At 50.7% G+C, this 53,716-nt stretch carries 46 protein-coding genes (2 of these 46 cut by a window edge); 14 read left to right on the top strand and 32 right to left on the bottom strand.

Annotated features, from left to right (window positions below; genetic code table 11):
* The 3 genes in view from ilvC to ACJJIY_RS08180 are tightly spaced (at most 22 nt apart) and all read right to left on the bottom strand, a layout consistent with a single transcriptional unit that may run on beyond the window.
* Positions 1-526 carry the 5' portion of a ketol-acid reductoisomerase gene (gene ilvC / locus ACJJIY_RS08190; protein ID WP_282934339.1) on the bottom strand. Its footprint begins 500 nt before the window's first position, so only the first 526 of its 1,026 coding nucleotides appear in the window; it begins with the start codon at positions 524-526; its stop codon lies off the left edge, out of view.
* Positions 527-548: 22 nt separating this feature from the next.
* Complete coding sequence (gene ilvN / locus ACJJIY_RS08185; protein ID WP_282934340.1) at positions 549-1,040, bottom strand: acetolactate synthase small subunit; 492 nt, start codon at positions 1,038-1,040, stop codon at positions 549-551.
* An 11-nt stretch (positions 1,041-1,051) separates the two neighbouring features.
* Entirely contained in the window at positions 1,052-2,788 is a 1,737-nt protein-coding gene (locus ACJJIY_RS08180) for an acetolactate synthase 3 large subunit (RefSeq protein ID WP_444895241.1), read from the bottom strand.
* Positions 2,789-3,239: 451 nt separating this feature from the next.
* Between ACJJIY_RS08180 and ACJJIY_RS08175 the strand changes: the two genes are divergently transcribed.
* Positions 3,240-3,713 (top strand): DUF4124 domain-containing protein, encoded by a 474-nt coding sequence (locus tag ACJJIY_RS08175; RefSeq protein WP_445359399.1) that lies wholly within the window; start codon positions 3,240-3,242, stop codon positions 3,711-3,713.
* Between the two features lie 24 nt (positions 3,714-3,737).
* Here ACJJIY_RS08175 and ACJJIY_RS08170 read toward each other — a convergent pair whose 3' ends face one another.
* Both ACJJIY_RS08170 and ACJJIY_RS08165 read right to left on the bottom strand, forming a co-directional pair.
* Positions 3,738-4,817 (bottom strand): DUF4785 family immunoglobulin-like domain-containing protein, encoded by a 1,080-nt coding sequence (locus ACJJIY_RS08170; RefSeq protein WP_445359398.1) that lies wholly within the window; start codon positions 4,815-4,817, stop codon positions 3,738-3,740.
* 30 nt (positions 4,818-4,847) lie between these two features.
* Positions 4,848-6,065, bottom strand: a complete 1,218-nt coding sequence (locus ACJJIY_RS08165; protein WP_444926624.1) for a hypothetical protein — start codon at positions 6,063-6,065, stop codon at positions 4,848-4,850.
* A gap of 255 nt (positions 6,066-6,320) precedes the next feature.
* On the opposite strand from ACJJIY_RS08165, the gene ACJJIY_RS08160 reads away from it, so the two are divergent.
* Positions 6,321-7,385, top strand: coding sequence for a helix-turn-helix domain-containing protein (locus ACJJIY_RS08160; RefSeq protein WP_444895245.1), 1,065 nt, complete (start codon positions 6,321-6,323; stop codon positions 7,383-7,385).
* 16 nt (positions 7,386-7,401) lie between these two features.
* Here the strand turns inward: ACJJIY_RS08160 and ACJJIY_RS08155 are convergent, their stop codons facing one another.
* The 5 genes from ACJJIY_RS08155 to rluD all read right to left on the bottom strand — a co-directional run bounded on the left by ACJJIY_RS08155 (position 7,402) and on the right by rluD (position 16,483).
* A complete protein-coding gene (locus ACJJIY_RS08155) occupies positions 7,402-10,467 on the bottom strand; it encodes an efflux RND transporter permease subunit (protein WP_444895246.1) in 3,066 nt (1,021 codons plus the stop codon).
* A gap of 18 nt (positions 10,468-10,485) precedes the next feature.
* Positions 10,486-11,592 (bottom strand): efflux RND transporter periplasmic adaptor subunit, encoded by a 1,107-nt coding sequence (locus tag ACJJIY_RS08150; RefSeq protein WP_444895247.1) that lies wholly within the window; start codon positions 11,590-11,592, stop codon positions 10,486-10,488.
* Positions 11,593-11,799: 207 nt separating this feature from the next.
* Positions 11,800-14,403, bottom strand: coding sequence for an ATP-dependent chaperone ClpB (gene clpB / locus ACJJIY_RS08145; protein ID WP_413664319.1), 2,604 nt, complete (start codon positions 14,401-14,403; stop codon positions 11,800-11,802).
* Between the two features lie 283 nt (positions 14,404-14,686).
* The gene (gene pgeF, locus ACJJIY_RS08140) at positions 14,687-15,454 is read right to left on the bottom strand and encodes a peptidoglycan editing factor PgeF (protein ID WP_444895248.1); all 768 of its coding nucleotides are present in this window, start codon (positions 15,452-15,454) and stop codon (positions 14,687-14,689) included.
* Positions 15,455-15,529: 75 nt separating this feature from the next.
* A complete protein-coding gene (rluD, locus tag ACJJIY_RS08135) occupies positions 15,530-16,483 on the bottom strand; it encodes a 23S rRNA pseudouridine(1911/1915/1917) synthase RluD (protein WP_413664317.1) in 954 nt (317 codons plus the stop codon).
* A gap of 100 nt (positions 16,484-16,583) precedes the next feature.
* Here rluD and ACJJIY_RS08130 point away from each other — a divergent pair, with 100 nt between their 5' ends.
* Positions 16,584-17,534, top strand: coding sequence for an outer membrane protein assembly factor BamD (locus tag ACJJIY_RS08130; RefSeq protein WP_444906458.1), 951 nt, complete (start codon positions 16,584-16,586; stop codon positions 17,532-17,534).
* A gap of 57 nt (positions 17,535-17,591) precedes the next feature.
* Here ACJJIY_RS08130 and ACJJIY_RS08125 read toward each other — a convergent pair whose 3' ends face one another.
* Positions 17,592-19,220, bottom strand: a complete 1,629-nt coding sequence (locus ACJJIY_RS08125) for an NAD+ synthase (protein WP_444895251.1) — start codon at positions 19,218-19,220, stop codon at positions 17,592-17,594.
* 92 nt (positions 19,221-19,312) lie between these two features.
* Between ACJJIY_RS08125 and ACJJIY_RS08120 the strand changes: the two genes are divergently transcribed.
* Both ACJJIY_RS08120 and ACJJIY_RS08115 read left to right on the top strand, forming a co-directional pair.
* A complete protein-coding gene (locus ACJJIY_RS08120; protein WP_444895252.1) occupies positions 19,313-20,893 on the top strand; it encodes a sensor histidine kinase in 1,581 nt (526 codons plus the stop codon).
* A gap of 116 nt (positions 20,894-21,009) precedes the next feature.
* Positions 21,010-22,401, top strand: coding sequence for a sigma-54-dependent transcriptional regulator (locus tag ACJJIY_RS08115; protein WP_444898262.1), 1,392 nt, complete (start codon positions 21,010-21,012; stop codon positions 22,399-22,401).
* Between the two features lie 66 nt (positions 22,402-22,467).
* Here ACJJIY_RS08115 and ACJJIY_RS08110 read toward each other — a convergent pair whose 3' ends face one another.
* From ACJJIY_RS08110 to ACJJIY_RS08085, 6 genes are read right to left on the bottom strand one after another with little or no spacing between them, the layout of a single operon-like run.
* A complete protein-coding gene (locus ACJJIY_RS08110; RefSeq protein WP_444895253.1) occupies positions 22,468-22,890 on the bottom strand; it encodes a type IV pilin protein in 423 nt (140 codons plus the stop codon).
* Between the two features lie 13 nt (positions 22,891-22,903).
* The gene (locus ACJJIY_RS08105; protein WP_445359397.1) at positions 22,904-26,428 is read right to left on the bottom strand and encodes a pilus assembly protein; all 3,525 of its coding nucleotides are present in this window, start codon (positions 26,426-26,428) and stop codon (positions 22,904-22,906) included.
* Between the two features lie 24 nt (positions 26,429-26,452).
* Complete coding sequence (locus tag ACJJIY_RS08100; RefSeq protein WP_444895255.1) at positions 26,453-27,001, bottom strand: pilus assembly PilX family protein; 549 nt, start codon at positions 26,999-27,001, stop codon at positions 26,453-26,455.
* A 14-nt stretch (positions 27,002-27,015) separates the two neighbouring features.
* Positions 27,016-28,065: a PilW family protein gene (locus ACJJIY_RS08095; protein WP_444895256.1), complete on the bottom strand. Its 1,050-nt coding sequence runs from the start codon at positions 28,063-28,065 to the stop codon at positions 27,016-27,018.
* Between the two features lie 11 nt (positions 28,066-28,076).
* On the bottom strand, positions 28,077-28,514 hold the full coding sequence (gene pilV, locus ACJJIY_RS08090; RefSeq protein WP_444895257.1) for a type IV pilus modification protein PilV: 438 nt from the start codon (positions 28,512-28,514) through the stop codon (positions 28,077-28,079).
* A gap of 10 nt (positions 28,515-28,524) precedes the next feature.
* The gene (locus ACJJIY_RS08085) at positions 28,525-29,085 is read right to left on the bottom strand and encodes a GspH/FimT family pseudopilin (protein ID WP_444895258.1); all 561 of its coding nucleotides are present in this window, start codon (positions 29,083-29,085) and stop codon (positions 28,525-28,527) included.
* Between the two features lie 198 nt (positions 29,086-29,283).
* On the opposite strand from ACJJIY_RS08085, the gene ACJJIY_RS08080 reads away from it, so the two are divergent.
* The gene (locus tag ACJJIY_RS08080; RefSeq protein WP_444895259.1) at positions 29,284-29,796 is read left to right on the top strand and encodes a GspH/FimT family pseudopilin; all 513 of its coding nucleotides are present in this window, start codon (positions 29,284-29,286) and stop codon (positions 29,794-29,796) included.
* Positions 29,797-29,837: 41 nt separating this feature from the next.
* Here ACJJIY_RS08080 and ispH read toward each other — a convergent pair whose 3' ends face one another.
* From ispH to murJ, 6 genes are all read right to left on the bottom strand, one after another.
* Positions 29,838-30,770: a 4-hydroxy-3-methylbut-2-enyl diphosphate reductase gene (gene ispH, locus ACJJIY_RS08075; RefSeq protein ID WP_445355107.1), complete on the bottom strand. Its 933-nt coding sequence runs from the start codon at positions 30,768-30,770 to the stop codon at positions 29,838-29,840.
* A 43-nt stretch (positions 30,771-30,813) separates the two neighbouring features.
* A complete protein-coding gene (locus ACJJIY_RS08070) occupies positions 30,814-31,254 on the bottom strand; it encodes an FKBP-type peptidyl-prolyl cis-trans isomerase (protein WP_282934364.1) in 441 nt (146 codons plus the stop codon).
* Between the two features lie 6 nt (positions 31,255-31,260).
* Positions 31,261-31,788 carry a signal peptidase II gene (gene lspA / locus ACJJIY_RS08065; RefSeq protein ID WP_444895261.1) on the bottom strand — a complete coding sequence of 176 codons (528 nt, stop codon included), beginning with the start codon at positions 31,786-31,788 and terminating at the stop codon, positions 31,261-31,263.
* The gene (ileS, locus tag ACJJIY_RS08060; RefSeq protein WP_445359396.1) at positions 31,781-34,585 is read right to left on the bottom strand and encodes an isoleucine--tRNA ligase; all 2,805 of its coding nucleotides are present in this window, start codon (positions 34,583-34,585) and stop codon (positions 31,781-31,783) included. Before ileS ends, lspA begins: the two co-directional genes overlap by 8 nt.
* Positions 34,586-34,636: 51 nt before the next feature.
* Positions 34,637-35,617, bottom strand: coding sequence for a bifunctional riboflavin kinase/FAD synthetase (gene ribF, locus ACJJIY_RS08055; protein ID WP_444895263.1), 981 nt, complete (start codon positions 35,615-35,617; stop codon positions 34,637-34,639).
* Between the two features lie 99 nt (positions 35,618-35,716).
* Positions 35,717-37,327, bottom strand: coding sequence for a murein biosynthesis integral membrane protein MurJ (gene murJ, locus ACJJIY_RS08050; RefSeq protein WP_108731696.1), 1,611 nt, complete (start codon positions 37,325-37,327; stop codon positions 35,717-35,719).
* A 468-nt stretch (positions 37,328-37,795) separates the two neighbouring features.
* Between murJ and ACJJIY_RS08045 the strand changes: the two genes are divergently transcribed.
* The 4 genes from ACJJIY_RS08045 (at position 37,796) to rpsT (ending at position 41,853) form a co-directional block, all read left to right on the top strand.
* Positions 37,796-38,482, top strand: a complete 687-nt coding sequence (locus ACJJIY_RS08045; protein ID WP_108731695.1) for an OmpA family protein — start codon at positions 37,796-37,798, stop codon at positions 38,480-38,482.
* Positions 38,483-38,693: 211 nt separating this feature from the next.
* Positions 38,694-39,383 carry a proteobacterial dedicated sortase system response regulator gene (gene pdsR, locus ACJJIY_RS08040; protein WP_108735148.1) on the top strand — a complete coding sequence of 230 codons (690 nt, stop codon included), beginning with the start codon at positions 38,694-38,696 and terminating at the stop codon, positions 39,381-39,383.
* Positions 39,384-39,418: 35 nt separating this feature from the next.
* Complete coding sequence (locus ACJJIY_RS08035; RefSeq protein ID WP_445359395.1) at positions 39,419-41,443, top strand: ATP-binding protein; 2,025 nt, start codon at positions 39,419-39,421, stop codon at positions 41,441-41,443.
* 143 nt (positions 41,444-41,586) lie between these two features.
* The gene (rpsT, locus tag ACJJIY_RS08030) at positions 41,587-41,853 is read left to right on the top strand and encodes a 30S ribosomal protein S20 (RefSeq protein ID WP_108731693.1); all 267 of its coding nucleotides are present in this window, start codon (positions 41,587-41,589) and stop codon (positions 41,851-41,853) included.
* A gap of 67 nt (positions 41,854-41,920) precedes the next feature.
* On the opposite strand, the gene proB is transcribed toward rpsT, so the two are convergent.
* The 4 genes from proB to rplU form a co-directional block, all read right to left on the bottom strand.
* Positions 41,921-43,057 carry a glutamate 5-kinase gene (proB, locus tag ACJJIY_RS08025; RefSeq protein WP_444895267.1) on the bottom strand — a complete coding sequence of 379 codons (1,137 nt, stop codon included), beginning with the start codon at positions 43,055-43,057 and terminating at the stop codon, positions 41,921-41,923.
* A gap of 70 nt (positions 43,058-43,127) precedes the next feature.
* Positions 43,128-44,336 (bottom strand): Obg family GTPase CgtA, encoded by a 1,209-nt coding sequence (gene cgtA / locus ACJJIY_RS08020; protein ID WP_108731691.1) that lies wholly within the window; start codon positions 44,334-44,336, stop codon positions 43,128-43,130.
* A gap of 189 nt (positions 44,337-44,525) precedes the next feature.
* The gene (rpmA, locus tag ACJJIY_RS08015) at positions 44,526-44,783 is read right to left on the bottom strand and encodes a 50S ribosomal protein L27 (RefSeq protein ID WP_073277572.1); all 258 of its coding nucleotides are present in this window, start codon (positions 44,781-44,783) and stop codon (positions 44,526-44,528) included.
* Positions 44,784-44,800: 17 nt separating this feature from the next.
* Positions 44,801-45,112, bottom strand: coding sequence for a 50S ribosomal protein L21 (rplU, locus tag ACJJIY_RS08010; RefSeq protein WP_413664299.1), 312 nt, complete (start codon positions 45,110-45,112; stop codon positions 44,801-44,803).
* A gap of 249 nt (positions 45,113-45,361) precedes the next feature.
* On the opposite strand from rplU, the gene ispB reads away from it, so the two are divergent.
* The gene (gene ispB / locus ACJJIY_RS08005) at positions 45,362-46,324 is read left to right on the top strand and encodes an octaprenyl diphosphate synthase (RefSeq protein WP_444895268.1); all 963 of its coding nucleotides are present in this window, start codon (positions 45,362-45,364) and stop codon (positions 46,322-46,324) included.
* Between the two features lie 250 nt (positions 46,325-46,574).
* Positions 46,575-47,204, top strand: a complete 630-nt coding sequence (locus ACJJIY_RS08000) for a hypothetical protein (RefSeq protein WP_444895269.1) — start codon at positions 46,575-46,577, stop codon at positions 47,202-47,204.
* 91 nt (positions 47,205-47,295) lie between these two features.
* On the opposite strand, the gene ACJJIY_RS07995 is transcribed toward ACJJIY_RS08000, so the two are convergent.
* Both ACJJIY_RS07995 and galU read right to left on the bottom strand, forming a co-directional pair.
* A complete protein-coding gene (locus ACJJIY_RS07995) occupies positions 47,296-48,642 on the bottom strand; it encodes a phosphohexomutase domain-containing protein (RefSeq protein WP_444895270.1) in 1,347 nt (448 codons plus the stop codon).
* Positions 48,639-49,490, bottom strand: a complete 852-nt coding sequence (gene galU, locus ACJJIY_RS07990) for a UTP--glucose-1-phosphate uridylyltransferase GalU (protein ID WP_444895271.1) — start codon at positions 49,488-49,490, stop codon at positions 48,639-48,641. The genes ACJJIY_RS07995 and galU overlap by 4 nt, the downstream gene beginning before the upstream one ends.
* Before the next feature lie 317 nt (positions 49,491-49,807).
* On the opposite strand from galU, the gene fabA reads away from it, so the two are divergent.
* Both fabA and fabB read left to right on the top strand, forming a co-directional pair.
* A complete protein-coding gene (gene fabA / locus ACJJIY_RS07985; RefSeq protein WP_108731685.1) occupies positions 49,808-50,332 on the top strand; it encodes a 3-hydroxyacyl-[acyl-carrier-protein] dehydratase FabA in 525 nt (174 codons plus the stop codon).
* Between the two features lie 67 nt (positions 50,333-50,399).
* Positions 50,400-51,623 carry a beta-ketoacyl-ACP synthase I gene (gene fabB, locus ACJJIY_RS07980; protein ID WP_444895272.1) on the top strand — a complete coding sequence of 408 codons (1,224 nt, stop codon included), beginning with the start codon at positions 50,400-50,402 and terminating at the stop codon, positions 51,621-51,623.
* 59 nt (positions 51,624-51,682) lie between these two features.
* Here the strand turns inward: fabB and ACJJIY_RS07975 are convergent, their stop codons facing one another.
* The 3 genes from ACJJIY_RS07975 to ACJJIY_RS07965 all read right to left on the bottom strand — a co-directional run.
* Positions 51,683-52,531: a sugar nucleotide-binding protein gene (locus tag ACJJIY_RS07975; protein ID WP_445355113.1), complete on the bottom strand. Its 849-nt coding sequence runs from the start codon at positions 52,529-52,531 to the stop codon at positions 51,683-51,685.
* Between the two features lie 15 nt (positions 52,532-52,546).
* On the bottom strand, positions 52,547-53,170 hold the full coding sequence (gene ssb / locus ACJJIY_RS07970) for a single-stranded DNA-binding protein (protein WP_282934376.1): 624 nt from the start codon (positions 53,168-53,170) through the stop codon (positions 52,547-52,549).
* A 172-nt stretch (positions 53,171-53,342) separates the two neighbouring features.
* Positions 53,343-53,716 carry the end of an MFS transporter gene (locus tag ACJJIY_RS07965; RefSeq protein ID WP_444895274.1) on the bottom strand. Its footprint extends 778 nt past the window's final position, so 374 of the gene's 1,152 nt are visible here — the last part of the coding sequence; the start codon falls outside the window, past its right edge; it ends in the stop codon at positions 53,343-53,345.

Genomic DNA, 53,716 nt, shown 5'->3' with positions numbered 1-53,716 from the left:
GGCCTCCGCCATTAGCTGAGGCATAAGACAGCGCCAAGTCTTTTGCTTTACCTGTCGCATCCTGATAAACCGCAATCAAGGTAGGGACACCGCCTCCCTCAAGGTAAGTCGATCGAACGGTATGGCCGGGGCCCTTGGGAGCAACCATAATGACATCGACATCCGCTGGTGGCTCAATCAATTCAAAATGCACATTAAAACCATGCGCGAAAGCCAGTGCTGCACCAGACTTTAAATTTGGAGCAACTTGCTCTTTGTAAATATTCGCCTGGTATTCATCCGGAGCGAGAATCATAACCACGTCGGCATCTTTCACCGCATCGACAACTTCAGCTACCTTCAAGCCCGCGCCTTCAGCCTTTTTCCAGGAAGCAGACCCCTCGCGCAACCCAACAACAACATTCGCTACACCAGAGTCTTTCAGGTTATTGGCATGGGCATGACCTTGAGATCCATAACCAATAATGGCTACTGTTTTTCCCTGAATTAAAGAAAGGTCACAATCTTTGTCGTAATAAACTTGCATCGCTCAATTCCTGCTTTTTGCTCTATACACTTAATACTTTTTCACCGCGGGCAATCCCAGAAACTCCGGATCGCACCACTTCCATAATTGTGTGCTCCCCCAGCGCCTGGAGGAACGCATCGAGTTTTTCGCCAGTACCTGCCACCTGTACCGTGTACATACTGCTGGTGACATCGACGATCTGCCCGCGAAAAATATCGACACTGCGCTTCACCTCGTCGCGCTGGGCACCATTGGCTCGCACTTTCACCAATAGCAACTCCCGCTCGATATGAGAGCCTTCAGTGAGGTCCACCAATTTCACAACGTCAATAAGCTTGTTTAGGTTCTTGGTAATTTGCTCAATCTTGTGATCGTCACCAATCGTCACCAAAGTGAGACGCGATAAAGTCGCATCCTCAGTAGGCGCCACGGTGAGGCTTTCAATGTTGTAGCCACGCTGGGAAAACAAGCCAACAACACGGGACAATGCCCCAGGTTCATTCTCCATCAGAACCGAAATTATTCTACGCATCGCCCTACCCTTTAAGTTCTCTCAGTTTTGCTCAGCCACATGTCACGCATGGAGCCATTTGGTAGCACTTGCATGGGATAGACATGCTCAGATGGGTCGACGTACACGTCGATAAATACAGTGCGATCCTTAACTGCAAAAGCTTCTTGCAACTTGTTGTGTAGGTCTTCACGACGCTCCACTTTCACCCCGACGTGACCGTATGCCTCGGCGAGTTTCACAAAGTCAGGCAGCGATTCCTCGTAAACACTATTGGAAAGCCTTCCTTCATATTGCATCTCCTGCCACTGCTTCACCATCCCGAGAGCCTGGTTGTTAAGGCAGAGGATTTTTACTGGCAGATGATATTGGGTAGCCGTAGAAAGCTCCTGAATACACATCTGGATACTTCCCTCGCCAGTTACGCACACAACTTCTTTATCCGGGTGGGCTATTTTCACCCCCAAGGCTGCCGGTAAGCCGAAACCCATAGTCCCCAGCCCACCGGAGTTAATCCAGCGGCGCGGCTTATCAAACAGGTAATATTGCGCAGCAAACATCTGGTGTTGCCCTACATCGGATGTCACAAAAGCATCACCCTCAGTAATGTCATACACCGCCTTGATCACATCCTGCGGCATTATCAGAGCACCATTAGTCTGATAACGAGGAGCCGTGTAGAGCCCGTGACGCTCACGCCAATCATCTATTTGGCGCCACCAGTCAACTATCGCGGAGTGATCCGGCTGCTCATCGTTGGCTTTCAACGCTTCGAGCATCTCCCGAAGGACAGCCTGGACCGTGCCGACAATCGGGATATCGGCAACAATCGTTTTAGAGATCGAAGCCGGATCGACGTCGATATGAATAATTTTGGCACCCGGACAGAATTTGCCTGGAGTATTAGTCACCCGGTCATCAAAGCGTGCACCTACAGCCAGAATAACGTCGGCGTGATGCATGGCTGTATTTGCCTCGAAAGTGCCGTGCATACCGAGCATTCCCAAGAAACGCCTGTCACTTCCGGGAAATGCTCCGAGCCCCATCAAGGTATTAGTCACCGGGTAGTTCAACTTTCTAGCCAGCTCGGTGAGAAGCTCGGCGCCGCCACCTTGCACCACTCCCCCGCCGGCATAAATCACCGGGCGGCGAGCTGATAGCAACATAGCAATCGCTTTGCGAATCTGGCCGCTATGCCCCTTACCTGCTGGGGTATAGGAGCGCATCCGCAATTTTTCAGGGTAGTGGTAGGGGAATCTCTCCGCCGGGTTGGTTACATCTTTTGGAACATCGATCACTACGGGACCGGGACGGCCAGTATTGGCGATAAAAAATGCCTTTTTGACGATCGTAGGAATATCTTCAGCATTTTTTACCAAAAAGCTGTGCTTCACGATCGGTCGCGAGCAACCGACCATATCTGTTTCCTGAAACGCATCCTCACCGATCTTATCCCTGGGTACCTGGCCGGATATCACCACCATAGGGATAGAATCCATATAGGCCGTTGCGATGCCGGTAATCGCGTTCGTAGCACCGGGACCAGACGTCACCAGTACCACACCCGCCTTACCAGTAGACCGTGCATAGCCATCGGCAGCATGGGTTGCACCCTGCTCGTGACGCACGAGAATATGCTTTATCGACTTCTGCCGAAAAATAGCATCATAGATATGTAACGCTGAGCCGCCCGGGTATCCAAAAATCAGATCCACCCCTTCATCCTGCAGCGCGCGAACCAACATATCGCCGCCGGAAAGTAATTCCACTTGAGTCTCCTCAATTTTCCTGTTTTATAGGATAGCCATCACCGAAAACGTATAAAACGCCTACTAGCAAGAATGCCAGGCAGCAATTATAGGGGAAAATGGTGACAAATATCAGCCTGTTGCGTGTTTAGCTGCCGATTTTTAGGATGAACTGATCGCGCATAAACACCCAACCCCAAGTAAATCTACAAAGGTTCACTACGGGGTTAGCAGGCCTCCAGGGGTGGGGAGGGCCACTCAGTAGAATTTCGATGGAGGATGTTCCACCAGGGTTAGACTCAAAACCACGGGTTTGCGGTGAAATCTAGTCACTGAGTAAACCCCCGATTTTGCCAATTGAGTCCTAGCTGTCAATAGGTGTATGCGAAAGTGTTAAGACAGTTACAGGAAAACCCGCCAGTACCGGTACAATAAGGGGACGGAAGGAACATCAACACAAGGGGTAAGCACCATGCGCATCTTACTGGCGCTATTGATTGCAGTAACAGCTACGACCACTCAAGCCGACGGCATCTATAAATGGGTAGATGAGAATGGTGTTGTCCACTTCGGTGAGCAACCTCCAGGGGACGCTCAAGTGGACGTGATCAAAAAGCCCAAGTCAGAGCGCTATAAGAAATGGGAAGCTGAACAACATGCGATAGCCGCACGTGAAGCACAGAAAAATGCACCTCAGGTGCCTCAACAGTCAAAGGAAGAACAGCTGCCCGACGCTGAGCACCAGAGACAACAAGAGGCCAGAGCTAAAGAAGAGGCAGCAAAACGAGCAGAGCTCTGTGTCGCGTACCAAAAGAACCTTAAGAGCCTGACCACACACGCGAGAGTGCGCGAAAAAGATAAAGATGGAAACTATCGCAGGCTCGGAGAAGATGAGCGGCAAGAACGCATTACCAAAGCCCGAGAGCAAATCAAGAAAAACTGCTAGTCGCCCTTCTAACGATGCCGATTCCTAAGGCTCACGGTAGGGGCTATCAGTAAATTGATCCAGGCTATAGCGTTCAGTGTAATAGCCTGGTTCAAAAGCACTATCCCTGGCCATAGGTACCGTCACCCTGGCAATACTCAATTGTTTCACCAAGTAGGGGCCGTCCTGCCCGGCATCGCGAATTAAGAGCCCATAAAACTCTAGGGGAATCCAGTGCCGCCCCGCCGTTAACTCAAGAGCATTTTGCGTTGTGCCTATCGGGGATTGCTCATCGTTATACAGGGAGCCCTGAAAATAGTAGCGCCCCTCTCTGCTGATATCGACTTCCGCCTCAATTAATAAATTGCCATCGGCGGTAACGGAATCCCGCAACGAGCCCGTATAGCTTCCCGTATCCTCAGATAGGGTGAATGCTGCCGCATCTCGGAGACCATCAATATCCGTATCCACAATGACCTTAAAAATGCCCGCTTCCAGCACCTGGCTATTAAAGGAGCCCGCCTCCATCAATACTTCGTAGACTAAGTCTCCATCCGAATCACTAAAAGCCAAGGTACCCACGACTTGTTGGTCTTCGTAAACCAACAGCGCAGTCAGGTCAGCACTGACCCGATCTCCATCACTATCGGCCTGATAGGCAAAAACCCGAATAGTATCCCCACGCAAATAAAACTTTTCATCTGTCCATATAGTCAGAGAATCCCCTTCCTCACTGTGAGTGGTTCTTTCATCCACCGCAAATGTCTGAGTAATCGGGTCCTGTTCAGGAGTTTTAATTGCTCGGTTTTCTGGCGGATAGCGATGAAAGCGGGCCAGATCCGAGAGAAGGGATTCGTGTAACTCAGTCTTGTTGGGCAGGGACTGAATTCCCTTCCATAGTTTTACAGACTGACCCCCTTCCTCTTGCTCCAGTTCCGCCGGCTTAACGTTATCAGGCTTGCGGCTTCGGATAGATTGCTCTTCAGCTTTTGCTTTGGCTACAACAACGGGCGTCGCCTCTTCACCACCAACCAGGGCCCAGTAACCCACCAATCCAGCAACTACGGCCAGTACACCCCAGCCTGCCAGCCGGGCCTTTGAGCGATCTTTGCTTGATGTGGACATCAATACCTCCGAAGCCTTTTATTTTTTTAGTTAATTTGTGCAGGCTGAGATTCTACCCGCGCTGTTCTTTCCTGAGCCACAGTCCAGTCCATCGGGAATAGAATCATAATCGGGGGATAGAATACCACCGTTACGCTGCGCATCATGATCTGTATAGATACTGGCCAAATTGTAAGATCGAGCAGTGCCTTTACTGTCGTTATCACAAGAGAAAATCGCGCTGCCGTAAGCTACGCCAAACAGGGTTTCATATTCTTTGAGATTCGACCACAGGTTGCGCTTGGCAGATCCGGAACAGTTCATTTGCGAAGCCAAATTAATGTAACCGTCATCCTCACCATTCAGCAGCATGGAGGTAGCACTTTCCACACCTGGGAAGCCCGCATAACCCCCAATGGTGTACACCGGCGCACCGAGATTAGTCCCTACATAATTTCTCACAGTGTAAACATCATTAGTCTGCATATAGCGAACCGCCGAACACTCACGCCCAAGAAATAGTGCATTGACCAAATCGTCATACCAGCTTCCATTACATATCCGATCAACGCCTTCAGTACCGGTAATTGCACCTCCTGTGGTGAATATTGCAGCAACACCGCTGATAGCCGCATCAAAATCAACGCTCACTGCGTAGCTCTCGTTAAGCCCGGCAACTCGAACTTCTTCTTCAACCGTTTTACAGGATTTACTGCCATACCAAGTCGTGGAACATTTTTTTACTTCTTGAATTTCTGTATTGCTATCGAACTGGTTGTAGGCGCGATTGTAGTATGGAGATCCTTCAACAGCGTTACCCGCGATATACACCATTTGAGCGGCACCCTGGCTGTGGGAAATAATCCAGAAAGTGTCCTCTGCTGAGCACTGGTTTTCGTGTTCAAACCGATCTCCCTGGCCAGAGCGGATCTCTATAATTTGACGAGCAATTTCACCCGCAGTCTCATCATGCCAGTAGGGAAATTCACCTTCATCAGTTGAGTTATAACCGACAACGCCGTAATTGCCGCCATCAACTAACAATTGCTCAATAAAATCACTGCTAGAATATTCGTCGAAAACCGCCTCACTCCAATAGTCCAGTGCTGGCTGCACTAAACTCCCATCATTACTTTCACTTGTAGTGTGTCCTTCGACTCCGTGTCCATGAACCAGGATATAGCAGTTTTCCGCTACCGCTGATGAAGCTCCAATTATCGCCGAGAAAAAAATAGACAGGCTTGTACCCAGCCTTTTAGACAGTGCCATTGTTATTTTCCTTTATTGTTTTAGTAAGTGGTAACTCTCGTGACTGAAGAGTTTTAAAAAATCTGAATAACGCAATGTACAGCAGACGACTAAAACTTATCCTTAACGCTCTATTTCGGAATAGGATTAAAGGCGCCAGAGGGGGGTCGAATCCGCCACGCGAAGCGACCAATTCGTCATATTCCTCAATTTATACTCGTGCTTTGAGGCGCCTTTGCTATGATGCCGGCAACGCCACCCGGACGGCAGTAAGTCATGAGAGACCAAAATAAAAATATGTCCGGCCATGCCGGCGTGCCCAAGATATTTGCGCCTTACTTTGTGGTTGCAGCCGCCAGGCTCGGCATCCCCACCGAGACGCTAATTGAACGATTGCCATTCTCATTTAGCTGGAATCCAGGAGAGAGTGAATGGCTCAATTACAGTGAATTCAATGCTCTAATTGAAAGCATACTTGCGCTATCCCCTGTTACCTCACCAGGTCTCAGCTTTAGTCGCTTCCCAATTATGCTTTGGCTTGAAGAAACTATTATCGAAGCTCAGCCCTCCTTGAGACGGCCGAGGGAGATCTTTCGCCCTGCAGAAATTGTACTCTCACAAACTCTGGCCCCCCTCCTGCGGTTCCAGACTTACCAGGAAGCCGATGCGGAAGTACTCACACTCAACTGGCAGCAGGAACTCTTTAGCGCTCCGGTCAATCATTTTATTGCTGAAATGCTGATGAGTCGTGGAGTAGACCTATTGCGCACTCTTAACCCCAGGTTTCCCGAGGTCCGGGGATTAAAGTTACGCAGTGAAAAGCCAGAAGATGACTCTATCCACAAGAGGATTTTCCAGTGCCCGATTGAATTTTCCGCTGATGAAAATGCGATTATCCTGGGATCCCAGATACTGGACTTCCCTATACCCAGTTACCATAAAATCATTCGCAGCCAGAGCAGAAATATTTTAAAGGCAGTTTTGCACAATACTTTGACCAGCTATAACCTGGCAGCCAGTTTGCGAGCTTGGCTCGAAAAGCACTTGCTCAGTGAAGAAATTACTATCAAACAAGCCGCAGCCCACTTCCGCACCAGCGGCCGTACTTTACAGCGCAGACTGAGAGAACAGGGAGTAACATTCCAGCAGCTTAAAGACAGTGTTACGCTATCTCTGACCAAGAAACTCCTTCTCTCAACCAATGATTCCGTAGAAAGTATTGCGGTACAACTTCATTTTGCCGAACGAGCAGTATTTACTCGCTTCTTTAAAAAACATGAGGGAGTCACCCCTTCTGAGTTCCGTCGCAGCAATGTCGACAGAGATATTTTCGAAGCGTAAATAAGTGTAAAGAAACTCAGGAGGCCGCTACAGCCTCCGCCTCAAAATTCCGCCCAAGATACATATACATCGCCGGCACGACAAATAAAGTAAATAACGTTCCAATTGTCATACCGGTCGCCACTACCAAGCCCATTGCAAACCTTGCTCCTCCTCCTGGCCCCGACGCTATTAACAATGGAACCATCGCCAAAACCAGAGATGCGGTAGTCATTAAAATCGGTCGCAAACGGATTGAAGTGGCCTGCTCAATCGCTGATCGCTTATCAAGCCCTGAGAGCTGTAACTTATTGGCAAACTCCACTATCAGAATGCCGTGTTTGGAAATAACCCCAATCAGGGTAACCAGGCCCACTTGTGTGTAAATATTGAGAGTCGTCAATCCTAGACTGACAAAAATCATCGCTCCGCAAACACTCATCGGTACGGTGACCAACATAATCAAGGGATCACGCCATGATTCAAATTGAGCAGCCAGCACCAAATAAATTACTATCAAGGCAAAGAAAAAGGTAACCACCAAATCTGATCCTTCAGTTTTGAACTGTCTGGACTGCCCCGAGTAGTCCACAGAATACTCGACCGGTAAGATTTCTTTTGCCGCATTATCCAACACCATCAGTGCTTCACCCAACGTAATTCCAGGGCGTGGCACACCCGAAATAGTGACGGCATTTAACTGTTGAAATCGCTTTAGTTGCTGTGGTTCAACGGTTTCCGTGAGCCTTATCAAAGTACTCACAGGAACCAACTTGTCGTTTACCGCCCGAATATAATATTGCTCCAACTGATCAGGGGTTAGGCGGTCAACTCTCTCGACTTGAGGGATAACTTTATAACTGCGATTATCCAGGGAAAAACGGTTAACATAAGCTCCGGATAACATCGTACCTAAGTCACGACTCAAGTCCACCATTTCCACACCCATACTGGCCGCTTTATCACGATCAATTTCTATTACAATTTTTGGTTTATCAATTTTCAGATCAGAATCGAGAAAAATAAATTTTCGACTCTCAAGAGCTCGGGTCATAATATCGCTTGCCACCGATGCCAGATTCTCCATGGGCTCTGTAGAACCGATAACAAATTCAACCGGAAGCTGCCCTCCCGCAGTTGGCAGACTTGGTGGCACCACTACAGCTATTTTTAGCCCGGCTATTTGCTGAACATCACTGCTGATCAACTCCTGCATCTTTTCCGTATCACGGTCTCTCCCTTCCCAGGGAGCCAAAACAAACCCGGCCACCGCATTATTAACACCACTACTGAAGGTGCCCGCCCCATTAAGCAGAAAAAGATTTTCTACCTCAGTAAATCTCTCAGCAATGACATTAAGTTCACCACTGTACTGTTCAACATAATCTAAAGTTGCGTAAGCATCGGCAGTAGAAATTGTAAGAACAAGCCCCCTATCCTCTGTAGGTTCAAGCTCTTGAGGGGACGTCACAAATAAGAAGTAACAACTTATCAATACAATTAAGCCGAAAACCAAAATAACTCGGCGCTCATCAAGAGAAGAATGGAGCGATTTTTCAAATCTCGTCTGAAGTCGATTAAATTGGCGTTCCAGCCAAATTTCAAACCGGGTACCTCCACTATCGCGAGGCTTTAATATTTTCGAGGCCATCATGGGGGATAAAGTAAGAGCGACCACTCCAGACAGTAATACGGCGCCAGCTAGGGAGAATGCAAACTCTATGAATAGGGTCCCGGTTAAACCACCGAGAAAACCAATAGGAATATACACTGCAATTAGCGTCGTAGTCATAGCCACTACAGGCCATGCCAACTCTCGAGCCCCTACGATCGCAGCCTCTTTTGGAGGCAAGCCCTCTTCTATATGTCGATGGACATTTTCCAAAACAATGATGGCATCATCAACAACAATTCCGATAGCCAGAACCATGCTTAGCAATGTGAGTAAATTGATGGAAAATCCCATTAAAAACATTAAAAAGAATGCACCGACGAGAGAAAGAGGCAGTGCAATTGCTGGAATCAATACGCTGCGAACTGACCCCAGAAACAAATAAATCACCAAAATTACTATAAATACTGCTTCAACAATTGTTTTGACGACTTCTTCAATGGAGTCCTGAATATATTCAGTACTGTCGTAAGGAATCTCGCCTAGCATACCCTCTGGCAACTGTGGAAAAATTTTCTGCTCCAACTCCTCGCGTACTTTTTTAATAACATCAAGGGAGTTCGCATCGGGTGCCACCTCAATAGCAATAAAAGTGGCCGATTGTCCGTTAAAAGTCACAGAGCTGTCATAGGATTCAGCTCCTAACTCTATCTCCGCCACTTCACCTAGACGAACCAACTTATCCCCATCGGCTCTAACCACTAGCTTGCGGAAATCCAATTGACGTGCAATATCTGTATCCGCACGTATTTCCAGTGCCACACGGGTTCCCTTTGTCGAACCAACTGCCGACAGAATATTATTATCCCTAAGCGCATCAGAAATATCTGCAGGTGTGACTTCCAATGCCGCCATCTCTGTCGGCTTTAACCAGACTCTCATTGCAAAAGTACTGTCACCCAAAAGGCGAGCTCGCTGCACACCAGCTATAGTCGCCAATTTAGGTTGAACAACGCGTGTCAGATAATCCGTAATTTGATTATTAGCGAGAATATTTGAGGAAAAAGAAAGGTACATTGCAGCAGTGGTTTCTCCCTGCTGCATTTCCACGCTGGAATTCTCTGATTCATCAGGCAATTCACTGCGCAGCTTATTTACCTTGGCAACGACCTGAGTTAACACTTCATTTGGATCGTAATCAAAACGTACATAAACGTTTATCGTCGAGAGACCTTGCACGCTGGTGGAGACCATGTAATCGATACCATCTGCAGTAGCAATCTCTTGCTCAAGCGGCGTAGTAATAAACCCCTGTACTAGATCTGAGTCGGCACCAACATAAACGGTGGTTACTGTAATAACTGCATTTTCAAGTTCCGGGTACTGCCTGACATTTAATTCCGTTAGCGACCTTAAACCCAATAGAAAAATAAATAGGCTGACTACGCAGGCCAACACTGGCTTTCGAATGAAAATCTCTGTGAAATTCACAACCTATAAATTCCAGGTTTAACTATTTTCCGGTGTGGGGTCTGCGCTTTCTGGGGGTTGATTCTGATTATTGATAACCGCTTTCTCTCCATTGCGAAGTTTGAGTAGTCCGCTGCTAGCCACTATGTCCCCCACCAAAAGTCCTTGTGTAATTTCAACTAGATCCCCACGCTCCTCACCAGTTTTCACAAACCGTTTAACTGCGATCATATGCTCGCCATCTTTATCGGGCTCCAACACAAAAACCGCCACCCCATAGGGAGCAAAAGCCAATGCGGTTCTGGGAATAACGAGCACTTTTCGCTGTGCACTTATCTTTACGGATACCTGGGCAAACATCCCAGGACGTAAATCGTGTTGGGGGTTTTTCAGAGTAGCTTGAATCAGAAAGTTCCTACTTGCACTATCCACCTGAGGGTCAACAGCAGTAATTCTTCCTTCGTAGGTATTTTTAGGGAAGGCATCTGTTGTCAACTGAATAGCAAGCCCAGCCTTAACCAAGGCATATTTTTGTTCAGGGAGGGAAAAATCAACAAAAATAGGATCAAGTTGCTGTAGAGAAACAACAGACTCCCCCGGGCTTACATTCTGCCCAAGATCGATTTGTCGAATTCCCAGTACTCCACTAAAAGGCGCCACGATAACTCGCTGATCCACCCTGGCCCGCTGCACTTCTATATTGGCAACCACCTGGTCCAAAGTACTGCGAGCGCTATCCAAATCTGCTTCGGTTGTTACACCTCGCCCCAGCAGAGTCTTGATCCGCACGTAATTACGACGGGCCAAGCGAAGCTCTGCATCCAACACCTGCAACTGCGCCTTTTCCGGTTCAGCAAAAATTTCCGCCAATAAATCGCCCTTCCTAACATGCTGGCCCGACTTGAAGTGAATAGCGCTGATAACCCCCTGAGCTTCGGTAGTAACCTCTACACCATTAACAGCTCGAATGGTGCCTATTCCTCTCAGGTCTTCCTTCCAATATTGAAACTGGGCGGTTGCTGAAGTCACTGTGGCCGCAGGCAGGGCTAAGTTGTCTATGAACTGATTCACCATATGCCTGCCAATTAATTTATAAGCAAAAATTCCGCCGAAGAGCAAAAGGCATCCCAGCAGCATTAGCAACATACGCTTACTGATATCAGGCCCCCGTAAGGTGTCGTCAATAAAAACTATAAACTGATACTTGCAAGGGAAACTATGCGCTACGGAGGGGTGCCCCTCTACGTAAATATCCGAACAAACGGATTAGCGCACCTGTGAGTATAGATATGGAGAGAGTGAGGAATCGGTGGGAGTTTAGGGGTGCACTATATGGCACCCCCAAGTGCTTTTTTATCGGAATACGGCTTTATCGCCTTCAACATCCGCGTGGATCGTTGCTCCAGGGGAAAACTTACCGGCGAGAACATCTTGCGCCAGCGGGTTTTCCAGCCATACCTGAATAGCACGCTTTAATGGCCGTGCACCATAAACGGGATCGAACCCAACTTCTGCTAATTTATCCAGCAGACTTTCAGATACCTCTAATTTCAGGTCCCTCTCTGTCAGTCGACGGCAAAGTTGTTGCAACTGAATTTCGGCAATAGAGCGTACTTCTGCCTTATCCAGTGGATGGAAAACAACCACTTCGTCAATACGATTTATGAACTCTGGCCTGAAATGGTTCCCCACCACTTCCATCACCGCACTTTTCATCTGTCGATAACGAATTTCAGCGTCCAGGTCATCACCATTTTCAGCTGTGGCGTATTTTTGAATTAAATCTGAGCCAAGGTTTGAAGTCATTACGACAACGGTATTACGAAAGTCTACCGTGCGCCCCTGGCCGTCGGTCAGGCGGCCATCATCAAGAACCTGTAAAAGAATATTGAATACATCGGGATGCGCTTTCTCCACTTCGTCTAATAGCACAACAGAATAGGGTTTTCTCCGCACCGCTTCAGTCAGGTATCCCCCTTCTTCATAACCTACATATCCGGGAGGTGCGCCAATCAGTCGGGCCACAGAGTGCTTCTCCATAAATTCCGACATATCGATACGCACCATGGCGTCTTCTGTGTCAAACAAGAACTGAGCCAATGCCTTGCATAATTCCGTCTTACCCACACCGGTTGGGCCGAGGAACAAGAATGAGCCATTGGGTCGGTTGGGATCAGCTAGCCCCGCCCTCGAGCGGCGTACGGCATTAGCAACCGCTTCCACCGCTTCCCCCTGTCCGATGACCCGCTTGTGCAACTCATCTTCCATTCGCAGTAGCTTTTCACGCTCACCTTCGAGCATCTTAGATACAGGAATACCCGTCCAGCGGGATACCACTTCAGCCACCTCTTCATCGGTAACCCGATTGCGCAGCAGGCGGGGTTCTTCAGAAGCTTCAGCGGTAGCGGCACTTTTAAGCTGTTGTTCAAGTTGTGGAATTACACCGTACTGTAATTCAGACATTCTATTGAGATCACCTGCACGCCGTGCAGACTCCATATCGAGCTTGGCCTGCTCGAGCTTTTCCTTGAGGTCGTGGCTGCCGGCAAGCTGTGCCTTCTCCGCCTTCCAAACCTCTTCAAGGTCGGAGTATTCCCGCTCCAGTTGTAGAATCTCTTCTTCCAGTTTCGACAGGCGTTTTTTAGTCGCCTCGTCATCCGTATCCTTTTTAACCGCCTCACGTTCAATCTTTAATTGAATTAAACGGCGCTCCAATTTATCCATGGATTCCGGTTTGGAGTCGATCTCCATGCGTATCCGGCTGGCGGCCTCATCAATAAGATCAATCGCTTTATCTGGTAATTGACGATCAGTGATGTAACGCTGCGATAATTTTGTCGCCGCAATAATTGCAGAGTCGGTAATATCAACACCGTGGTGTACTTCGTAGCGTTCTTTTAATCCGCGCAGAATCGCAACCGTATCCTCTTCCGTTGGTTCATCAACCAGCACTTTTTGGAAACGCCGCTCAAGCGCTGCATCTTTTTCAATATATTGCCGATACTCATCCAGAGTGGTTGCACCGACACAATGTAATTCCCCGCGGGCCAAAGCGGGCTTCAGCATATTTCCCGCATCCATGGCCCCCTCAGCTTTACCGGCACCCACCATCGTGTGGATCTCATCGATAAAGAGAATAATGCGACCTTCCTGTTTGGATAATTCGTTGAGTACCGCTTTTAATCGCTCTTCAAATTCTCCACGAAATTTTGCGCCCGCCAACAATGCCCCCAAATCCAGGGAAAGAAGTCGTTTGTCCTTTAACCCTTCCGGCACTTCACCATTGACGATACGTTGAGCGAGCCCTTCAACAATGGCAGTTTTACCAACACCCGGCTCACCAATTAGTACAGGGTTATTCTTGGTACGCCGCTGTAAGACTTGAATCGTCCGCCGTATTTCATCATCGCGGCCGATCACCGGGTCAAGCTTGCCGGCCAGAGCCCTCTCGGTCAGGTCGAGAGTATATTTATCCAGCGCCTGGCGCGCTTCTTCCGCATTGGGGTCATCCACTTTTTCGTCGCCACGCACTTTTTGAATTGCCGCCTCTAATTGTTTAATGTCGCCGTTGGCATTTAGGATTTTGGAAATCTCTCCCGCCGCAGAGTCGAAAGCCGCCAGTAATACAGTTTCACTGGAAATAAAACTGTCACCATTTTGTTGGGCTCGCTTGTCCGTGAGATTCATTAAGCGCATTAATTCCTGGGACATCCCCACATCACCCGTGGGGGAAGTCACCCGCGGCAGGCTATCCAACCGCTTGGCAAGGTCATTGCGCAACCCGTTTAGGTTAAATCCCGCCTGTGACAGGAATGCGGGTACGCTTCCGTTGTTCTGGTTAAGCAGTGCCAGAATCAAGTGCTCGGGATAAATCTGGTTGTGGTCGCGCCCTACCGCCAGGGATTGCGCATCAGCAAATGCCGCCTGTAGCGGGTTTGTCATTCGGTCAATTCGCATGAACGAAACCTCTTTTACTCGATTTTTTCAGAAGCGCTGCAATAGTGGCACTAATTTGCCTTTTACATTCGCTATGGTACTGACAAGTAAAATAGGGGCGCAGGAAGGGTTTTCAATGATTTAAATCAATAGCGGCATTTATTCTATGCAAAGTGGTTTTGCGGCAAATCTATCTCTTATAATTTTTTACAGCCCAGTCAACGCCCAGCCTTGTAATTGCCCAAGCTGCCCCAATATTATCGAATGGCTTACATAGAAAAAATAAGCCATCTAGAAATTCAGTTCAGTCTTTATCCCGCCATATCAAAGTTGCCATACGACCGGTTTCAGACTCCCTGCGGTAGGAAAAAAACTTCTCAGGTTCTGACATTGTGCAGAGTCCCCCACCGTATACCCCGCCAATCCCCAGCTCTGCCAACTCCGCGCGAGCCAGGGCGTAGATATCTGTTAAAAAGTGCAGTGGTTTCTTAGTGTGTGGGCGGAAACAGCTAGCGATTTTTTCTGTGTGTCGACTGCTAATTGCATTTTCAAAGAATGCCTCGAGGACATCGATTCCAGTTTCAAAGGCCTCCGGGCCAATCGCTGGACCCAACCAAACCATCAACTCCTCAGGATCACACTTCATCGCCCGTACGGTATTGCGCAATATACCACCGGCCAATCCGCGCCACCCGGCATGGGCTGCTGCTACACGGGCACCACTCTTATCGCATAGCAAAACAGGCAAACAGTCTGCGGTTAGCACGGCACAGACAACACCTCTTTTCATACTAAAGCAGGCATCTGCGGTTCGAACTAAGGCGTCATCACTTGCCTCGACTACTTTGTCGCTATGGATCTGCTCCAGCCACTGCGGTTCTGAGGGCAACTCAAGCTCCTCCCTCAACTGTTGGCGATTGGCAGTAACAGCTGACTCCTTGTCCCCCACGTGAGCAGCCAGATTAAAGGAGGAGAAATGGCCACAACTTTGGCCCCCAGTGCGTAGCGTCGCCGCCGCCCTCACCCCTGCGGGTGCGGGCCAATCGGGTATCAGGTAGTGGTTACTTGGCATTGAGATATCTTGCTTTGCGAAATTGTCCTTTCGAGAACCGGCGATAGGTGCCCAGGCGAATTTATAACCGGTACTTCAGGGCTCATCAGCGCGCAACTGATCGAGCAGTGCTTGCATGTCAGCAGGCATTGGCGCACACCAATGCATGTCCTGTCCACTAGTGGGATGTACTAGAGCTAGTTCAGCCGCATGCAGAGCCTGCCGAGGGAAGCTCTGGAGAGCTTCAACAAGGTCTGCCGAGGCCTCTGGAGGCAACTTTGGGCGGCCTCCGTAGAGTGGATCTCCCACGAGCGGGTGCCTGATATGGGCCATGTGTACCCGAATCTGATGAGTACGACCGGTTTCCAGCTTGCAGCGTAAGAGCGTGTAAGCGCTGTAACGCTCCTGTACACGATAATGAGTGATCGCCTCTTTGCCGCCAAAGTCCAAAACAGCCATCTTGAGACGATTTTGACGATGCCGACCGATGGGCGCATCAACACGACCCGCAGTGGTGATATATCCTTGGACCAAGGCATCATACTGTCGACTCACCGTTCTCTGCTTTAATTGATCCACGAGATGGGTCTGAGCGGCCAAAGTCTTAGCCACAACCATCAGGCCACTGGTGTCCTTATCCAGCCGGTGAACAATACCGGCTCGGGGTATCAGCTCCTGGGCTGGATTGTGATGAAGCAGGCCATTGAGCAGAGTGCCGTCGGGGTTACCGGCAGCGGGGTGGACTACGAGGCCCGCGGGCTTATTGACCACCATCAGGCAGTCATCTTCGTACATAATATTGAGGTCGAGGTCCTGGGCAGCCCAGCTACCTTGGGGTTCCAGCTCTGCGCGAAGCTGGATAAGCTCGCCGCCAAAGAGCTTTTCCTTGGCCTTAGCTGGGGCTCCGTTTAAGGTGAGCTGGCCGCCTTTGATCCACGATTGGAGGCGCGCGCGCGAAAAATCGGGAATTAATTCGGCTGCGGCCTGGTCTAAGCGTCGACCAGCCATATTGGCTGGAACTTGGATATCTAGTTTTAGGTGTTCAATCATCAATCAATTGCAAATACTTTGGGCAGCTCCGCGACTGTGGTTAAATGTCCGACGCGCCAGGTTAATACTGGTGGGTAGTTTAATAAGGTAGAGTGTAAGAATGATAGAGCGAGGGGCTATGCAGACCTGGAAAATGCTGTGGCTGGCCTTGGTGTCCGCAATATTGGTTGCCTGCGCCAACACAGATGATTCGGAAGTGGGCCTACCCACAGGTTCACGTACAGAGCAGGCATACTACGAGATGGCCCAGCGACAGCTGCGAACCAGCCAGTGGGATCTTGCCATCAGAAACCTGCGAGCCCTGGAAGACAACTTCCCATTTGGCAACTACGCGGAACAGGCTCAGCTTGAGCTGATCTATGCCTACTACCGCAACTATGAAAACGATGCTGCTATCGCCGCTGCAGACCGCTTTATCCGCCTACACCCCCAGCACCGCAATGTCGACTACGCCTACTACATGAAGGGCCTGTCCTCCTTTACTGAGGGCACAGGCCTGTTCGAGCGCTTTATGCCTACCGACTTGACCAGTCGCGATCCAGGATCGGCTCGAGAGTCATTCGCTTATTTCTCCCAGTTAATGGCCCGCTACCCTGAAAGCCGCTACGCTCCAGACGCGCAAAAGCGCATGATCCACTTGCGTAACCTGCTGGCCCGCTATGAAGTTCATGTGGCTAACTACTACTTTAAGCGCGGTGCCTACCTCGCAGCAGCCAATCGCGGTCGCTACATTGTAGAAAACTTCCAGCAGACACCCGCAATCCCCGATGCCCTGGCAGTTATGGTTCAAGGTTACCATTTGATGGAAATGCAAGATCTCGAGGCTAATGCCCTGGATGTACTACGCAATAACTATCCAAAGCACCCCGCTTTTAACGAAGATGGCACTTTCAACTACGACTTTTACAAAGGTCCGAGCGGCCGCAGTCTGGTGCACAGGGTTACCCTGGGCCTGTTTGAAAAATCTGACCCGCGGGGCTTTGACAGCCGGGAACTCTATAATCCCGAATACAACCGGGACGAGACTCCCCTGCCTCCAGAGCTTCTGTAACTTATCACTTGAAAATAGAAACGGCGCCATTCGGCGCCGTTTCTATTTTCAGGATAGCTAGTCTCCCAGCTTCCAGCCATTGGTGATGGGATAACGACGATCCCTTCCAAATCCGCGTTCAGAAATACGCACCCCGATGGCTGCTTGGCGCCTCTTGTACTCATTGCGTCCCACTAACCTGACCACACGCTCTACATCCTCTCTCTGGAAGCCACGCTGAATGATTTCCTCAGCGCTGTGGTCTTGATCAACATAGAGATTGAGAATTTGATCCAGGATCTCGTAAGGCGGAAGGCTGTCAGAATCCACCTGGTCCGGGGCCAGCTCAGCACTGGGGGGGCGAGTAATGACCGTTTCAGGAATCACTTCAGAAATTGTGTTGCGGTAACGGGCCAGCTCGAATACCAATACTTTGGGAACATCCTTCAGGGCATTAAATCCGCCTACCATATCCCCGTATAAGGTTGCGTAACCAACGGCCATCTCACTCTTGTTACCGGTGGTCAGGACCATCGCGCCCTTCTTATTGGAGATAGCCATCAAAAGGACACCACGAGAGCGGGCCTGCAGGTTCTCCTCAGTGGTATCCCTCTCACTGCCAACAAATTCTTCAGCGAGAGCGCCCATAAACGAATCAAAGATGGGCTCGATACTAATTTCCCGATAGTGAACCCCCATTCTTTCCGCTTGATCGGCCGCATCGCCTTTACTCAGATCCGAGGTATAGCGAAACGGCATCATTACCGCCTCAACACGCTCTTTGCCCAACGCATCGACCGCAACTGCCAATGTCAGAGCTGAGTCGATTCCACCCGACAACCCCAGTACAACACCATTAAAACCATTTTTATTAACGTAGTCGCGCACCCCGAGTACCAAGGCTTGGTACACGGAAGCCAAATCGCTGCGAGGAGGAGCAATTTTCCCAGGGAGTACCGTCAAATCCTGTCCCTGCAAAGATATGGAAGCTGGCAACAACTGCTCTGTAAACTCCTCAGCCCTGGCACATACCTCTCCCTCGGCGTCAACAACGATTGAGCCACCGTCAAAAACCAGCTCGTCCTGACCACCGCACCAGTTTACATAGGCAATGGGGACCCCGGCATTCTTTGCCTGCCTGGAAACCAATTCCAACCTCTGTTGAGCCTTGCCCCGATGGAAAGGTGATGCATTGATGTTGAGAATCAACTTGGCTCCAGCATCGACTGACTGCTTGATAGGCTCTGGAAACCAAATATCCTCACAAACACTCAGTCCAACAGGAACTCCCTTGATATGCACTACACAGGGAGATTTACCCGGTTTGAAGTAACGCTTTTCATCAAAGACCTGATAGTTAGGCAGCTTCTGTTTGGAATATTCTGCGATTAACTCTCCCTCAACTATTACCCCCGCCATATTGAACATAACGCCATCGAGCAACTTGGGGTAACCCACAACAATGGCGCAGGGCAGTTCTGCAGCTTTGAGCTGATCCAATGCCGCATCAATACGAATCTGCATACTGGGGCGCAACAACAAGTCTTCAGGAGAGTAGCCGCACAGGGTCAGCTCCGGGAAAAGTACCAAGTCAGCACCCAGTTCCTGGTACGCTCGGCGCGCAATTTCTATCACCTGCTTGGTATTCCCTGGAATATCTCCCACCAGGGAATTGATTTGTGCCAGCACTAACTGCAAAGTAGACATCGTTGAACCTCGGACAAGACAGGCCGCTATTGTAACCCCATCGGGGTAACAACAGCAGCGGCTCACCACTACAAGAATACCGGGCATCTACAGTGAGCAGTTCCCAGACATCCCCCCAACAACACCATGAGCTTTTGCGCATAAGCGCAATTTACCGAGTAGCAATAGCCCTAGTTCTGCTGGGAGTATTCTACTCCGACATAGGTGGAGGCTCACTTGGCACGTACTTGCCAACACTATTTATATATACAACGTCTTCCTATGCCCTTCTGAATGTGGCGTGGTTACTATTTTTGCGCCAGAAGGCTTACCAGACAAATAGCAGCCAAGTCGGGATTATTTTGGGCTGTGACATTCTGGTTTTCTTGTTGTTGATCGAGGCTAGTGGAGGGCTAAACTCTGGACTCGGTTATTTACTGCTTATCAGTTGTTCAATCGGTGCCATCCTACTTGATAAGCGCCTCAGTGCATTTTTTGCGGCCATTGCTAGCTTGGGTGTTATCGCGCTCCAGCTTTACCATTTACTAACTGAATCGGGTTCTAGCCAGGAGATTGTGTCTGCAGGCGGACTAGGTTTACTACTATTTGTAACCGTAAGTGCCATCCAGTACCTATCGGAACGTATTCGTAAAGCTAATATTCGCGCAGACAAACAAAGCCGCCAGGCTGCGCACCTTCAACGCCTGGCTCAAGAAATCATTGAAAGAATGAATACCGGTGTATTGGTTTTAGGCCCTTCTTTCAAGCCAGAACTGATCAATAAATCAGCAAGAAGATTGCTAGAAAACCAAATTGATACAGCGCATGACTACCATGCAGAGCTGAGACAAAAGGTTAGGGAGTGGCGCAGTCATAAGAGTCAAAATAATGTGCTTATCCCCGCAAAAAATGGGGACGAGCTTCATGCAAATTTTTCAGAATTACAGCATGACACGGGTCATAGCACATTAGTTTTTGTGGAGGACAACCGGAAGCTGGCAGAGGCAGCCCAAAAGCTCAAACTCGCCTCCCTGGGCCAACTAACAGCTTCAATTGCTCACGAAATACGTAACCCCTTAGCGGCAATCAAGCACGCCGCACAGCTACTATCGGAGTCCCCAGAATTAAAAGAAGAGGACCACCAATTAACAGACATAATTTGTCGCCAAAGCCAGCGCATCAATCAGATTGTTGAAAACGTAATGCAGCTTTCACGAAAGCGCGCCCACTCAGCCCAAAAATATGAGCTGGGGGCTTGGCTCAAGCAATTCTTAGTAGACTTCAATGCCGGGAAAGCGGATGACCTCGTCGAGTTGGACGCTATAGGGCAGGTGCCACTGGTATATTTTGACTCCGCACAATTGTCACAAGTAGTCACCAACTTAACAGAGAACGCCTTGGAACACTCAAAACTAGCTACAGGAGTGGGCCATGCCTCTATTAGTGCTTACTACAATATGGAGCGCAGGAATACAGTTTTAGAGATCAAAGATCTTGGTAAGGGTGTACCTGAAGAGGTTCTCAATAAAATATTTGAGCCATTTTTCACAACAGAAAAAAACGGCAGTGGACTGGGCCTATATATCGCGCGCGAGCTATGTGAAGCCAACAACCTTACCCTCTATCACTGCCGGAGTAGTGATAACAAAAGTTGTTTTAGGATTGAATTTTCCAACTGTGAAGAAGTTACTTGATCTGGCTCATAGATTTTTTTCGACCTATGAGCCATTATGCTATAGAGATTTCTGACATAATTTCAGTTAGTAAGCCGCCAAATAATTTCACCGCAACAAGAAAAGACAAAGAAATAATGCGACCTCTGGCACTGGTTGTTGACGACGAACCAGATATTTGTAACTTAATTAGCCTAACACTTAAGCGAATGGATGTGGACTGTCACAGTGCAGGCACGCTCGCACAAGCAAAGGAACTGCTACACAACCATAGCTATCAATTTTGCCTCACAGATTTACGACTTCCTGATGGCGATGGCTTACAACTGGTTGAATACATTCAGCAAGTTGTCGAGACACATCTGCCTATAGCGGTCATAACCGCTCACGGGAATATGGATAGTGCAATCAAAGCATTGAAGCTGGGCGCATTTGACTTTGTTAGTAAACCTGTTGATTTAGAGCGCTTAAGGAATCTTGCTCAACTGGCCCTCCGGTTGAATCATCAACAAAGCGACGAGTTAACCCAAAGTGACACAGAGTTGTTATTGGGTGATGCTGGTAACATGCGTATACTAAGGAATCAACTGGCAAAAGTTGCACGCAGTGATGCACCTATATTTATCAGCGGTGAATCCGGATCGGGGAAAGAGCTTGCAGCTCGATCCATCCATCAGCACGGAGCCAGAGCTGATAAGCCTTTTGTCCCGATTAATTGCGGAGCGATTCCAAAAGAATTAGTAGAAAGTGAGTTTTTTGGGCATCGAAAAGGTAGCTTTACTGGCGCTTATAAGGACAAGGTCGGCTTACTTCAAAGTGCAGAGGGAGGAAGTCTGTTTCTCGATGAAATCGCTGACCTTCCCCTGGATATGCAAGTCAAGCTACTTAGGGTTATACAAGAAAAATCTGTTCGTCCTATTGGCGCAAACCAGGAAATCCCTATTGACATTCGTATTCTGAGCGCGACTCATAAAAATCTAGCTACTGAAGTGGCAGAAGGGCGCTTTCGTAGCGACCTCTACTATCGAATCAATGTTATAGAGATCTCTATACCTCCACTACGTGATCGTGTTGAAGATATTCCTGTTCTTGCACAAGCTTTCATGCAAAGAATTGCACGGAAGTCCGGCCTACCCCGGCCGAAAATACATCCTCAAGCAATGTTAGCCCTTCAAAAATTTCATTTTCCAGGAAATGTTAGGCAGCTAGAAAATATTCTCGAAAGGGCTTTCACTTTATGCGAAAAGAGAGAAATTAAAGAGTCAGACCTTAAGCTTGATCAAAATACGGCATCAACAAAAGAGCTCTCTGAGCTTAGCCAGTTCCCCGTCATGCCTGCTCCTTCACGACAGTTATTTGAGTCCTCTCAATACACAACGATTGATGAATATCTACAAGAGATAGAAAAAGAAGTTATAGAGAGCGCACTAAGCAAGACAAGATGGAATAGAACTGCGGCAGCAGAGCGCCTTGGAATCAGCTTTCGCTCACTTCGATATCGACTAAAGAAATTAGGTCTAGAAACCTAACCTGCTAGATTGAGTAGCTCCATAAAAAAGAGCTACTCAATATTTATCTTATAATTTCACAAAGAATTACCAACAGTCTCCACTACTAGCACTTTTTACACCTGCCTGAGTTAAAGTAAAACTAGCACAGCTACTGTCACCCGCTTGAACCGAGCCCGACTGAGGCGCTGCCGTCAATGTATAGGTTGTCGCCGTTAGAACACCCGAAATAGAATAAAGGTCATTTTCCGTTGATAGGGTATTCCCATTAGATATTTCACCGGCAACAGAACAGTTAGCATCATCATAAGCGCTAAAAGCCGTAAAGCAGCGTTGCAAACGCTGCGCCACATCATTTAGTTCAGTTTTAGCCTCTGCACGATTACTTTTCCTAACAGAATCCATATAGGAGGGGTAAGCAATTGCCCCTAAGATTCCAATTATTGCAACAACCACTAAAACTTCTATTAACGTAAATCCGTAATTTATACTCAAACTAGAATTCTTCATAAAATGCTACTCTTTATGGTTGCCGCCAAGATAAACGATCATTTAATCGCTCCAAAGCGCCATCAAATGAGTCCACAGGAGAGCCTGACGTATCTGAGTAAGGGATAAATACTTTTTTCCCTGCAATAATAACATCAGAAAAAGCGATGGTAGCGCTATCTTCTTTCGTGTTGGGCTCATCCAGGATACTCTCATTTGCAAACCTGGGATCGCCTAGCCCAATAAGTTCCATAGTCCAGCCTGTTGCACCGTAAGCACAAGGATCCTTAGATGGAGTTAGAGTCGGAAAAATTAAGCGATCTCGAATTAATAGGGGCTTACTGATAATTCTTTCACCTGTTACATTTACAGTAGATCCAGAAACCGCCCCAAAATCTAAATACCATCCCTTTTTAGTATCCCACCAAGAGGTATCGCTATCCCCGTTAATGGTTCTCGAACCAGAAGACTCTGAGATAGTTTTCTCAAACAACTCTGACCTATCTGTAGATGTGATATTAGTGTCGTTATCAACAATGCCATAAAAAGTATGGACCACATCCCCTTCCCCGTCATCAGCTGAAGATAAATAACTACCGGTACCAAAGTACACCATAATAGCATTATCCACCTTCGAATTGGCTCCCAGCACTGGCGCTGCGGTGATAGGCTGTGGGCGGCCATTAATATCATTTGCAGTGAATAGGGGCTCGGGGGATGAATCGCTTCCAAATGCAACCTTCCAACTGCTCTCAGATTCACTGCTTAGATCAAACTTCCACATATTGCCGTAAATATCACCTGCATATGCAGCTCTAACTATTCCGTAGATATCAGGTAATAGTGATGGCCCAGCCAAACCGTTATTGGTTGAGCTACCGGCCTCTAATACTTCAATATCGCTCGGATCAGCCAAGTCAACAATCACTAATGAAGCAGCATCATTATCGGAGTTGTATCCATTTCCAAAAATTAACTTCCAGCCCGCTGGTGTAGGCGCAATAAGCGGTTGCCCAATAATATTTCCTATACTGTCATCATCTGAACTATCCAGTTCAAACAGAACTTCTGGGCTCGATGGGTTAGTTACATCAAGAACAAACAGGCCCTCTGATCCAGCACCGTAAGTGCCCACTAAAATATTCCGCCATGACTCACTGGCGCCCTTCTTAAAGTAGGCATCGCTTACATATAAGGGACCATCCACAATATACTCATGGGGGTTAGATTCAGTGCCGTAATCAGTCTCTGTTAAATCAGCCAACTTTTCATAAGCGCCCGATGGTATATAAGCAAACTCCTCGACACCAGTGGCAGAGTTTAGCCCATGCAACATTCCATCGTTGGCACTCACATAGAGAATTTCTTTCGAGCGAGCTTCTTTAGTATCTGATAAGTAAGAAGCGTATTTGTCTCCACCAAGGTAAGTGGGTAGAGACGAATAATACATATCCTTATTATCCGCTAATGCTGGGCTGCTATTAACAACATCACCCAACAAATAAGTTCGGCTACGCATTCCTGAGATCGATTTACCCCACAGCCATTCCAAACGCTCCTCACCGACAGAATCACTATCAGTTCCAATCAGGGCTGATTTTTGTTTGTCTGTTAAATTATTCCAAGTAAAACTCACTGTGTCGGAGCCATCATAGGTGAGTATCGTTCGACCCGACGTGGGTATTTTCCCTGAGGACGAGGTACTCCACTTAGGGGTATCGCTCAAGTCTCCATCTGTATCCATCGCAAAAGCTTTGACTTCACCACTCCAGTCGTTTGAATCAAATAGCGCTTGGAAAACCAATGTATCAGTTCCCAAGCGAGTGGAGTTGGCCGCAACCGCTGATGACGATCCAGCGCGCCCGCTAATATTACTTAATACTGCGGTTAGTTGATCGGCGAAAGTTTTGGAATCACTTGCGCTGTAGAAACCTCCACGACTATTCAGAGAGGCATGTAATAGATCGTCTAATTTATTTGCATTAATATTGGAGTCTGTATAACTGGGATCTGGATCTCCCCAGGAAATAGCGGTACTGGTATCAATCGCATTAAATGCGGTAGTCGGGTCAACGTTGCCTGTAACTCCAAGCGCAACCCCAAAAGTCACCATATGTTGCCAGGTGGCTGTATCAATACTTCCTTCAGCTTGGTTTACACTATTTGATAGATTGGTGTTTAAGTCAGTTTTCCAATAATGCATGGCAATATCTGCCAATGTATTCGCATATGAATCAGAGAATGGCGCGCCATAGGCTCCATCCACATTGCCGTAGTAACTAACCTCGTCACTACCATAATCATTACCATAACCATCTGTCATCAGAATGGTATAGCTGGATCTACAGGCTATATCTGAACTAGTGCTACCGCTTTCTCCAGGTGTTGAAGACCAAGGCCCCCTGCTATCCGTGCGACTGTAGTACTTACCCGCTGCTTCCAGAGCGTTTAATAAAGGAGTCCCTTCTGAAGGAATCGTTGTTCCATACAGTCTCTCAAAGAAATTCTCTCTATCGGTATCCTTAAAAGTTCGCACCCCCTCTAGGACCACATCAGTGCTATAGCCATCAATAGTTTTACTACCAGTATTAAGTGTACCAAAACCTACGCGCAACCCCTCCCCTTGAGCTGAAAAAGCATGTCCGATCCCTGCCCGGGACATCAATACACGAGAGCGATGGTAGCTATACCAGTTAGCAAAATTCTGAATTTCCTCTGCATAGGTACAAGCACTTGAATCTGCACAGTCCGTTCGCGCACTGCCCCCCGCATAGGTACTTCCATCATTCTTAATTTGGATGCGATCATAGCTACTAGACAAATAAACGTCTGATGAAACTGTCCCTTTATAATTAAAATAGGTAGCGGGATAGAAAGTAAGGTCTCCGCTCTCACACAGATTGCTTGATGAATTACTTGAACCCTTAGTAGCGCTATTTTTTATCCAACAATTTGCACTCTGCGTATTATTTACCGTGAGGTTGCGCCAGCCTTTAGAGGTATCATACGGATTGTGATATGCCTTCTGAGGATTTGCATCAGAAAATTCATTGCCATTTTCATCCTCCTCAGCCCATGGAAGATACAAAATAGTCGGATCATAATAAGATTTGTTATTGTATGAAGAGCGATAATAGGCAGCCCATTTATTGTCACTGTCAAATTTTGCTATTGTCTGTTTATCATTGGAGCCATTCCAATAATCACAACCGGAAGTCGAAGAGCTATTGTAAGGGCAGGGCGTTAATCGCACAGCAGAATTACTACTGCCAGCCTCAGTCTGCGGAAAGGTATAACGGACCGGATAAGAGTCGTTATAAGTACGACCTCTTCTATGTACAGGAACATAAAAATAGTCGGTAATTTCCGAGGGAGTAACTTCAAATTGCATTGATCCAGAGTCATCCAAAATAAACATAATATTTGGATCAACCGAAGTACTTAAAAACAGTGGCTGTTGGGAAAAATCAATAGATACCGCACTATGTGATATTCCTAAACTTAAAAATGCGGCCGTAATTGTCGAGGCGCTTTTTAATTTTTTTACAAGACTAATCATAATCATTATTCCAAGCGCAAATTATTAACGAACAGCATTAGACTGGAGAATTACTACGGTACTATCGCTACCGCCGACACCGCGACTGGTAATTCGGTAGTACTCTGGCGGCTCTTCACCAGCTAAGCAAGCCTGATCAATACAGCCACCGTCATTAGCATTCCACTTTGCCCCCTTAAATCTCTCGACGACATAAACCGGCTGGCTGGCAACCCCACTGAGTTCGAGATCGGTCGAAACCGAGACGCTGTCCCAGTCATAATCCAGCCAAAACTCAGTCGCAGAAGAGCCGTCCATTTCTTCAACATATCCAACATTAGTTCCATCGTAAAGCTGGCTTATCGAACGGTCAAAGTCCTCTACCAGCCTAACTTCAGCAACCCGCAATGCAGCTTCAGCCGCCTGGAATGCAAGCTGGCGATCGCGCATATTACCGGCCATTAACTCCTGCATACCACTTCCGCGAATCGCCGCCAGCCCGATAAAAGTCATCAGTAGTAAAATAATCAGCCCAACAAGCAATGTTGCCCCACCTTGCTGTTGCAGGCTTTTAACATAAGGTCTTTCTTTCATTTCCCTACCTCCAATTACGGCAAACTACGGCTACGGAGAGATACAATACTCGTGAAGACCTGGCGCAGGCGCCTATCGCCTGGATCGAGATCCTCCTCTCCATTGAAACTGTATAGCTGCGTGTCCTGAAGTACATTATCGTCGTCTGAGGAAACCAATAACTCCACCCTAATACTGACTAATCTTTCCCAGCCTTTACTGGAAATTTCTTTTGCGGTCTTAAACTCATCTGGGTTATTAGTATCCAAGCCGTAAGTGATCTGCATTTGTTCAACTCCAGTTAAGAGTTCTTGAGATTCACCATTTATCTCTCGAAACAAACTTGGGCGACCGGAGGTACCATTATCGATATAATAAAATGTACTGGTTGTTACAAAAACCTGTGCATCTTGATCGAAATAATGGCCTTGGTTTTTTTCACTTTCGTTAAAGACTCCATAGCCCTTTTTATTTCCCGGTGTAAAGCCATCGGCATCTGAGTGGTATAGCCCAACCTCCCCAGGCCTACTTCCACTATCAAACCCAGTCACTTGGAAAGCTAGCGCTTTTGTACAATCGGCAATTATCGCAATATCACTGGCACAAATACCGCTGTATTTATCTTTACCTTCATCGCAGCCATCTTTTTCGACTTCGGTATTTTCAATATAAAATCGATCTCTCGATGTTGCGCCAGTTACTGCCACAGCCGCCTCATTCGCGCTTCGCAACAACAAAACATCCGAATCTCCGGAATGGTTTGGATAGCTTGGATCGACTTGGTCGTGATCGATTCCCTCTGCGGGATCAGCAAAATTATAAAGCGTTGATTCGCTATCATTTAATATGTTTTCAAAATCACCGGTCGCGGCATTCATACAGCCGAGAAAACCGGCCATACGTATATCTTCACTCATAAAATCAATTGCAAGGCGTCCAGTTTCCTGCACCCTAGCGATGGCCTGCTGGGTAGTGAATGTGACTTTACTCGACAAAAAAAGCTGTACCACTCCAGCCATCAATATCAAACCAACGGTAATAGATACCATGAGTTCAACAAGTGAGATTCCTCGCTGCTTAAACATTACAATTTCCACTAAATTATTGTCATATATTGAAAGCTACTGGTACCTTCATCATCACCAGTGCCAGTGGAATCCTCCTCCCCCCACTGGACAATTACCGTACACACATCATTTACATCACAACTAATTCCCCCCGTACCCGCCGGGAGGAGATCTGACAATAAGTTTCGCCACTCACCTAAATCAATATCAGCGCGGTTTGAACTCGAACTTGGCGTGGGATCATCAACATCTATCTCATAGTCTGATAAATTCTCACGATTAGCCCTTAAACGCTCAAATACATCTTGAGCCAGAATATTCGCCTGTGAGCGCATGTAGGCACTGTGATTGTATTGCAGCGCTTTGTTTTGCAGCGCTGCCAAGCCAAGCAGTGATGTGGAAAGGATTAATACGGTTACTAGAACTTCGATTAATCCAACTCCACGCTGGGAATTTAATAATTTCACCTCATCTCCTTTAGCAGTCTGCTCTTGCTACTGTTATCAAGCCGGCTGCACCAACTGTCATGCTTCTAGCGTTACTGCTAATACATTTAGAGTTTTTCGCAACTATAGTAGTATCAGTAAAGCGCCCTAGAGTACCCAGGCTTGTGTAGCGGATAAAATTTGTAGCTGCACCCTGATCAACCGTAATAGAAGCATCTGGATCATCAACATCCCACACTCTTAAAACTGTATCGACAACGGGCGTACCAGCCTTATCGGTAGCCGCGCTGTCAACAAATACTATCCATCCCTGGTCCCAAGTATTTGCAGCTCCACAGCTAGCCCCATTTGTACTCGCACAGATAGAAACCCTCTCCCCACGTCTAATGGCCTCCGAGCGCGAGTAATTAAGGGCCCCTATAAAGTCCTCAGCCAAAGCCACTGAACGGCTGTTGTTGATCATATCTGTGAACTTTGGGACTGCAATACCAATGAGTACAGATAAAACCACCAGTGTGGTCATCATCTCTATCAGAGTAAATCCATATTGCTTCCGGGGAAGATTTCCCGGATCTGTGTTTCTAAACTGCATCTATTTCAAACGCCTGTGCCAATAATTCAGAGTTCACTTTACCGCCAAACATCTAGAAAGAGAAAAAGACCGTGGATATAGTCGGGAAAGTAGCATTTCACTTCGTTATCAAACCAGATCAAACCGACTAACGGCCTTTCCAGCAGATTCAATGGTCATTTAAATGAGACCTGCGTCTAATAATCCCGGGAGGGAATCATGACTCAGCGGGGATTTACGTTACTTGAGCTACTAATCACACTTTGTATTTTATCCATACTTCTATTTGTCGGTCTGCCAAGCTTTACGCAGATTATTGAAAAAACACAGTTAGAGCTTGCGGGTGAGGAGCTAATTAGCGCTATACAGCTAACAAGAAATACGGCTGTTGTGAAGAATCAGCGCGTCACTATGCGTAACTCAGGAAGCTGGGATCTTGGGTGGGAGATTTTTGTCGATGCCGACAATGACGGTTCCCGCGGTGAAAGAGACACTCTAGTAATGTCTGGGGCTAGATTAGATAAAGTGCAGGTTCTATCTAACTCTCCACTTAGAGATTACATTTCCTTTATTGGAACCGGTGAAAGTCGCAAGGCAGGCTCTCCTCAAGGCGCATTACAAATGGGAAGTCTCTATGTTTGCAGCCTTGATGGATCACAGGGCCTAGCCCTGATATTGTTTCACAGCGGTCGCCTGAGAGTCGAGCAGGCGAATCAAAGCCAATGCTCCTAGCCTCCTAAAACCAAAGGGAAAGGAGGCGCGAGAAGTTTTGATTATTTGAGTTCTTTAGGCAGGGAAAATCGTATATTTTCAGCTCGCCCATCCATTTCTTCTGGAAGGCTTGCACCAAGTTGTTGCAATCGGCTAACGACTCCCTGCACCAAAATTTCTGGTGCTGAGGCCCCGGCTGTGATCCCTATAGCCGCCTTACCCTGGAGCCAATCCGCATCGATATCATCCGCACCATCGATCAATTTGGCAGCAGCACCACAGCGTTCAGCGAGTTCACGCAGGCGATTAGAGTTAGAACTATTCGGGCTACCAACAACAAGGACCAGGTCACTTTCCAGAGCCAGCTGCTTTACAGCATCCTGGCGATTCTGGGTTGCGTAACAGATATCATCTTTTCGAGGCCCACGGATTTCAGGGAAACGCACTCTCAGGGCATCAATGACTCGAGCGGTATCATCCATGGATAGTGTTGTTTGGGTAACATAGGCGAGATTACTCTCGTCTTTAACGGTTAACTTCGCAACATCCTCTTCGTCTTCAACCAGGTAGATGGCACCACCAGCAGAGTTGTCATACTGCCCCATTGTGCCCTCCACTTCCGGGTGCCCGGCGTGGCCGATTAGTATGCACTCAGCACCGTCGGTGCTGAACTTACTCACTTCAATATGCACCTTGGTAACGAGTGGGCAAGTAGCATCGAATACACGCAGGCCGCGCTCTTCAGCTTCGCGCTGCACAGCTTTTGAAACACCGTGAGCACTGAAGATAACGATAACATCATCGGGTACTTCATCGAGTTCATCGACAAAGACCGCACCGCGCTCTTTCAGGCTCTCCACCACAAACTTATTGTGCACCACTTCATGGCGGACATAGATCGGCGCACCAAATACATCCAGGGCGCGATTCACAATATCAATTGCCCGATCAACACCGGCACAAAAGCCCCGGGGGTTAGCCATTCGGATTTGCATGTCTACTTCAGTACCCTACTTGCTACAAAGAGGGAACCCGACCCTATTGGATCGAATCCACCGCAATAATTTTCACATGGAAATTTAAGGTTTGACCGGCCAATGGATGATTAAAGTCGACGGTAACATCGTCCTCACCAATCTCACTGATTACTCCGGGGAGTTCGCCGCTGCCGTTGTCAAAAGAGACTACCAACCCGCGCTCCAGCTCCATATCGGGAGAAAAGGTATCCCGGCGTACCTTTTGCAGGTTTTCCGGGTTGCGCTGACCAAATCCTATCTCCGGCGGTATCTCGATCTCGGCTTCATCCCCCGCTTTTAAACCAAAAAGCGCTTTTTCAAAGCCCGGCAGCAAACTACCATCGCCAACACTGAAAGAGGCTGGATCACCTTTGAAGGTTGAATCCACCTCAGTGCCGTCGTCCAATTTCAGGCTAAAGTGCAGTGTCACCCGGCAGTGTTCACCGATAACGGCATTACTCATAGTTCGTTAAACTTCCACGTTATTTTTTGCTTTGCCACTCTCTTTTTCTGCAAAAAAAAGTAGCTCAATAACCAGCATTGCAGCGCCGATACTAATTCCCATATCCGCAACATTGAATACCGGGAAGTGCCAGTTGCCGTAATAGACCGAAATAAAATCCCTTACGTAACCCAGCAGCACTCGATCCCAAAGGTTGCCCAAGGCTCCCCCCAAAATCAGCGCCAGGGCGCAGGGTTCCCAGCGCTTTGTTGCCGGCAAGCGCCATAGCCAAACACTGACAACAACGCTAAATACAAAGGCAATAATTCCGAAAAACCACCGCTGCCATCCCCCAGCATCAGACAGGAAGCTAAAGGCAGCACCGTAGTTTTCGGCATAAGTAAATTGCAGCAAGCCGGGAATAATTTGCATTGAAGGGCCGTGCATAAACATATCCACGGCCCAGACTTTGCTGGCGATATCGAGGACAACCACCACCAGCGCCAGCCAGTACCAGCGCCATGGATGCCCCCAAACAGGGTTGGAACTAGGCATAATGCCTCACTTCTCCTTCACCAGAAACGTTTTCCACGCAGCGCTCACAAATGTCTGGATACTCTGCTGATACACCCACATCGGCACGGTAATGCCAACAGCGCGCACACTTGGGGTGATCCACTTTGCTTACGCTGACTTTCAATCCTTCCAGCTCTGTGGACTCTGCACCGGCAGCATCGCTGAGTGGCTGTACAGAAGTGGAGGAGCAAATCAAAACAAAGCGCAACTCGTCTTCGAGCTCCAAGAGCTTTTCACGCAGGTCATCCTCGGCGAACAGAGTCACCGCCGCTTGCAGGGAGCCGCCAATAGCACCAGCTCCACGCTGCTCTTCAAGCACTTTGTTTACCGCAGTTTTTACTTCGGCGATGGCGGCCCAATAGTCCGCACCTTTAACCGAGTCTGCGGGCAGCTTCGGCAGTGAATACCATTCTTCAATAAAGATGCTGTCCGCTTTGGCACCGGGAATAAACTGCCACAGCTCTTCTGCGGTAAAGCTCAGGATAGGCGCAATCCAGCGAACAAATGCCTGAACAATATGATAGAGGGCAGTTTGCGCAGAGCGGCGTGCAGTACTGTCCTCTTTAGTGGTGTACTGGCGATCTTTGATGATATCCAGGTAGAAGCCACCCATTTCCACGACGCAGAAGTTATGTAACTTCTGATAGATCTGGTGGAACTGGTAGTTATCGTAAGCCGCGATAATTTCATCCTGTAGACGCGCAGCCTTATCCAGCGCCCAGCGATCCAGCGCCAGAAGTTCACTCTCCGGCAACAAATCTTTTTCTGGGTCAAACCCAGCCAGATTGGACAGGAAGAAGCGAGCCGTATTGCGCAAGCGACGGTAAGAGTCCGCTGTGCGTTTCAGGATCTCATCGGAAACCGCCATTTCACCACTGAAGTCTGTAGCGGAAACCCAAAGGCGCAATACATCTGCACCCAACTTGTTGATTACATCCAGTGGTGCAACGGTATTGCCGATGGACTTGGACATTTTCCGTCCCTGTGCATCTACCGTGAAACCGTGGGTCAACACTTGCTTATAAGGGGCACAATCGTTGATGGCGATGGAGGTCTTCAGTGAAGACTGGAACCAGCCACGGTGCTGATCAGAGCCCTCAAGGTACAGATCTGCCGGGAAGCGCAGGCCGTTGCGGCGCTCCAGTACGGCGTAGTGAGTCACACCTGAATCGAACCAGACATCCAGGGTGTCGGTAACCTTTTGATATTGGTCTGCCTCATCTCCCAGGAGCTCCTGCGGGTCCAGGTCAAACCAAACATCCATACCCTCGGCGTCGACCTTTTCAGCCACTTTGTCCATCAAAGCGGGAGTGTCCGGATGGATTTCATGGGTCTCTTTGTGAACAAACAAAGCGATGGGCACGCCCCAGGTACGCTGGCGGGAAATACACCAATCCGGGCTGCCGTCGAGCATGGCATCGATACGAGCCTTGCCCCAACCGGGGATCCACTGAACTTCATCCGCTGCCTTCTGTGCATTCTCCAGAAGGTCATTCTGCTGCATGCTCACAAACCACTGCGGAGTTGCGCGGTAAATAAGCGGCGTCTTGGTGCGCCAGCAGTGAGGGTAGCTGTGCTCCATCTTACCCTGGTGCAGAAGTACTCCGCGCTCCTGTAACAGGGCCACGATTTTGTCGTCCACCTTGTAGACGTGTTCACCGGCAAACAGCGGTACCATATCGCGGTATACGCCATTGTCATCGATATAGTTCAGGGTATCGATGCCGTAGCGCTTGCCCACCTGGAAGTCATCGGGACCATGGTCCGGCGCAGTGTGTACACAGCCTGTACCTGCATCAGTGGTGACATGGTCGCCGAGGATCATCGGCAATTGCTTCTCGTAGAAAGGATGGTTTAGCTTCAGGTGCTCCAAGGCGGCACCGCGAATACGGCCTACCACTTCACCTTCGAGCCCCGCCTTCTCCAATACGGCATCCTTGAGTGCTTCGGCAACGAGCAATCGGCGCTCAGCCGTTTGCACCACAACATATTCCAGCTCAGCATTGACAGAAACCGCTTGGCTGGAAGGAAGCGTCCAGGGGGTTGTGGTCCAGATAACAACGGATAGGGGGCCTTCACCCGCGTATCCACCTGCCGCATCGGCGATAGCCAGGGATGTCTCTTCCGTCGCCGGATAGCAAACGTAAATGGAGTAGGAGGTTTTATCCTGATACTCCACTTCCGCTTCCGCCAGAGCTGATCCGCCCACAACGCTCCAGTACACAGGCTTGAAACCCCGTGCCAAATGGCCATTTTTGACCACTTGCCCAAGCGCTCGGATGATATCGCCTTCAAATTGGAAATCCATGGTGCGGTAGGGATTGTCCCATTCACCGAACACCCCCAGGCGAATAAAGCCTTTCTTCTGTCCGTCCACCTGCTTGGCTGCGTATTCGCGGCACTTCTGGCGGAAAGTTTTGTGATCCACCTTTGCGCCAGCCTTGCCAATCTTTTTCTCGACGCGGTGCTCAATCGGCAGGCCGTGGCAGTCCCAGCCAGGCACATAGGGAGCGTCAAAACCGCTCAGGGTTTTCGACTTGATAATAATATCTTTGAGAATCTTGTTGACCGAGTGACCTATGTGAATATCCCCGTTGGCATAGGGAGGACCGTCGTGCAGGATAAACTGCTCGCGCCCCTCCCGCGCTTCGCGGATTTTTTCGTAGAGCTTGGTTTCCTGCCACTTCTTTAAAATAGCCGGCTCGCGCTGGGGCAGATTGCCGCGCATAGGAAAGTCGGTCTCAGGCAGGTTTAAGGTCACTTTATAATCAGTCATTGGATGTCTACTTCAGCTCTAGTAGAGAATAATTCATCGTCTATACACCGGTTAGTGTCCCTTGGGGTTTTGCACAAACCAGTCTTTAGCATCGTCAATATCCTGAGCGATGCGGGCTTTGAGGATTTCCAGGGAGGCAAACTTCTCTTCATTGCGAAGTTTGTGGCAAAACTCTACCGCTAGTTCTTTCCCGTAGAGGTTGCCATCAAAATCAAACAAGTTGACTTCCAGTAGTGGCCGGGCGCCCTCTCCCTCAACTGTCGGGCGAAACCCCACATTGGCAACACCGTCAATTTCCGGCCGCCCAGCTGCGAGTTCACTTCCATTCGCGGCTTTGGTGCGAACGGTGTAAACGCCAACCAGCGGGGAGCGGTAGCGGTGCAAACGCACATTGGCTGTGGGAGCACCCAGTTGCCGGCCCAAGGCGCGGCCGGGGGCAACCCGTCCGGTAATACTGTAAGGGCGCCCGAGTAAGGCCTCGGCCAACTCAAATTCGCCCCGCTGCAAGGCTTCGCGGATGCGGGTGCTGCTCACCCGGGCTCCGCGAACCTCAAGCGTAGCCGTGTCTTCCACCGTGAATCCATTTTCGGCCCCGGCGCCCTGGAGAAGTTGATAATCGCCACTGCGATCACAGCCGAAGCGGAAATCGTCTCCCACCACCAAATGGCGGATTCCAAGGCCGTCCACCAGAATACGGCGCACAAAAGCATCGGCACTCAGGTTGCGCAGTTTCTCGTTAAACTGCAGGCACAGCACCCGGTCGGCACCAGCATCAAATAGCGCCAATACCTTCTCTTTAAAGCGCATCAGACGCGCGGGCGCCCTTTCCCCAGAGAAGAACTCATGTGGCTGGGGCTCAAAGATAATCGCCACCGAGGGCAGATCATGTTCCTGCGCGCGTTGCTTGAGCTGCGCAATAATCGCCTGGTGACCGAGGTGTACACCGTCGAACGAGCCGATTGTCGCCACGCTTCCCCGGTGGCGGGGGCGCAGGTTGTGCAACCCGCGAATTAGTTCGCGCTCCTGGGCCAAAGCGATTTTCCCATCCTCATAAAATCGAGCCGCACAGTATAGCGGATTCCCACTGGGCGGCCAGAGGCCATATTTATCCAGATATGCCCACTTAATAAACTAACTTGTGGCGCGGAAGTGGCGGGGGCGCAATCCTGAAACCAGTAAAACGGACAGATAGGTCGCTCCCCCAGCAGCTACGATTAGCCCCATACGCCAGGCGCGGTCATACCAGGCCCATTCACTCCACTGCGACCACAGGTGCAGGGCCCCGAGCAAAATCGCAACCATCGCCAAATTCGCCAGAAGCAACCTTACCAGGTAAGTGCCCCACCCAGCCTCAGGTTTATAGACATCATCTCGACGCAAGCCTTTATAGAGGAGCCAGGCGTTAATAGCGGCCTGACAAGCCGTAGCCAGTGCCAGGCCCATATGGCCGAGTTTGAAGTAGTAGTTAAGCGGTATCACAAACAGCAGGCTCAACACCATTTTGGCCGAGATAGCAATTAAGCCAAAGCGCACTGGGGTATAGGTATCCTGGCGAGCAAAATAGCCCGGCGCCAGCACTTTAATCAGCATAAACGCCAGCAGCCCCATGGCATAAGCGCGCAGGGACCAGGCGGCCATTTGCATATCGCGCGGCTGCATCTGCCCATACTGAAAAAGGGTTGTCAGGAGCGGCTCAGCCAGTACCACCAAGGCTACAGAAGCGGGCAGGGAAATTAGCGTGACACTGCGCAAAGCCCAGTCGAGGGTATGACGGAACCGACGGGGGTCTCCGTCGGTGTGCTGACGCGACAAGCTCGGCAGAATCACCGTTGCCACTGCAACCCCAAACACCCCCAAGGGCAGCTCGGTGAGGCGGTCGGAAAAATAGAGCCAGGAAACACTGCCGCTGGGCAGGAATGAAGCCAGCAGAGTGTCCATCACCAGGCTGATCTGGGTCACTGACACCCCAAAAATCGCCGGCGCCATCAGGCGTAAAATTTTACGCACTCCTTTGTGCTGCCAATCCCACTTAGGGCTAGGCAGCAAACCTTCACGAGCGAGAAAAGGCAGTTGAAACAGCAGCTGCACCACCCCCGCAACAAAAACGCCCCAGGCCAGCGCCATAATTTGCGGATCAAACCAGCTGGTAGCAACAGTCGCCGCAGCAATCAAAACCAGGTTGAGCATCACCGGGGTTAGCGCCGGAATCGCAAAACGATCGAAAGTATTGAGTATTGCCCCGGTAAATCCCGCCAGGGAAATCAGCATTAAATAGGGAAAGGTGATCTGCAACATATCGGTAGCGAGATCGAACTTCTCACGCTCACTGCCGTCCCACCACCAACCAAAAGCAAAAATACCCGTCACTAGTGGAGCGCAGAGAACACCAAACAGAGTAACCAACAAAAGTACGCCGCCAAGGGCGCCAGCAACCCGGTCATTTAACTCTCGCGCAGCCGCCTTACCGCCCTTTTGGCGGTATTCGGCCAGTACCGGCACAAAGGCCTGGGCAAATGCACCTTCGGCAAATAAGCGGCGGAAAAAGTTGGGAATCTTGAATGCGACAAAAAAGGCATCGGCAGCATCGCCCGCACCGGCAAAGCGGGCCAGTGCCACGTCGCGAACCAGCCCGGCCACTCGCGACAGCATAGTGGCAGCACCGACAACGGAACTGCCCCGCAGCAATCTGGAAGCACCAGATTTTTCGACTGCCTGTTCCTGAGCTGGGGATGACTGCGACAAAACTCGGACTCCTGGCGAAAGTTGAAACTTGTTGGCCGGCAAGTCTACCCCAAAACCTGGGGATATATGGGCTCCTCTACAGAGCTGAGGCCCTGCGACTGCAGGACCGCGAGCCTATACTAAGAGCGAGCTAGTCGCGCCACCCATGGAGCTGGTGGTGCGGGGAGAGAAGGGATGACCATTAGTGCTTTGATTATTGCCCTGGTTCTGGCAATTGTGCGGTACATAGCAGCTGTTGATGGCCCCAGCCCCGTCTGTCCATCCACCCCCTGCTATAACTGCGGTCGCCCAGCCCCTTCCAGCTTCTGAGCTGGGTTTCGGAGCGATCGCCATATTTCGCCACAATTGAGCCGCAGTTGGTCATAGCTGCGCCACGCCAGCGCCTCCTTGGAGCTTTTTAATAACACTCAAACGGGCCACAACAGAACAGGCCCACACGAGTAAGAAAAGCCGCTAAGGAGCAGAACAATGAAAAAAGTAGTGATGGCCGTCGCCCTGGGTTCTCTGATTGCCACCGGAGCCCACGCTAAGGAACAAAACGAATCCAATTTGACTCCGGCCAAGCAGGCCTCAGTCTTTACCGGCTCTGCAATTGCCGGTGCAGCATTGGGTGGGCCCGTTGGCTTTATCGCCGGAGCACTCGGCGGAGCCTGGCTCGGAGAGCAGATCAAGCAAGCAGACGAGGCAGATATGCTGGCAACACAACTGACAGAGAGCCGTGCAGAGCTCAGCAACCTGGCACAGCAATTGGATGCGGCTCAACTGTCCGCGAACGACGCCAGCCAACTGGCCCTGGATTCACTGCAATTCCAAATGCTGTTTACCACTGGGGAGGACGAGCTTCAGGAGGGCCAAATGCATCAGCTGAGTGCCATGGCTGACTTTCTCAAGCGCCACCCCCACCTGCAAATTCACCTGGAGGGACACGCAGATCCTCGCGGCAGCGACGGCTACAACAATGTACTGTCCGATCAACGCGCCCTGAGTGTGGAAGAGGCTTTGGTATCGCTGGGAGTTGATGCCTCAAGAATCAGCCGCAGCGCACTCGGCTCCACCTATTCCCAGGCAGCCCGAGGCGATGTAGACGCCTACGCCATGGAGCGCCGCGTCGACATCCGCTTCTCCCTTCCGGAGTCCATGGCGGGAAACTTCTGAGTCAAAGGGGCACGGCGGACAACAAATCCGCACATCCCTTCGCCTTCAAGCCGCACTACATAAGCGTGAGTGGATCGCAAATCCACTCACGCAACTCCAAGCTGATAGAAACCCTGTTGTATTTGCGGGCGCCTTGCGCCCGCCTTTTTGCCTAACCCCTGCAACTTCGTGCATGATTCTCCGCCAGAAAGGAATTAAGTCGGGATTTGTCATGAGTGCAACCATCGCCATTGTCGAAGATGAACGCGCTATCGCAGAAAACTACCGCGATGCTCTGCGCCGCCACGGTTACCGGGTCGATTTATACAGCGCCAGAATTGAGGCCATGGATGCTTTTCGCCAGCGGCTGCCGGACCTGGCCGTGATCGATGTTGGCCTGGGCAGCGAGGTGGAGGGCGGTTTTGAGCTCTGCCGGGAATTGCGCGCTATGGCGCCGAGCCTGCCAATATTATTTCTCACCGCCAGGGACTCAGAGCTGGATATTATTTCCGGACTGCGCCTGGGGGCTGATGATTACCTCACCAAGGATATCTCCCTACCCCATATGCAGGCGCGAATTAACGCCCTACTGCGCCGCGTTAGCGTGCTGCGAGATCAAAACGATGAAGGCGAGAGCTTAACTCAGGGAAAGCTATGGCTGGATATTTCCAGGCTCCATTGCCACTGGGATGAGCAACCCGTGGACTTAACCGTGACCGAATTCTGGATTGTCCACGCCCTGGCAAAAAGGCCCGGCCACGTTAAATCCCGCAGCCAACTAATGGAAGCAGCCCGCGTAGTGCTGGATGACAACACCATCACCTCTCACGTCAAAAGAATCAGGCGCAAATTCCAGGCGCTGGACACCGAGTTTAATGCCATAGGAACCGCCTACGGCATGGGGTATCGCTGGCAGCTGTAAACCGCCATCGGGCGAACAATTTCAAAAATTTAAGTATGAACCTACGCCGCCAACTCTTGCTCGTCAGCCTTGTCGCACTCACCCTGCCCTGGGCCGGCTGCCAGTACCTCCGCCAGGTGGACGACGCCCTAGCACAAGGCCAGATCCAGGCAATTGAAGCAACTGCGGCGGCAATTGCCGCACGCTTGGCCAGTGCCCCCCAGCTTATCGCCCCGGACCCTCAGCGCCTTTCACGCCCACCAGGCGCTCAGCTCTACCTGAATCCCCTATCTCAAGCTCCGAGAGTCGACGGCTATGGCGATGAGTGGCGAGCGCAGCAACTGGAGCCCAGAGCCCTTGAGGACGGGCAGCTATCCCCTATGGCCCAGGTGACGCTGGGGCAACTGGATAAGCAAGTCTACCTGCTTCTCACTGTTTCGGACTCAACTCCCGCCTACCGGGACCCCCGCACAGGCCTGATCGCTGGTGGTGACACTGTAGAGCTGTTTACCGCTGACCGGCACTACATCCTGCCCGTCGCCAGCCAGGGGACCGCCAGCGCCTTGTGGCACAACCCGAGAGAGGGCCGCTACGAGCGTGAGCTGCGCTTAAGGGGCCGCTGGACAACTTCTGGTGCCGGTTACCAATTGGAACTGGCTCTACCACAAACCCTAACCGGTGGAGCCCTCGCTATCCGTATTCACGACAGGGCAAACAGCAGTGGCTCCTCACCGACTCGAAGCGCCAGCACACTTCCGGCAGATGGTCACCCAGGGCGCTTGGTAAGCCCTCTGCCAGACCTTCAAAGAGAACTCGACCACTTTGCGCGCCCTGGACTGCGCCTCGCAGTAGTGGACAGCGAGGGGTTTCTTCTTGCCAGCAACGGACAACTACAGCTGGCAGATTCCGAGAGCAATTCGTGGCTGAGAGACTGGGCTTATCGCAAATTGCTTTCCAGAGAGGATTTGCCACAGCTGCCGGAAAATAGCTTGCCTCTTCCGACGCCTGACAGCCGTGGCACCCAGGAGCAATGGTATTCAGGACCGCTGCAATCCCGAATTGGTGCGGTGAGTGTGCCCGTTATCACCCGGGTCGACGAAGTGGTTGAGCGGCCACTTCTGGGGCAAGTCGTCGTCCTGCAATCTGGCGAAGCGATGCAATCAGTCACCGAGGGAGCAGCCCACCGGTTGTGGTTGATCAGCTGCGCCGCGGCCGCTATCGCCCTGCTCTTCCTTTTGGGCTACGCCAGCTGGCTTTCCTGGCGCGTGCGCAAGCTACACCAGGCCGCCCGCAACGCAGTAGATTCCAGCGGCAAACTGCGCGGCAACTTTCCCCACTCAAAGGCAAGCGATGAACTGGGAGACCTAAACCGGGCCTTCGCCAGCCTGCTCGCAGAACTGGACCAATATCACCAGTACCTGCGCACTCTCGCCAGTAAGTTGTCACACGAGCTACGCACACCGCTGGCAGTGGTTCGCTCATCCCTGGATAACCTCGCCGCCGGAGAACTCGACGACCACAGCCGCCGCTATGCAGGGCGGGCTATGGATGGCAGTGCAAGGCTGTCGGGGATTCTCAACAGTCTCTCCGCAGCCAGCAATCTTGAAACCAGCATCCACCAAGCGGAGCGGGAGCCTTTCGACCTGGCAGACCTGCTTGAAGTCATGACACAGTGCTATGGCGATGCTCACAGCGAACACCGATTTACTCTAAACAAACCCACTGGGGAGCTAGCCTGCCACGGCGCACCGGAGTTATTGGCTCAACTGCTGGACAAGCTGGTGGATAACGCATGTAGCTTCGCTCCCGAAGGCAGTGAAATTTGCCTGTCAGTGGCAACAAACAGAGATACCTACTTGATCACAGTGGGCAATGACGGCCCTCTGCTCCCGGAAGGTTACGCTCACAAGCTGTTCGACTCTCTCGTTTCTGTGCGCAACCAGGGCGATAATGCCGGCCACCTGGGGCTGGGACTGCATATCGCAAAACTGATCGCAGACTTCCACGGTGGCTCCTTAAAAGCCCGAAACCGCAGCGACGGCAGCGGTGTAGAGTTCAGCCTGGAGTTGCCGACCGGGTAACCGCCGTTGTGGATTGACAACATATCTGCACCGAGACGCCCGCTATGGTTGACAAACAACCAACTGTGGGGATAATGTCGCGTCCCGATCGGGCCCCAGGGCCTGTTAGTTACAGATTTATAGATTCCAGACAGGAGCAACCGGTGGCCAACTCACCTCAAGCGAAGAAACGCGCGCGCCAGAACGACAAGCGCCGCATGCACAACGCCAGTCTGCGCTCCATGGTGCGCACCTACATCAAGAAGGTAGTTGCGGCCATCGATGCCGGCGATGCGGAAAAAGCAAAAACTGCGTACGCAGAAGCAGTTCCCGTTATTGACCGTATGGCAGACAAAGGCATTATTCACAAGAATAAAGCCGCTCGTCATAAGAGCCGTCTGAACGCTCAGATCAAAGCTCTGGCCGCCTAATCCCCTAGGCAGCAGACACAAAAAAGCCCCGCATTGCGGGGCTTTTTTGTATTCGAAACTTGCCAATTCAGAGCAGGATCAGGTTATCGCGATGAATTAATTCATCGTCATCCCGATACCCTAAAAGGTCGGCAAACTTCTCCGATGACTGCCCCAGAATCCGACCGCTCTCACTACTGTCATAATTGACCAGGCCCCGCGCTATCTCGCGACCTTCAGCATTCCTGCAAGACACCAGATCTCCGCGCCTGAAATGCCCTTCAACAGCGGTAACCCCCACCGGCAACAAACTGCTACCACTCCCAGTCATAGCTGCCTCGGCACCGGCATCCACTAACAGGGTTCCGCGCACCTGTAACTGTCCAGCGAGCCAGCGCTTACGCGCCGCCAGGGGATCTGCCTCTGGCAGCAACAGAGTACCCAGCTGCTCGCCGGCACAGACTTTATCTATCACCGCCTCCAAGGCCCCGCCAGCGATCACTGTGCGAGCTCCTGAGCGCGCTGCCAACTGCGCTGCGCGCACCTTGGTGGTCATACCACCACGACCCAGACCGCTGCGGGAATCCCCCGCCATCTCGAGCAGCCTGGGATCAAGCGCAGATGCCTCACTAATTAATTCTGCTTCGGGGTTATCGCGGGGATCTTCAGTAAACAGCCCATCCGCATCGGTCAAAATCAGCAGCGCATCTGCCTCAACCAGATTTGCAACCAGGGCCGCCAGGGTATCGTTGTCGCCGAAACGTATTTCGTCAGTCACTACCGTGTCATTTTCATTCACGATAGGCACAGCCCCCAGTGACAGGAGCGTGCGCAAAGTGCTGCGAGCATTCAGGTAGCGGGTGCGATTGGAGAGATCGTCGTGATCCAGCAGGATCTGAGCGCTGCGAATATCAAAGCGGTTAAAGGCCTGCTCATAAACCTGTACCAGATGACTCTGTCCCACAGCAGCGGCCGCCTGCAACTGGTGGATAGACTCGGGCCGGCGACACCAGCCCAATCGATCCATTCCGGCCGCAACAGCGCCGGATGACACCAGAACGACTTCGATTCCTCGACGGCGCAAATCAGCCATCTGCGCCACCCAGGCAGAAATGGCAGCGGTATTCACACCTCGACCATTATCTGTCAGAAGGGCGCTACCAATTTTTACCACCCACCGCTGGGCCTTGGTCAACGCCTGCCGGGACACTGTTGCGGAGTCCATGCTTCCCCCTCAGGACAAGATAACTATTGAGCGAGCCAAGCTACTTCAGCAACTGCTCGCTCCATGCCATTTAAGAGCGATACTCGACATCCACATCGTGGTCGTCGTCATCATCCCAATCCTCGTCGTCATCCACCTGCCCCTTGGCCGCTTTGCGCTTGGCGCGATGACTCTCTCTCAACTCTTCGATTCGCTCGCGAGCTTCGCGCTGCATTTGACGCTGCGCTTCCAGCTCCGCCACAGCCAAGTCGGGATCTCGCTCCTCAATTTCCTGACGCTCTTCCAGGTAGTCCATCAGGCGCCCACCGAGGGCATCGGTACCCTCTTTGCGAATAGCTGCCACACGGAACACAGGCCCTTCCCAGCCCAGAGCATCCACTACCGCCTGGCAGCGCTCTTCCAGTTCCGCAGCGGGAACCAGGTCGGTCTTGTTCAATACCAGCCAGCGCTCACGCCCAGCCAGAGTCGGGCTAAAAGTGGACAGCTCGCGCTCAATGGCTCGGGCATTCTCCACCGGATCAGAGCCATCGAAGGGAGCCAGGTCAACCAGGTGCAACAAAACACGACAGCGGGTTAAGTGCTTGAGGAAGCGAATACCCAGGCCCGCCCCTTCGGCTGCACCTTCAATCAGGCCGGGAATATCTGCAATCACAAAGCTGCGATGCTTCTGAACCTGCACTACCCCCAAATTTGGTACCAAGGTGGTAAAGGGGTAGTTGGCCACTTTCGGTTTGGCCGCAGAGACGGCGCGAATAAACGTGGATTTACCCGCATTGGGCAGCCCCAACATGCCTACATCTGCCAGAACTTTTAGCTCGAGCTTGAGGCTGCGCATCTCACCCTCAGTGCCGTGCGTGGTCTGACGCGGCGCACGGTTAGTACTGGATTTGAATCGGGTATTACCCAGGCCGTGGAAGCCCCCCTGGGCCACCAGCTGACGCTCACCGGCTTCGGTCATATCGCCGATAGTCTCGCCGGTATCCGCATCAATGATCGTGGTGCCCACCGGCACCTTAAGGACCAGGTCCTCACCCTTGGCGCCAGTACAGTTGCGCCCTCGACCCGGCTGGCCACTCTCAGCGGCGTAGCGGGGCTGGTAGCGATAATCCACCAGGGTGTTCAGGGAATCATCAGCTTCCAGGTACACGGAGCCGCCATCGCCGCCGTCACCGCCATCCGGACCACCCTTCTCAACAAATTTTTCCCGGCGAAAGCTCAGGCAGCCATTGCCGCCCTTGCCTGCCTGCACAGAGATGGGCGCCTCATCGACAAACTTCATAATCACTCCACCGCCACAGCGGTTGTCTCATCCGGTGCGCAGATGCGCGCACTATCATCATACCAGCCGACAAGCCGCCTCCTGTGGGCAACTGCCACCCTAACTTCCCGTCGCGGCCTTTTTGCGACTTTTCCAACAAAAAAGCCCCGCAATAGCGGGGCTTTTTATAAAGCTTGGGCTAATGACCGCTTAAGCAGTTTCGATAGAAACGAACTTGCGGTTGTTGGGGCCCTTAACTTCAAACTTCACAACGCCGTCCGCAGTGGCGAACAGGGTGTGGTCTTTGCCCATACCAACGTTAACACCGGCGTGGAACTTGGTGCCACGCTGACGAACGATGATGTTGCCTGCTGCTACAGACTGGCCGCCAAAGCGCTTCACGCCCAGGCGTTTACTCTCGGAATCGCGACCATTTCGCGTACTACCGCCAGCTTTCTTATGTGCCATGAGTCGTTACTCCTCTCTTATGCCTTGATGCCAGTGATTTTAACTTCGGTGTACCACTGACGGTGGCCCTGGCGCTTCATGGAGTGCTTACGACGACGGAACTTGATGATCTTCACCTTCTCGCCGCGGCCGTGGCTTACCACTTCAGCAGTTACTTTAGCGCCATCTACAATGGGAGCGCCAATGTTGATCTTGTCGCCATCGACAACCATGAACACTTTATCAAAATCGATGGATTCGCCAGTTGCTACTTCCAGCTTCTCCAGGCGAAGTACTTCGCCTTCTTCTACACGGTGTTGCTTGCCACCGCTCTCAAAAACAGCGTACATATTTCTATGCTCCGGTAAGGACGACACGAAGCAGCGGGAGGACCAGTAAGTCACTGCTCCGCATTTCGGGAGCTTGCGCCGTGTGTTTAACATCTATTCGCCAAAAGGCCCGCAGACGACCCAATAGCCGCAAAGAGCCCGCAATTGGCGGGGCGCAGATTCTAATCAATTCGCCGGGTTGATACAATAGCGCCCCTTCGCCTTCCGGCCGCCGGGAGGCCTCTGTCTAGTCGTATAAGGAACTCTCACATGCTGCCTTTTCACCGGGTCGCCGCCGAAGACTTTGCTGCGGTTAACCAGCGCATTCTCGATCAACTGCACTCGGACGTTCCCCTGGTGGAAAATATAGGTCACTACCTGGTCGAAGCCGGAGGCAAGCGCCTGCGCCCACTACTGGTACTGCTCTGCGCCAAAGCTTGCGGCTATCAGGGTGAGAACCATATCGATCTCGCCACAATTATCGAGTTTATTCACACTGCTACTTTACTGCACGACGATGTTGTAGACACCTCTGACATGCGCCGCGGCCGCCTTACCGCCAATGCCAAGTGGGGCAATGCGCCCAGCGTACTCGTGGGAGATTTCCTCTATTCCCGCGCCTTCCAAATGATGGTTGCTCTGGAAGACATGAGCATCATGGCAATACTCTCAGAGACCACCAACACCATCGCAGAGGGTGAAGTACAGCAGTTGGTCAACGCCGGTGATCCCGCAGTAAGCGAAGAGAATTACTTCACTGTCATCCACAAAAAGACCGGCGCACTGTTTGAAGCCGCCTGTGAAACTGCTGCCGTATTAGCCAACTGCTCAAGTGAAGAACAAACTGCACTGAAACTCTACGGTCGACACCTAGGACTCGCCTTCCAGCTGGTTGATGACGCTCTCGATTATCGCGGTAATTCGGAAGAACTGGGTAAAAATGTTGGGGATGACCTGGCGGAGGGCAAACCGACCCTGCCCTTGATCTACACCATGGCCAACGGCAGCAAGGACCAGGCACTGCTGGTAAAAACTGCAATTGAACAGCGCAGTGCGGAAAAGCTCAGTGAAATAGTAGAGGCCATTGAAGCCTGCGGTGCTCTGGATTACACCATGGATCGTGCCCGGGCCGCTGTAGAAGACGCCAAAAAGCAATTGGCCTTTATGCCCGAGAGCGAACAAAAAACCGCCCTGCAGCAATTGGCGAGTTTTGCTATAGAGAGAAACGTCTAGAAGTAAATGCTGCTCGGGCTATATCGATAGCACGGGCAGCGCCGCTACCTTAAGCACAATGCGAAACAACGCAGCTCCCCCCTCGAGCAGCTACCAAACCTGACCAGCCTCCAAGCTTTATTCGTATCTATTTCCCGCTACCCCTCCAACATTCGGTACGATTGTTCCTCTTGTTATTTCAAGCGCCAACACCAATTCCTCAGGGGCAAAAATAACGAGAAGAATATAATTGGTATGGAGAGATCAGCACATGAGAAGCTCTACTGCGCTTTATCAGCTTAGAAATTACCCGGAAATGTTCTTAAAAAATAACCTGGTGAGGATTACCGGTACAAAAGATACTGGAGTCATGGATTATCAATTCGGGACCTACACCATGGGCATGGGCGCACCTGGTATCGATAGCCCCAATGAAATTTTTGCTTTCCACCGCCAAGGGGTCTTTATCGAAGATCCGCAAACAATCAAGGTCCACCATATTCGTATGATCGATTGGGATGAAGTCCTTGCCCTAGATCGCCTTGAGCCCTACCAAATGCGCAGCGGTGCCGACATTATGATTACCGGGCAACTCAGTGACTGCTGTTTCTGTATTGGCGGGCGCAATACGAATATGCCGGCCGTTGCTCATGTTCGCCCAAGGAAAAAACAGGGACTCAATGGCAAGGCCACACACAATGAAATTATCAACCGGGGAAAGTTTAGGTTTTTAGGTAACGTCACAAAATCCCTTGGGCGCTCAACTCTAAAGCCCCACCATCACATCTACACAGACTACGCTTATGTTATTGGAGTACGGGTTAAGAACCAGTGGCAAATCTTCGCTCAACACGTAAAGACCCCCAAAGGCCCCATCCAAGCTGTCACCCGACTCTTATAATTTCTTCCATAAAACCAGATAAGTAACTTTGAGTACCCCCAAACCAAAAAGCCCCGCAGTTGCGGGGCTTTTTAACATTAAAAAACGAGTATCAACCGATAAGCTTAAGCAGCTCCTCTGTTTTCTCCCGCATTAATTCCTCACTTCCCCGGGATTCAACATTCAAGCGAACAACCGGTTCAGTATTTGACATACGCAAATTAAAACGCCACTCGGGGTAAACGATACTCAACCCATCCACGTGCTCAACGCTGTCAGCTGCAGGTCCATACTTTTCCTCTGCCGCCTTTAACAGTGCTGCAGCATCCTGAACCTTAGAGTTAATCTCTCCCGAACAGGGGAAAGCGGCCATGCGCTCACCAACAAGCTGTGACAGCGATTTACCACTGCGACTTACCAACTCAGCAACCAATAACCATGGAATCATACCGCTATCGCAGTAGGCGAAATCCCGGAAATAATGATGCGCACTCATTTCACCGCCATAAATGGCATCTTCCTTGCGCATGCGCTCTTTAATAAAGGCATGACCGGTTTTACTCTGTACCGGCTCTCCACCAGCAGCGCGGACAATATCCTCGGTATTCCAGAGCAGGCGTGGATCATGAACAACTTTGGCACCGTTGTTTTTTGCCAGGAAAGCTTCTGCCAGCAAGCCAACAACATAGTAACCTTCAATAAAATCACCACTTTCATCGAAGAAAAAGCAGCGATCAAAATCACCATCCCAGGCTATACCAAAATCAGCACCGCTTGCCCGCACTGCCTCGGCAGTAGAATTGCGGTTTTCTGGCAAAATTGGGTTGGGAATACCGTTGGGAAAGTTGCCGTCGGGCTCGTGGTGAACTCGCACAAACTCAAATGGCAGGTGTGGAGCCAGCGCATCAACAACCGCCCCCGCACCACCATTACCGGCATTAACCACCAATTTTAATGGTTTCAATGCAGTATTATCGATATACCCCAATAAGTGCTGCACAAAATCAGCGCGGTGTTCAAAGCGCTGCAAAGTGCCTCTTTGCTCAACCGGAGCAAAGTTGTTTTCTTCTGCCAAGCGCTTGATATCCAGTAGACCGGTATCACCACTGATTGGACTACTGCCTGCACGGACAAACTTCATGCCGTTGTAGTCCATAGGATTGTGACTAGCAGTAACACAAATACCGCCGTCAAAGTCCCCGTGGAAATTGGCAAAGTAGACCTCTTCTGTACCGCACTCGCCGATATGGAAAACATCGGCACCCGCATCTCGCAATCCATTGACCAGCGCATCTGTCAGCTCGCCACTGGTAAGCCGAATATCATGCCCAACAACTACTCGACGAGCATTCAGGAACTGGGCAAAGGCACGCCCCACTCGATATGCAACATCGGTATTAAGTTCATCGGGTACACGGCCGCGAAGGTCATAAGCTTTGAAACAAGTCAACTCACTCACTTACCTTTCTCCTCAGCAGCCTGCTCTGGCAAATACACATTTTCGTAAACGTGGTTAGTAGCATCAATAAAGCCTTCTACAGAACCACAGTCAAAGCGTCGACCTTTGAAGGCATAGGCTAATACGCAGCCCTGCTGAGCTTGCGCCATCAGCGCATCGGTAATTTGAACCTCACCATTTTTGCCTGGAGGAGTATCACGGATCAGATCAAAGATATCCGGTGTCAGGATATAACGACCAATAATCGCCATATTACTTGGGGCATCTTCCGCTGCAGGCTTCTCCACCATATTGGTGACTTGATACAGACCAGGTTTAATCTCATTGCCACCGATCACACCAAATTTATGAATCTGCTCCTTCGGTACTTCCTCTACCGCAACAATACTGCAGCGGAATTGCTTATAAAGCTGAACCATTTGCCCCAAAACGCCCATATCTTCATTTAGACACAGGTCATCAGCCAACACCACGGCAAACGGCTCATCGCCAACCAGGCGATGTCCTTGCAAAATAGCGTCACCCAGGCCTCTCATTTCGCCCTGACGCGTATAAGAAAAGCTCGCTCTATCAATCACTTTGCGCACGGAGTCCAGGTAACGTTCTTTGCCGGTACCCGCGATCTGGTGTTCCAGCTCAAAATTGGTATCAAAGTGATCCTCAATCGCGCGCTTGCCTCGCCCAGTGACAAAACCAATCTCGGTCAGTCCCGCCTCTATAGCCTCCTCAACGCCATACTGAACCAGTGGCTTATTCACCAGCGGCAACATTTCTTTCGGCATTGCCTTGGTGGCAGGAAGAAAACGAGTGCCATAGCCGGCAACAGGAAATAGGCATTTCTTGAGCATTCTGCTCCCCCAATCAATTTAAAACAGCGCACCCCCGCGCAGTGCCGGCAACTTATCATAGCGTCGCTGTGCAAGCACTTACACTCGATAACGTTAAGCTTGGCCCAATATGTGAATTCCCTGAGGATAAACACCAAAACTATATGAGTAAGATGAGGAATTAACACGCTAAATAGGCGGTATTTGTGAAGACAATTCTCACGCCAGTCACAAAAACCCCCTTGACCGACTGGACAAGCGACACAGACCCCTTAGAATGCCCGCTCTTGCAAAAGTGTCCAATCTCAATTGCATAACCACCCACTAACGGGGAAATGATGAGTAATTTTGTACAAAAAAGTGAGTATACCAGAGAGGAGCTCCTGACCTGCTCCCGTGGCGAGATGTTCGGCCCAGGCAACGCCCAGTTGCCGGCTCCCAATATGTTGATGCTCGATCGTATCACCCATATATCCAAGGAAGGTGGTGCTTTCGGCAAGGGAGAGCTGATCGCTGAGCTCGACATTCACCCCGACCTATGGTTCTTCGACTGCCATTTTCCCGGCGATCCCGTAATGCCCGGCTGCCTCGGCCTGGATGCTATGTGGCAATTATTGGGTTATTTCCTGGCCTGGAAAGGCAACCCCGGCCGCGGTCGAGCACTGGGCTGTGGTGAAGTTAAATTTACCGGCCAAATTCTCCCCACCAGCAAGAAGGTGACTTACCATATTCAGATGAGCCGGATTGTTGAGCGCAGGCTTGTTATGGGTATTGGCGACGGCAGTGTCTCTGTGGATGGAAGAGAAATTTACACAGCAAAGGATCTTCGCGTAGGCTTATTTACCCGTACGGACAATTTTTAAACTCGTTTAAGACTAATACCGGTAGAAACCATCAGTCCTCTGCCGACAAGCTATGCTGGAGATCACTATGCGTCGGGTCGTCATTACCGGAATGGGTATCACTTCCTGTATCGGTACCAACACTAAAGAAGTCACCGAGTCACTGAAAACTGGTCGAAGCGGCATCCGCTTCCAAGAAGAGTATAAGGAGCTCGGCCTGCGCAGCCATGTGGCTGGGCCTGTGGACATCGATTTCAAAGAGCATATCGATCGCAAGCAACTTCGCTTTATGGGCGACGCTGCAGCCTATGCGTACATTGCCATGCGTGAAGCAATCGAGATGTCGGGCCTGCAGGAGGAGCAGATATCTAATCCGCGCACGGGTATCGTGATGGGCTCTGGCGGCACATCCACTCAGCAGATTATTGACGCTGCACATACTCTGAAGGAAAAAGGTGTTCGCCGTGTAGGCGCCTACCGCGTGCCCCAGGTAATGAACAGTACCGTTTCCGCATGCTTAGCCACTCCATTCAAAATCAAAGGGGTGAACTACAGTATTTCTTCCGCTTGCGCTACCAGTGCCCACTGTATAGGAAACGGAGCTGAGCTTATCCAGATGGGTAAGCAGGATGTAGTGTTTGCTGGCGGTGGTGAGGAACTTGCCTGGAGTTTGACTCACTTGTTTGACGCTATGGGCGCCCTCTCAAGCAAATATAACGATACTCCGACAAAAGCATCACGCCCCTACGATGCCGATCGCGATGGCTTTGTGATCGCCGGTGGTGGTGGCTGTCTGGTACTCGAAGAAATGGAGCACGCCGTGGCTCGCGGTGCGACCATCTATGCGGAGCTAACCGGTTACGGCGCAACTTCCGATGGTTACGATATGGTTGCCCCAAGCGGTGAAGGCGCCACCCGCTGTATGCAGCAGGCTCTGGCCGGTATGGACGGCAAAGGCCTGCAGGGTAGCGTGGACTATATCAACACCCACGGCACCTCTACACCCGTAGGCGATGTCGCCGAATTGAAAGCCATGCGCGAAGCCTTCGGGGATACAGTTCCGGCATTCGCCTCTACCAAATCTCTGACAGGCCACTCTCTGGGAGCTGCAGGGGTTCAGGAGGCCATTTACAGCCTGCTGATGATGCAGAATAACTTTATTGCTGCATCAGCCAATGTAGAGAACCTCGACCCCGCTGCGGAAGGCATGGACCTTGTCCGCCAGCTGCGTGAGACTGAAGTCAAACGGGCTATGTCCAATAGCTTTGGCTTTGGCGGAACTAATGCCTGCCTGATATTCGATAAAATCTAATCGAAATAAAAAGGGCGCCGCGAGGCGCCCTTTTTATTGACTGCACAACAGAAACCAAACTATTCCGGAGTCGCGTGCAAGCGCTCCAACCACAGCTCAACCTGGCGTGTCAGTCCCTGTCTCCAGCTCCGCTGCTGAACACCAAAGACATCCCGCAACTTGCCACATGAAAGTACTATGCTGCGATCCCGCTTCTCAGCCTCATCCCCTAATGAAGTAAATTGCGCAAAGCGCTCTTCATCGTAAAAAGCCTGGGCGCGCTCGACCACCTCCAGGGCAAACTCCATCGCTGTGCAGCTATCAGAACTACCGTAGTGATAAACGCCTCCTGCCTTGGCCCCGCTAGCGAGCTGCTGGGCAACCGCCACTGCGACACGAGCCAGATCCACCACTGTTACTGGGTTGCCGCTGTTCCTTCCATCCAGGGCTAAAGGCTCTCCAGACACAAAGTTGCGTAAAATACGCCCTAACAAGGCATCCGGACCACTATCCACCATCCAGCCAAAACGCAAAATCGTCAGGTTTTGCAGCCCATTAAAGGCATCTTCGCAGGCCAGCCATTCGCGCCCACTCGAGGACTGTGGTTCTGCGGGCTCATCTTCGTCATAGCGGCGGCGCTCACCGCCAGAAAAAACTTGGTAGGATGAGAGATGAATAATATGTTCACAGGGTGCAGCACAAAGCCGCTTACTCACCAGCAGTGACTCCGGCATGCCTCGATTGTCGGCACAGGCGGAGGCATTAATCACAATTGAGCCCGGTCTCAATTGATCGATTTCCCCGGGGGTCAACTGCTGTATGCGAAAGCCTGCGCGCTGCAGTCTTTTTTGCAGCGCACCATCAATCTCATTACCAGCTGTGATAATGGCGACGGTATCCGGCATATAACCTGTATTCAATTCAGACACTGGTAAATCCAGTTCTTAGAACGGGATATCGTCATCAAAGCTATTATCGAAACCACCGGCAGGACCTTGGTTCGGCTGTTGCTGGGGCTGCTGGTTAGCTGGTGCCATCGGTGAGGGAGCGGTACGCCCCTGCCCGTATGCCTCCTGGCCGCCCTGCTGCTGGTAGCCACCCTGAAAACCGCCGCCCTGTTGGTCAAAACCGCTGGAACCACCCATCGGCTGGCCGCCACCCATTTGGCCACCTGCGGCTGCGCCCATTCCAGCGCCACCCATACCCTGACCAAAGCCGCCCTGCTCACCGCGACCGTCCAGCATCTGCATTTCGCTGGCAACGATTTCAGTGGTGTAGCGGTCCTGGCCGGAATTCTTATCCTGCCACTTACGGGTGCGTAGAGAGCCCTCTACATAAACTTTGGCCCCCTTGCGCAGGTACTCACCGGCGATCTCAGCCAGGCGGTTAAAAAATACTACGCGATGCCACTCAGTGCGCTCCTGCTGCTGGCCAGTCTGCTTGTCTTTCCAGCTCTCACTTGTAGCCAGGCTGATGTTGGTAACAGCACCGCCACTCGGCATATATTTGGTTTCCGGGTCATTCCCCAGATTACCGATCAGAATTACTTTATTAATACCCCTGGCCATGGCCCTCTCCTCTCGTCAACCCGGGCTCCACCCGGGGCAATAAACTATTTAAACAATCAATTAATCTATCAAGTGTTATGAAATACCGTCAGTGCTACATTGCACCATCAGTAAATATTGTATTTTTATCCAGTAGGATACAATAGCGGCTCAGTGTTAGTAAGCGCTACCTTCACGCTCTCTCGCGCAAACCCCACCACAGCAACATCCATAGCAGCAGCACCGCCAAACCCAGAGCAGCAACTGCGGAAGCGCCCCCCAGACCGAACAGCAGGCCACCCAGGCTACCGCCGACAAAGGTGCCAAAGAACTGTAAAGTCGCGTAAAGCCCCGTAGCTGCGCCCCTCGCTTCCGCCGGAGCCTTCCTGGTTAGCTGCGCCGGCAGCAGGGCTTCAAGCAGGTTGAAACCGGTGAAGAACACTGCCAGCAAGACTACCAGCATCCAGGTGCTTACAGACAACAAGGCCGCACTGCCACCGATCAAAGCTAAACAAGCAAAATTAAGCGCAAAAGGCACCCGATCACTTTTCTCTGCCGCCCTCATCA

The sequence above is a fragment of the Microbulbifer maximicatervae (SeqCode) genome, from assembly GCF_052468155.1.
Note: the sequence above shows the minus strand (reverse complement) of the source record. Positions and strands in the feature narration are given on the sequence as shown.

Excerpts from the sequence above, each read along its gene's own strand:
- ilvN (WP_282934340.1), bottom strand. The coding sequence starts at position 1,040 with ATGCGTAGAATAATTTCGGTTCTGATGGAGAATGAACCTGGGGCATTG.
- ACJJIY_RS08175 (WP_445359399.1), top strand. The coding sequence starts at position 3,240 with ATGCGCATCTTACTGGCGCTATTGATTGCAGTAACAGCTACGACCACT.
- ACJJIY_RS08170 (WP_445359398.1), bottom strand. The coding sequence starts at position 4,817 with ATGTCCACATCAAGCAAAGATCGCTCAAAGGCCCGGCTGGCAGGCTGG.
- ACJJIY_RS08165 (WP_444926624.1), bottom strand. The coding sequence starts at position 6,065 with ATGGCACTGTCTAAAAGGCTGGGTACAAGCCTGTCTATTTTTTTCTCG.
- ACJJIY_RS08160 (WP_444895245.1), top strand. The coding sequence starts at position 6,321 with ATGAGAGACCAAAATAAAAATATGTCCGGCCATGCCGGCGTGCCCAAG.
- ACJJIY_RS08150 (WP_444895247.1), bottom strand. The coding sequence starts at position 11,592 with ATGTTGCTAATGCTGCTGGGATGCCTTTTGCTCTTCGGCGGAATTTTT.
- clpB (WP_413664319.1), bottom strand. The coding sequence starts at position 14,403 with ATGCGAATTGACCGAATGACAAACCCGCTACAGGCGGCATTTGCTGAT.
- pgeF (WP_444895248.1), bottom strand. The coding sequence starts at position 15,454 with ATGCCAAGTAACCACTACCTGATACCCGATTGGCCCGCACCCGCAGGG.
- rluD (WP_413664317.1), bottom strand. The coding sequence starts at position 16,483 with ATGATTGAACACCTAAAACTAGATATCCAAGTTCCAGCCAATATGGCT.
- ACJJIY_RS08130 (WP_444906458.1), top strand. The coding sequence starts at position 16,584 with ATGATAGAGCGAGGGGCTATGCAGACCTGGAAAATGCTGTGGCTGGCC.
- ACJJIY_RS08125 (WP_444895251.1), bottom strand. The coding sequence starts at position 19,220 with ATGTCTACTTTGCAGTTAGTGCTGGCACAAATCAATTCCCTGGTGGGA.
- ACJJIY_RS08115 (WP_444898262.1), top strand. The coding sequence starts at position 21,010 with ATGCGACCTCTGGCACTGGTTGTTGACGACGAACCAGATATTTGTAAC.
- ACJJIY_RS08110 (WP_444895253.1), bottom strand. The coding sequence starts at position 22,890 with ATGAAGAATTCTAGTTTGAGTATAAATTACGGATTTACGTTAATAGAA.
- ACJJIY_RS08105 (WP_445359397.1), bottom strand. The coding sequence starts at position 26,428 with ATGATTAGTCTTGTAAAAAAATTAAAAAGCGCCTCGACAATTACGGCC.
- ACJJIY_RS08100 (WP_444895255.1), bottom strand. The coding sequence starts at position 27,001 with ATGAAAGAAAGACCTTATGTTAAAAGCCTGCAACAGCAAGGTGGGGCA.
- ACJJIY_RS08095 (WP_444895256.1), bottom strand. The coding sequence starts at position 28,065 with ATGTTTAAGCAGCGAGGAATCTCACTTGTTGAACTCATGGTATCTATT.
- ACJJIY_RS08085 (WP_444895258.1), bottom strand. The coding sequence starts at position 29,085 with ATGCAGTTTAGAAACACAGATCCGGGAAATCTTCCCCGGAAGCAATAT.
- ACJJIY_RS08080 (WP_444895259.1), top strand. The coding sequence starts at position 29,284 with ATGACTCAGCGGGGATTTACGTTACTTGAGCTACTAATCACACTTTGT.
- ispH (WP_445355107.1), bottom strand. The coding sequence starts at position 30,770 with ATGCAAATCCGAATGGCTAACCCCCGGGGCTTTTGTGCCGGTGTTGAT.
- ACJJIY_RS08070 (WP_282934364.1), bottom strand. The coding sequence starts at position 31,254 with ATGAGTAATGCCGTTATCGGTGAACACTGCCGGGTGACACTGCACTTT.
- lspA (WP_444895261.1), bottom strand. The coding sequence starts at position 31,788 with ATGCCTAGTTCCAACCCTGTTTGGGGGCATCCATGGCGCTGGTACTGG.
- ileS (WP_445359396.1), bottom strand. The coding sequence starts at position 34,585 with ATGACTGATTATAAAGTGACCTTAAACCTGCCTGAGACCGACTTTCCT.
- ACJJIY_RS08045 (WP_108731695.1), top strand. The coding sequence starts at position 37,796 with ATGAAAAAAGTAGTGATGGCCGTCGCCCTGGGTTCTCTGATTGCCACC.
- pdsR (WP_108735148.1), top strand. The coding sequence starts at position 38,694 with ATGAGTGCAACCATCGCCATTGTCGAAGATGAACGCGCTATCGCAGAA.
- ACJJIY_RS08035 (WP_445359395.1), top strand. The coding sequence starts at position 39,419 with ATGAACCTACGCCGCCAACTCTTGCTCGTCAGCCTTGTCGCACTCACC.
- proB (WP_444895267.1), bottom strand. The coding sequence starts at position 43,057 with ATGGACTCCGCAACAGTGTCCCGGCAGGCGTTGACCAAGGCCCAGCGG.
- cgtA (WP_108731691.1), bottom strand. The coding sequence starts at position 44,336 with ATGAAGTTTGTCGATGAGGCGCCCATCTCTGTGCAGGCAGGCAAGGGC.
- rpmA (WP_073277572.1), bottom strand. The coding sequence starts at position 44,783 with ATGGCACATAAGAAAGCTGGCGGTAGTACGCGAAATGGTCGCGATTCC.
- rplU (WP_413664299.1), bottom strand. The coding sequence starts at position 45,112 with ATGTACGCTGTTTTTGAGAGCGGTGGCAAGCAACACCGTGTAGAAGAA.
- ispB (WP_444895268.1), top strand. The coding sequence starts at position 45,362 with ATGCTGCCTTTTCACCGGGTCGCCGCCGAAGACTTTGCTGCGGTTAAC.
- ACJJIY_RS08000 (WP_444895269.1), top strand. The coding sequence starts at position 46,575 with ATGAGAAGCTCTACTGCGCTTTATCAGCTTAGAAATTACCCGGAAATG.
- galU (WP_444895271.1), bottom strand. The coding sequence starts at position 49,490 with ATGCTCAAGAAATGCCTATTTCCTGTTGCCGGCTATGGCACTCGTTTT.
- fabA (WP_108731685.1), top strand. The coding sequence starts at position 49,808 with ATGAGTAATTTTGTACAAAAAAGTGAGTATACCAGAGAGGAGCTCCTG.
- fabB (WP_444895272.1), top strand. The coding sequence starts at position 50,400 with ATGCGTCGGGTCGTCATTACCGGAATGGGTATCACTTCCTGTATCGGT.
- ssb (WP_282934376.1), bottom strand. The coding sequence starts at position 53,170 with ATGGCCAGGGGTATTAATAAAGTAATTCTGATCGGTAATCTGGGGAAT.